The organism is Brevundimonas sp., assembly GCF_041911375.1.
Classification (GTDB): domain Bacteria; phylum Pseudomonadota; class Alphaproteobacteria; order Caulobacterales; family Caulobacteraceae; genus Brevundimonas.
The window spans coordinates 215591-271617 of sequence record NZ_JAYRPA010000025.1 but is presented as its reverse complement, the minus strand read 5'-3'; the positions used below and the strand labels follow the sequence as shown (position 1 = coordinate 271617).

General features: G+C 67.8%; 53 protein-coding genes and 5 tRNA genes (2 of these 58 running past the window's edge). 42 read left to right on the top strand and 16 right to left on the bottom strand.

Features of this window, described 5'->3' with window-relative positions; all coding sequences use genetic code 11:
- The 3 genes in view from ACE3PU_RS06410 to hutG are tightly spaced (at most 41 nt apart) and all read right to left on the bottom strand, a layout consistent with a single transcriptional unit that may run on beyond the window.
- On the bottom strand, nt 1-461 hold the 5' portion of the coding sequence (locus ACE3PU_RS06410; protein WP_374387829.1) for a bile acid:sodium symporter family protein. Its footprint begins 391 nt before the window's first position; only the first 461 of its 852 coding nucleotides appear in the window; its start codon is at nt 459-461; its stop codon lies off the left edge, out of view.
- 41 nt (nt 462-502) lie between these two features.
- Nucleotides 503-2164 (bottom strand): urocanate hydratase, encoded by a 1662-nt coding sequence (gene hutU, locus ACE3PU_RS06405; protein WP_374387827.1) that lies wholly within the window; start codon nt 2162-2164, stop codon nt 503-505.
- Nucleotides 2161-2982, bottom strand: coding sequence for an N-formylglutamate deformylase (hutG, locus tag ACE3PU_RS06400; protein ID WP_374387824.1), 822 nt, complete (start codon nt 2980-2982; stop codon nt 2161-2163). Before hutG ends, hutU begins: the two co-directional genes overlap by 4 nt.
- 72 nt (nt 2983-3054) lie before the next feature.
- On the opposite strand from hutG, the gene ACE3PU_RS06395 reads away from it, so the two are divergent.
- The 4 genes from ACE3PU_RS06395 to ACE3PU_RS06380 are packed head-to-tail and all read left to right on the top strand — an operon-like array spanning nt 3055 to nt 7946.
- Nucleotides 3055-4431 carry a formimidoylglutamate deiminase gene (locus ACE3PU_RS06395; RefSeq protein WP_374387822.1) on the top strand — a complete coding sequence of 459 codons (1377 nt, stop codon included), beginning with the start codon at nt 3055-3057 and terminating at the stop codon, nt 4429-4431.
- Nucleotides 4428-5147, top strand: a complete 720-nt coding sequence (gene hutC / locus ACE3PU_RS06390) for a histidine utilization repressor (protein WP_374387820.1) — start codon at nt 4428-4430, stop codon at nt 5145-5147. Before ACE3PU_RS06395 ends, hutC begins: the two co-directional genes overlap by 4 nt.
- On the top strand, nt 5144-6352 hold the full coding sequence (gene hutI / locus ACE3PU_RS06385; protein WP_374387818.1) for an imidazolonepropionase: 1209 nt from the start codon (nt 5144-5146) through the stop codon (nt 6350-6352). The genes hutC and hutI overlap by 4 nt, the downstream gene beginning before the upstream one ends.
- A 10-nt stretch (nt 6353-6362) precedes the next feature.
- Entirely contained in the window at nt 6363-7946 is a 1584-nt protein-coding gene (locus ACE3PU_RS06380) for a phytoene desaturase family protein (protein ID WP_374387816.1), read from the top strand.
- Here the strand turns inward: ACE3PU_RS06380 and ACE3PU_RS06375 are convergent.
- Entirely contained in the window at nt 7943-8320 is a 378-nt protein-coding gene (locus ACE3PU_RS06375) for a response regulator (protein ID WP_374387814.1), read from the bottom strand. The two genes, ACE3PU_RS06380 and ACE3PU_RS06375, sit on opposite strands and share 4 nt — an antisense overlap.
- A complete protein-coding gene (locus tag ACE3PU_RS06370) occupies nt 8317-9795 on the bottom strand; it encodes an HWE histidine kinase domain-containing protein (protein ID WP_374387812.1) in 1479 nt (492 codons plus the stop codon). Before ACE3PU_RS06370 ends, ACE3PU_RS06375 begins: the two co-directional genes overlap by 4 nt.
- 143 nt (nt 9796-9938) lie before the next feature.
- Between ACE3PU_RS06370 and ACE3PU_RS06365 the strand changes: the two genes are divergently transcribed.
- Entirely contained in the window at nt 9939-11465 is a 1527-nt protein-coding gene (locus tag ACE3PU_RS06365) for a carboxylesterase/lipase family protein (RefSeq protein WP_374387810.1), read from the top strand.
- 6 nt (nt 11466-11471) lie between these two features.
- Here ACE3PU_RS06365 and gor read toward each other — a convergent pair whose 3' ends face one another.
- Nucleotides 11472-12857 carry a glutathione-disulfide reductase gene (gor, locus tag ACE3PU_RS06360; protein WP_374387808.1) on the bottom strand — a complete coding sequence of 462 codons (1386 nt, stop codon included), beginning with the start codon at nt 12855-12857 and terminating at the stop codon, nt 11472-11474.
- Between the two features lie 245 nt (nt 12858-13102).
- Between gor and ACE3PU_RS06355 the strand changes: the two genes are divergently transcribed.
- Nucleotides 13103-14041: a hypothetical protein gene (locus ACE3PU_RS06355; RefSeq protein ID WP_374387806.1), complete on the top strand. Its 939-nt coding sequence runs from the start codon at nt 13103-13105 to the stop codon at nt 14039-14041.
- A gap of 14 nt (nt 14042-14055) precedes the next feature.
- On the opposite strand, the gene rpiA is transcribed toward ACE3PU_RS06355, so the two are convergent.
- Nucleotides 14056-14739, bottom strand: coding sequence for a ribose-5-phosphate isomerase RpiA (rpiA, locus tag ACE3PU_RS06350; RefSeq protein WP_374387804.1), 684 nt, complete (start codon nt 14737-14739; stop codon nt 14056-14058).
- The gene (gene glmU / locus ACE3PU_RS06345) at nt 14736-16079 is read right to left on the bottom strand and encodes a bifunctional UDP-N-acetylglucosamine diphosphorylase/glucosamine-1-phosphate N-acetyltransferase GlmU (protein WP_374387802.1); all 1344 of its coding nucleotides are present in this window, start codon (nt 16077-16079) and stop codon (nt 14736-14738) included. Before glmU ends, rpiA begins: the two co-directional genes overlap by 4 nt.
- A 57-nt stretch (nt 16080-16136) precedes the next feature.
- On the opposite strand from glmU, the gene ACE3PU_RS06340 reads away from it, so the two are divergent.
- The 3 genes from ACE3PU_RS06340 to ACE3PU_RS06330 all read left to right on the top strand — a co-directional run bounded on the left by ACE3PU_RS06340 (nt 16137) and on the right by ACE3PU_RS06330 (nt 18394).
- Nucleotides 16137-16853, top strand: coding sequence for an HAD-IA family hydrolase (locus ACE3PU_RS06340; RefSeq protein WP_374387800.1), 717 nt, complete (start codon nt 16137-16139; stop codon nt 16851-16853).
- Nucleotides 16854-16971: 118 nt separating this feature from the next.
- On the top strand, nt 16972-18261 hold the full coding sequence (locus tag ACE3PU_RS06335) for a dicarboxylate/amino acid:cation symporter (protein WP_374387798.1): 1290 nt from the start codon (nt 16972-16974) through the stop codon (nt 18259-18261).
- A 58-nt stretch (nt 18262-18319) separates the two neighbouring features.
- Nucleotides 18320-18394 (top strand) — tRNA-Val (locus ACE3PU_RS06330).
- Between the two features lie 86 nt (nt 18395-18480).
- Here the strand turns inward: ACE3PU_RS06330 and ACE3PU_RS06325 are convergent.
- The 3 genes from ACE3PU_RS06325 to ACE3PU_RS06315 are packed head-to-tail and all read right to left on the bottom strand — an operon-like array spanning nt 18481 to nt 21089.
- Complete coding sequence (locus tag ACE3PU_RS06325; protein WP_374387796.1) at nt 18481-19644, bottom strand: glutathionylspermidine synthase family protein; 1164 nt, start codon at nt 19642-19644, stop codon at nt 18481-18483.
- Nucleotides 19645-19647: 3 nt separating this feature from the next.
- On the bottom strand, nt 19648-20394 hold the full coding sequence (locus ACE3PU_RS06320) for a PspA/IM30 family protein (protein ID WP_374387794.1): 747 nt from the start codon (nt 20392-20394) through the stop codon (nt 19648-19650).
- Nucleotides 20395-20408: 14 nt separating this feature from the next.
- Complete coding sequence (locus tag ACE3PU_RS06315) at nt 20409-21089, bottom strand: YjfI family protein (protein WP_374387792.1); 681 nt, start codon at nt 21087-21089, stop codon at nt 20409-20411.
- Between the two features lie 136 nt (nt 21090-21225).
- Between ACE3PU_RS06315 and ACE3PU_RS06310 the strand changes: the two genes are divergently transcribed.
- The 4 genes from ACE3PU_RS06310 to ACE3PU_RS06295 all read left to right on the top strand — a co-directional run bounded on the left by ACE3PU_RS06310 (nt 21226) and on the right by ACE3PU_RS06295 (nt 23584).
- Nucleotides 21226-21873 (top strand): YjfK family protein, encoded by a 648-nt coding sequence (locus ACE3PU_RS06310; RefSeq protein ID WP_374387790.1) that lies wholly within the window; start codon nt 21226-21228, stop codon nt 21871-21873.
- A 24-nt stretch (nt 21874-21897) separates the two neighbouring features.
- Nucleotides 21898-22311, top strand: a complete 414-nt coding sequence (locus ACE3PU_RS06305; protein ID WP_374387788.1) for a DUF350 domain-containing protein — start codon at nt 21898-21900, stop codon at nt 22309-22311.
- A 5-nt stretch (nt 22312-22316) separates the two neighbouring features.
- Entirely contained in the window at nt 22317-22931 is a 615-nt protein-coding gene (locus ACE3PU_RS06300) for a DUF1190 domain-containing protein (protein ID WP_374387786.1), read from the top strand.
- Nucleotides 22932-23068: 137 nt separating this feature from the next.
- On the top strand, nt 23069-23584 hold the full coding sequence (locus tag ACE3PU_RS06295; protein ID WP_374387783.1) for a Dps family protein: 516 nt from the start codon (nt 23069-23071) through the stop codon (nt 23582-23584).
- A gap of 44 nt (nt 23585-23628) precedes the next feature.
- Here ACE3PU_RS06295 and ACE3PU_RS06290 read toward each other — a convergent pair.
- Nucleotides 23629-23711 (bottom strand) — tRNA-Leu (locus ACE3PU_RS06290).
- Between the two features lie 417 nt (nt 23712-24128).
- Between ACE3PU_RS06290 and lon the strand changes: the two genes are divergently transcribed.
- The 3 genes from lon to ACE3PU_RS06275 all read left to right on the top strand — a co-directional run bounded on the left by lon (nt 24129) and on the right by ACE3PU_RS06275 (nt 27028).
- Nucleotides 24129-26528, top strand: coding sequence for an endopeptidase La (lon, locus tag ACE3PU_RS06285; RefSeq protein ID WP_374387781.1), 2400 nt, complete (start codon nt 24129-24131; stop codon nt 26526-26528).
- A gap of 115 nt (nt 26529-26643) precedes the next feature.
- Complete coding sequence (locus tag ACE3PU_RS06280; RefSeq protein ID WP_374387779.1) at nt 26644-26919, top strand: HU family DNA-binding protein; 276 nt, start codon at nt 26644-26646, stop codon at nt 26917-26919.
- A gap of 32 nt (nt 26920-26951) precedes the next feature.
- Nucleotides 26952-27028: transfer RNA gene (locus tag ACE3PU_RS06275), tRNA-Val, on the top strand.
- Between the two features lie 60 nt (nt 27029-27088).
- Here ACE3PU_RS06275 and ACE3PU_RS06270 read toward each other — a convergent pair.
- Complete coding sequence (locus ACE3PU_RS06270; RefSeq protein ID WP_374387777.1) at nt 27089-30388, bottom strand: autotransporter outer membrane beta-barrel domain-containing protein; 3300 nt, start codon at nt 30386-30388, stop codon at nt 27089-27091.
- A gap of 323 nt (nt 30389-30711) precedes the next feature.
- On the opposite strand from ACE3PU_RS06270, the gene ACE3PU_RS06265 reads away from it, so the two are divergent.
- On the top strand, nt 30712-31962 hold the full coding sequence (locus tag ACE3PU_RS06265; protein WP_374387775.1) for a glycosyltransferase: 1251 nt from the start codon (nt 30712-30714) through the stop codon (nt 31960-31962).
- A gap of 60 nt (nt 31963-32022) precedes the next feature.
- Here ACE3PU_RS06265 and ACE3PU_RS06260 read toward each other — a convergent pair.
- The 3 genes from ACE3PU_RS06260 to ACE3PU_RS06250 all read right to left on the bottom strand — a co-directional run bounded on the left by ACE3PU_RS06260 (nt 32023) and on the right by ACE3PU_RS06250 (nt 33973).
- Nucleotides 32023-32099, bottom strand: a tRNA-Asp gene (locus ACE3PU_RS06260).
- Nucleotides 32100-32176: 77 nt separating this feature from the next.
- Nucleotides 32177-32253 (bottom strand) — tRNA-Asp (locus tag ACE3PU_RS06255).
- Nucleotides 32254-32350: 97 nt separating this feature from the next.
- Entirely contained in the window at nt 32351-33973 is a 1623-nt protein-coding gene (locus ACE3PU_RS06250; protein WP_374387773.1) for an AbgT family transporter, read from the bottom strand.
- Between the two features lie 217 nt (nt 33974-34190).
- Between ACE3PU_RS06250 and ACE3PU_RS06245 the strand changes: the two genes are divergently transcribed.
- From ACE3PU_RS06245 to ACE3PU_RS06125, 25 genes are all read left to right on the top strand, one after another.
- Nucleotides 34191-34568, top strand: coding sequence for an NADH-quinone oxidoreductase subunit A (locus tag ACE3PU_RS06245; RefSeq protein WP_374387771.1), 378 nt, complete (start codon nt 34191-34193; stop codon nt 34566-34568).
- Entirely contained in the window at nt 34538-35140 is a 603-nt protein-coding gene (locus ACE3PU_RS06240) for an NADH-quinone oxidoreductase subunit B family protein (protein ID WP_374387769.1), read from the top strand. Before ACE3PU_RS06245 ends, ACE3PU_RS06240 begins: the two co-directional genes overlap by 31 nt.
- Nucleotides 35137-35766, top strand: coding sequence for an NADH-quinone oxidoreductase subunit C (locus ACE3PU_RS06235; RefSeq protein ID WP_374387767.1), 630 nt, complete (start codon nt 35137-35139; stop codon nt 35764-35766). Before ACE3PU_RS06240 ends, ACE3PU_RS06235 begins: the two co-directional genes overlap by 4 nt.
- Nucleotides 35767-35822: 56 nt before the next feature.
- Nucleotides 35823-37043 (top strand): NADH-quinone oxidoreductase subunit D, encoded by a 1221-nt coding sequence (locus tag ACE3PU_RS06230; RefSeq protein ID WP_374387890.1) that lies wholly within the window; start codon nt 35823-35825, stop codon nt 37041-37043.
- Complete coding sequence (gene nuoE, locus ACE3PU_RS06225) at nt 37040-37717, top strand: NADH-quinone oxidoreductase subunit NuoE (protein ID WP_374387765.1); 678 nt, start codon at nt 37040-37042, stop codon at nt 37715-37717. The genes ACE3PU_RS06230 and nuoE overlap by 4 nt, the downstream gene beginning before the upstream one ends.
- On the top strand, nt 37717-37980 hold the full coding sequence (locus ACE3PU_RS06220) for a hypothetical protein (RefSeq protein WP_374387763.1): 264 nt from the start codon (nt 37717-37719) through the stop codon (nt 37978-37980). The genes nuoE and ACE3PU_RS06220 overlap by 1 nt, the downstream gene beginning before the upstream one ends.
- Before the next feature lie 5 nt (nt 37981-37985).
- Nucleotides 37986-39299, top strand: a complete 1314-nt coding sequence (gene nuoF / locus ACE3PU_RS06215) for an NADH-quinone oxidoreductase subunit NuoF (protein ID WP_374387761.1) — start codon at nt 37986-37988, stop codon at nt 39297-39299.
- Between the two features lie 2 nt (nt 39300-39301).
- The gene (locus ACE3PU_RS06210; RefSeq protein ID WP_374387759.1) at nt 39302-39793 is read left to right on the top strand and encodes a hypothetical protein; all 492 of its coding nucleotides are present in this window, start codon (nt 39302-39304) and stop codon (nt 39791-39793) included.
- Entirely contained in the window at nt 39793-41838 is a 2046-nt protein-coding gene (gene nuoG, locus ACE3PU_RS06205) for an NADH-quinone oxidoreductase subunit NuoG (protein WP_374387757.1), read from the top strand. Before ACE3PU_RS06210 ends, nuoG begins: the two co-directional genes overlap by 1 nt.
- A 3-nt stretch (nt 41839-41841) precedes the next feature.
- A complete protein-coding gene (gene nuoH, locus ACE3PU_RS06200; RefSeq protein WP_374387754.1) occupies nt 41842-42918 on the top strand; it encodes an NADH-quinone oxidoreductase subunit NuoH in 1077 nt (358 codons plus the stop codon).
- Nucleotides 42918-43124, top strand: coding sequence for a hypothetical protein (locus tag ACE3PU_RS06195; RefSeq protein ID WP_374387752.1), 207 nt, complete (start codon nt 42918-42920; stop codon nt 43122-43124). Before nuoH ends, ACE3PU_RS06195 begins: the two co-directional genes overlap by 1 nt.
- Complete coding sequence (gene nuoI, locus ACE3PU_RS06190; RefSeq protein WP_374387750.1) at nt 43124-43615, top strand: NADH-quinone oxidoreductase subunit NuoI; 492 nt, start codon at nt 43124-43126, stop codon at nt 43613-43615. The genes ACE3PU_RS06195 and nuoI overlap by 1 nt, the downstream gene beginning before the upstream one ends.
- A 74-nt stretch (nt 43616-43689) precedes the next feature.
- Nucleotides 43690-44313, top strand: coding sequence for an NADH-quinone oxidoreductase subunit J (locus tag ACE3PU_RS06185; protein WP_374387748.1), 624 nt, complete (start codon nt 43690-43692; stop codon nt 44311-44313).
- Nucleotides 44313-44621 (top strand): NADH-quinone oxidoreductase subunit NuoK, encoded by a 309-nt coding sequence (gene nuoK / locus ACE3PU_RS06180; RefSeq protein WP_374387746.1) that lies wholly within the window; start codon nt 44313-44315, stop codon nt 44619-44621. The genes ACE3PU_RS06185 and nuoK overlap by 1 nt, the downstream gene beginning before the upstream one ends.
- A gap of 7 nt (nt 44622-44628) precedes the next feature.
- Nucleotides 44629-46752, top strand: a complete 2124-nt coding sequence (gene nuoL / locus ACE3PU_RS06175) for an NADH-quinone oxidoreductase subunit L (protein ID WP_374387743.1) — start codon at nt 44629-44631, stop codon at nt 46750-46752.
- Nucleotides 46753-46756: 4 nt separating this feature from the next.
- Nucleotides 46757-48241: an NADH-quinone oxidoreductase subunit M gene (locus tag ACE3PU_RS06170; protein WP_374387741.1), complete on the top strand. Its 1485-nt coding sequence runs from the start codon at nt 46757-46759 to the stop codon at nt 48239-48241.
- A 9-nt stretch (nt 48242-48250) separates the two neighbouring features.
- Nucleotides 48251-49693, top strand: a complete 1443-nt coding sequence (nuoN, locus tag ACE3PU_RS06165; protein ID WP_374387739.1) for an NADH-quinone oxidoreductase subunit NuoN — start codon at nt 48251-48253, stop codon at nt 49691-49693.
- Between the two features lie 4 nt (nt 49694-49697).
- Nucleotides 49698-50447, top strand: coding sequence for a biotin--[acetyl-CoA-carboxylase] ligase (locus ACE3PU_RS06160; protein ID WP_374387737.1), 750 nt, complete (start codon nt 49698-49700; stop codon nt 50445-50447).
- Nucleotides 50444-51226, top strand: a complete 783-nt coding sequence (locus tag ACE3PU_RS06155) for a type III pantothenate kinase (RefSeq protein ID WP_374387888.1) — start codon at nt 50444-50446, stop codon at nt 51224-51226. Before ACE3PU_RS06160 ends, ACE3PU_RS06155 begins: the two co-directional genes overlap by 4 nt.
- Nucleotides 51223-52896 carry a ribonuclease J gene (locus ACE3PU_RS06150; protein WP_374387735.1) on the top strand — a complete coding sequence of 558 codons (1674 nt, stop codon included), beginning with the start codon at nt 51223-51225 and terminating at the stop codon, nt 52894-52896. The genes ACE3PU_RS06155 and ACE3PU_RS06150 overlap by 4 nt, the downstream gene beginning before the upstream one ends.
- 53 nt (nt 52897-52949) lie before the next feature.
- Entirely contained in the window at nt 52950-53864 is a 915-nt protein-coding gene (locus tag ACE3PU_RS06145) for a hypothetical protein (protein ID WP_374387733.1), read from the top strand.
- A gap of 55 nt (nt 53865-53919) precedes the next feature.
- Nucleotides 53920-54258 (top strand): DUF3088 family protein, encoded by a 339-nt coding sequence (locus tag ACE3PU_RS06140; protein WP_374387731.1) that lies wholly within the window; start codon nt 53920-53922, stop codon nt 54256-54258.
- 9 nt (nt 54259-54267) lie between these two features.
- The gene (locus ACE3PU_RS06135) at nt 54268-54534 is read left to right on the top strand and encodes a DUF1467 family protein (RefSeq protein ID WP_374387729.1); all 267 of its coding nucleotides are present in this window, start codon (nt 54268-54270) and stop codon (nt 54532-54534) included.
- Nucleotides 54535-54611: 77 nt separating this feature from the next.
- Nucleotides 54612-55928: a proline--tRNA ligase gene (gene proS / locus ACE3PU_RS06130; RefSeq protein ID WP_374387727.1), complete on the top strand. Its 1317-nt coding sequence runs from the start codon at nt 54612-54614 to the stop codon at nt 55926-55928.
- Nucleotides 55925-56027 carry the 5' portion of a lipoprotein-releasing ABC transporter permease subunit gene (locus ACE3PU_RS06125; RefSeq protein ID WP_374387725.1) on the top strand. Its footprint extends 1184 nt past the window's final position, so only the first 103 of its 1287 coding nucleotides appear in the window; the start codon lies at nt 55925-55927; the stop codon falls past the right edge of the window. The genes proS and ACE3PU_RS06125 overlap by 4 nt, the downstream gene beginning before the upstream one ends.

Genomic DNA, 56027 nt, shown 5'->3' with positions numbered 1-56027 from the left:
CGGACGGTCATGCCCAGCGCCACTGGCGCCAGGACGATCAGGAACACCTCGAGCGTTTTCCTGAACTGCAGCCCCACGGACAGGTCGCCCGGCTGGAACCAGGCGATGGCCAGATTGGTGATGACCGGCAGGGTGACGACGGCGATGACGGAGTTGATCGCCGTCAGGGATATGTTCAGCGCCACATCGCCCCGGAAAAGGTGGCTGTAGAGGTTGGCCGTCGTGCCGCCGGGCGAAGCAGCCAGCAGCAGCATGCCGACGGCCAAGATGGGCGGCAAACGGAACAGAAGCACCAGCGCGAAACAGATCGTCGGCAGCAGGAGCAACTGGCAGCCCAGGGCGACGCCGGCCGCCCTGGGCCGTCTGGCGACGCGCGCGAAGTCGGCGGGGGTCAGGTCCAGCCCGAGGCCAAACATGATGATCCCCAGGGCCAGAGGCAGGGCGACGGCGGCGAATTCCATGCAGCGTCCTCAGAGTTGCGAAGGCGAACCGGCCCGTTCGGTCAGGTGAGGCTCGGCAGGGTCAGGCCGTGCTCGCGCGCGGCCTGGCGGGCGATGTCGTAGCCGGCGTCGGCATGGCGCATGACCCCAGTCGCCGGGTCGTTCCAAAGAACGCGCTCCAGGCGCGCCGCCGCCTCGGGCGTGCCGTCGGCGACGATGACGACGCCTGAATGCTGGGAATAGCCCATGCCGACCCCGCCGCCGTGGTGCAGCGACACCCAGCTGGCGCCGGACGCCGTGTTCAGCAGGGCGTTCAGCAGGGGCCAGTCGGACACGGCGTCGGACCCGTCCATCATCGCCTCTGTCTCGCGGTTCGGACTGGCCACCGAGCCGCTGTCCAGGTGATCGCGGCCGATGACGATCGGACCGGAGAGTTCGCCGGACGCCACCATGTCGTTGAACATCAGACCGGCGCGGTGGCGATCACCCAAACCGATCCAGCAAATTCGCGCCGGAAGTCCTTGAAAAGCTATGCGTTCGCCCGCCATGTCCAGCCAGCGGTGAAGGCCGGCGTTGTCGGGAAACAGCCGCTTCATAGCCGCGTCCGTCTTGCGGATGTCGTCTGGATCGCCGGTCAGGGCGGCCCAGCGGAACGGCCCGATGCCGCGGCAGAACAGCGGGCGGATGTAGGCCGGGACGAAGCCGGGGAAGTCGAAGGCGTTATGGACGCCCTGGTCGAAGGCGACCTGACGGATGTTGTTGCCATAGTCGACGACGGGGACGCCGGCCTTCTGGAAATCAAGCATCGCCTGGACGTGGACGGCGCAGGACCGCCGGGCGGCGGCCTCGACGGCTGCGGGATCGGACTGGCGCCTGTCTTCCCATTCCGCGACGGTCCAGCCGGCCGGAAGATAGCCGTTCACCAGATCGTGGGCGCTGGTCTGATCCGTCACCAGATCGGGCCGCACGCCGCGCTTCACAAGTTCAGGCAGGATATCAGCCGCATTTCCCAACAGGCCGACAGATATCGGTTTTCCGACCCGGTTCGCGTCTTCGATCAAACCCAGCGCCTGATCCAGCGTCTCGGCCATGACATCGAGGTAGCGGGTCTTCAGCCGCATCTCGATGCGGCTGCGCTGGCATTCCACCGCCAGGCAGGACGCCCCGGCCATGGTGGCCGCCAGCGTCTGGGCTCCGCCCATGCCGCCCAGGCCCGCCGTCAGGATCCATTTGCTCGACCAGTCGCCGCCATGATGCTGGCGACCGGCCTCCATGAAGGTCTCGTAGGTGCCTTGGACGATGCCCTGCGTGCCGATGTAGATCCACGACCCGGCCGTCATCTGGCCGTACATCATCAGCCCCTTGCGATCGAGCTCGTTGAAATGCTCCCAGGTCGCCCACTTGGGCACCAGGTTGGAGTTGGCGATCAGCACGCGCGGCGCGTCGGCATGGGTGCGGAAAACGCCCACGGGCTTGCCGGACTGGACCAGCAGGGTCTCTTCCGCCCCCAGATCCTTCAGGGTCTCCACGATCCGGTCAAAGGCGGTCCAGTCGCGCGCCGCCTTGCCGATGCCGCCATAGACGACCAGATCCTGCGGCCGCTCGGCCACCTCGGGGTCCAGGTTGTTCATCAGCATCCGCATGGCCGCCTCGGCGGCCCAGGTGCGGGCGGTCTTCTCCGGGCCGCGCGGGCTGCGGACGATACGGGCGTTCGGGGCGTTCATCGTTGGCTTTCCGCAAAGGCGATGCAGGCGGTCAGAATCCGGCGCAGGTTTCGGCGCATTGGTTCGGCGTGCTGGGGCTTATAGGCGCTGGGCCAGTTGTCGGGCGTGACCGGGCCGGCGGGATCGGCCATGTAGCCCCGGTCCGCCAGCTCCATCTGAATGGCGTGGACGCCGGCCTCCGGGCGACCATAGTGACGGGTGGTCCAGCCCCCCTTGAACCGGCCGTTGGTCACCTGGCTCAAACCGCTGTCGGCGCAGGCCGTCTCGAGCGCGCGCGTGAGTTCGGTGGCGCAGGTCGCGCCCCCGTTGTCGCCGATATTGAACTGCGGCAGCTCGCCCTCGAACAGACGCGGCACGACCGAGCGGATCGAGTGGGCGTCATACAGGACGACCGGCCCGCCTTTGCGCAGTCGCTCGATCTGGTGCAGCAGGGCGGCGTGATAGGGGTCGAACCACAGCGTCCGCCTTTCCTCGATCTCGGCGGAGTCGGGTTGCTCTCCGTCGCGATACAGCGGCTCGCCGTCGAAGGTCTCGGTCGGGCAAAGGCTGGTCGTCGTCATGCCGGGGTAGAGCGAGACGCCGGAGGGATCGCGATTGACGTCGATCACGCTGCGCGACACGCCGGTGCGCACCAGGGTGGCGCCCATCTCCGCAGCGAAATCATACAGCCGGTCCACCCACCAGTCCGCATCCTTGCGCGCCAGCCACGGCGAGGTCATCCGCGCTTCGATGGCCTGGGGAATGTCGGTTCCAGTGTGCGGAAGGCCGATCACAAGCGGAGCCGAGCCCTCGTGGATGGTCAGCCAGTCCTGCGTCATCGGCCTCCCTCGCCAAATCGATCCACCGTGGTATGTCTAGACATATTGATCTTAACCGTCAGGGACTGTCCAGTGACGACGAAGCCGCAGCCTGTGGATCGCACTCTGTGGTTCGAGACGGCCCTTCTGCCCGACGGCTGGGCGCGCGACGTCCGGATCGGCGTGGCGCAGGGTCGGATCGCGCGGATCGAGACGGGCGTCGCCCGCGCCGCCGGGGACGAGGGCGGCGGGGTCGCCCTGCCGGGCGTCGCCAATGTCCATAGCCACGCCTTCCAGCGCGCCATGGCCGGGCTGACCGAGGCGCGCGGCCCGGCGGACGACGACTTCTGGACCTGGCGCGCGCTGATGTACCGATTCCTCGATCGCGGCGGGCCGGAGGAGATCGAGGCCATCGCCGCCCTGGCCTTCATCGAGATGCTGGAGGGCGGCTTCACCCGCGTCGCCGAGTTCCACTACCTGCACAATGACCCCGCCGGCGTCGCCTATGCCGACCGTGCCGAAATCGCCTCCCGCATCGTGGCGGCGGCGGCCGAGACGGGGATCGGCCTGACGCTGCTGCCGGTGTTCTATGCTCATTCCGGATTCGGCGGGCAGGCGCCGGCGCACGGGCAGCGGCGTTTCATCAGCGACCTGGACGGGTTCGCCGAACTGGTCGCCAGAGGCAAGGCGTTGACGGGCGGCCTGACGGACGCCGTCGTCGGCGTCGCCCCCCACAGTCTGCGGGCGGTCACCCCGGAACAGCTGGCGGCCGTGCCGGCGCTGGCCGGCGGCGGCCCCATCCACATCCATGTGGCCGAGCAGACGCGTGAGGTCGAGCACTGCCTGGCCTGGTCGGGCGCAAGGCCGGTCGAATGGCTGCTGGCCAATGCGCCCGTCGATCCGCGCTGGAGCCTGATCCACGCCACGCACGTGACAGAGGCCGAGCGCCGCGAGGTCGCCCGCCGTGAAGCCGTGGTCGGACTGTGCCCGATCACAGAGGCTAATCTGGGCGACGGAATCTTCCCGGCGGCGCACCTCGTGGCCGACGGCGGCCGGTTCGGCGTGGGAACGGACTCCAACGTGCAGATCGGCCTGGCCGAGGAACTGCGGATGCTGGAATACAGCCAGCGTTTGTCGCGGCGAGGACGCGCCCTGATGGCGGATGCGCAGCGATCGACGGGGCGCGCCCTGTTCGACAGCGCGCTCAGGGGCGGCGGCCAGGCGAGCGGCGTCGAGGGCGGCTTGTCGGTGGGACGATCCGCCGACATCGTCAGTCTGGACGCCGGCCGCGCGGCCTTCGCGGATCGCGTCGGCGACGCCATTCTGGACAGCTGGATCTTCGCCGCCCCGACGGGTTCGGTCGCATCCGTCTGGCGCGCCGGGCGGCAGGTGGTGAAGGACGGCCGTCACCTCGCCCGCGACGCCGTCGAGGCCCGCTATCGCCAGGCGCTGGCGGCGGTGCTTGGATGAGGGACGCCGTCGAGCCGCTTCATCGCCGCATCTACGCCGATCTGGAGGGGCGCATATTGTCGGGCGACTGGGCGCCCGGGGACCGCATTCCCTTCGAGCACGAACTGACGGCGCGGTATGGCTGTTCCCGCATGACGGTGAACAAGGCCATCTCTGAGCTGGCCGAACGGGGGCTGGTCACCCGACGCCGTCGCGCGGGGACCTTCGTCGCCCAACCCCGGGCGCACGCCGCCGTCCTGGCCATTCCCGACCTGAGGGCCGAGGTGCTGGAGCGGGGCCAGAGCTACGGCTACGCCCTTCTTGAACGCACCGAGCGTCCGGCGACGACGGCGGACGAGACCGACTTGGCGGCCGGCGGCCTGCTGCTCGGATTGACCTGCCTGCACAGCGCCGACGGCCTGCCTCTGGCGCTGGAGCGTCGACTGATCGCGCTGGCGGCCGCGCCGGAAGCGATAAACGTCGATTTTCATACGGTTCCGCCAGGAAGCTGGCTTCTGGACTTCGCGCCCTGGACCCAGGCCGAGAACCGCATCTCGGCCGTCGAGGCCGACGCCCGCGAGGCGCGCCTGCTGGGACTGAAGACGGGCGCAGCCTGCCTGTGCGTCGAGCGGCGGACATGGAGGGACGGGCAGGGCGTGACGCGGGTCTCGCAGACCTTCCCCGGCGACCGCTATGATCTGGTCGCCCGCTTCTCCTCGCGCGAGGATCGCCGATGACCGCCGACCGTCTGCTGACCGACTGCCACGTCGCCACCATGAGCGAGGGCGGCGCGGCCTATGGCGCGATCGAGGACGCGGCCATTCTCATCCGCGACGGTCGGATCGCCTGGGTCGGGCCGCGCGACCAGCGGCCTGCAGGCGATGGCGTGGAGACCGAAAGATTGGGCGGGCGCTGGGTGACGCCCGGTCTGATCGACTGCCACACCCATCTGGTCTTCGGCGGCGATCGCGCCGGTGAATTCGAGCAACGACTGGGCGGGGCGACCTATGAAGACATCGCCCGTGCAGGCGGCGGCATCGTCTCGTCCGTGCGCGCGACACGGGCGGCTTCGGAGGCGGACCTGTTCGCCTCGGCCATGACCCGGCTTGAGGGACTGACCGGCACCGGCGTCACGACGGTCGAGATCAAGTCCGGCTATGGCCTGGATCTCGAGACGGAGCTGAAGATGTTGCGCGTGGCCCGGCGGATCGGCCGGGAAGGGCGCGTGCGGGTCCGCACCAGCTATCTGGGCCTTCACGCGGTCCCGCCAGAGCATCGGGACGATCGCGCCGCCTATGTGGACAAGGCTGTGGATGAAATCCTGCCCGCGGCCCATGCCGAGGGGCTGGTCGACGCCGTGGACGCCTACTGCGAGCCCATCGCCTTTTCGGAGCAGGAGGTCGCGCGCCTGTTCGACAAGGCGGCGAGCCTGGGGCTGCCGGTGAAGCTGCACGCCGATCAGCTGTCGGACAGCGGCGGCGCCGCGCTGGCGGCGCGATACGGCGCGCTTTCGGCCGATCACATCGAACATGCGACGGAGGCGGGCGTGGCGGCCATGGCCGAGGCCGGCGTGGTCGCGGTCCTGCTGCCGGGCGCCTTCCTGATGCTGCGAGAGACCCAGGCGCCGCCGGTCGAGCTGTTGCGCAGGCACGGGGTCGCGATGGCCGTGGCGACCGACTGCAATCCCGGCACCTCGCCGCTGGCGTCGATGACTACGGCGCTGAACCTCGCCTGCGTGCAGTTCCGCCTGACGCCGGAAGAGGCGCTGGCGGGCGCCACCCGAAACGCCGCCAAGGCGCTGGGTCTGGCGCAGCACGGAGTGATCGCGCCCGGCGCTGTCGCCGACCTGGCGGTGTGGGATGTCGCCCGGCCTGCCGAACTGTCGTACTGGCTGGGCAGGCCGCTGTTGCATCGGCGCTATCTCGCCGGCGCGCCGGCCTGACGGAGGGGCCATGGCGAAGACCAAGACCGATGTCGTCATCCTGGGCGGCGGACACAACGGACTGGTGTGCGCCTTTTATCTGGCGCGGGCGGGCCTGAAGGTCGTGGTGCTGGAGCGGCGGGCGGTCGTCGGCGGCGCCGCAGTCACCGAGGAGTTCCATCCCGGGTTTCGCAACTCCACCGCCAGCTACACCGTCAGCCTGCTCAATCCCAGGATCATCGCCGACATGGCGTTGGCGCGGCACGGGCTGCGCGTCGTCGAGCGCCGCATGGCGAACTTTCTGCCCCTGCCGGACGGGCGCGCCCTGGCGGCGGGGGAGGGGCGCACCAAGGCCGAGGTGGCGCGCTTTTCAGCCCGCGACGCCGAGCGACTGGACGCCTACGAAAGACGGCTGGAGACCGTCGCCTCGATCCTGCGCGGCCTAATCCTTACCGCGCCGCCGAACATGTCCGACGGCGGCTGGATCGCCGCCCTGCCCGAGATGCTGAAGGCGGGCGCAGTCGGGTGTCGCGTCGCTGCGCTTGACGTGACCGGGCGGCGCGATCTGCTGGACCTGTTCACCAAGTCGGCCGGCGATTGGCTGGACGGCTGGTTCGAGAGCGATCCCATCAAGGCGCTGTTCGGCTTCGACAGCGTCGTCGGCAACTACGCCAGCCCCTACACGCCGGGCTCGGCCTATGTGTTGCTTCATCACGTCTTTGGCGAGGTGAACGGCCGCCGCGGCGCTTGGGGCCACGCCATCGGCGGCATGGGGGCCATCACGCAGGCCATGGCCGGGGCGTGCGCCGAGGCAGGCGTCGAGCTGCGGCTGGAGGCGCCGGTCGTCGAAGTGCTGACCGAGAAGGGCCGGGCGGTCGGGGCCGCGACGGAAGCGGGCGATGTGGTCAGGGCGCGCGCGGTCGTTTCAAACCTGCATCCGCGCCTGCTGTTCGATCGGCTGGTCGACAGGGCGGCGGCGCCCGCCGACTTCCTCGAGCGGATCGGTCGCTATGCGTCGGGGTCTGGGACGTTCCGGATGAACGTGGCGCTGTCGGAACTGCCGCGCTTCACCGCCCATCCGGAGCCCGGGGATCACCTGACGGCGGGGATCATCGTCGCGCCGAGCCTGGCCTATATGGATCGCGCCCATGCGGAGGCGCGGCTGAACGGCTGGTCATCCCAGCCGATCGTCGAGATGCTGATACCCTCCACGCTGGACGACAGCCTGGCGCCGCCCGGCGGGCACGTCGCCAGCCTGTTCTGCCAGCATGTCGCGCCGGACCTCGCCGACCAGCACCGCGACACCGTCGGCGACCTGATGATCGACACCATCGACGCGCATGCTCCGGGCTTCAAGGCCTCGGTCGTGGGACGCCTGGCGCTGGGACCCCGGGACCTGGAGCGCCGGTTCGGCCTGGTCGGCGGCGACATCTTCCACGGGCGGCTGACCCTCGACCAGCTGTTCAGCGCGCGTCCGGTGCTGGGCCACGCCGATCACCGCATGCCGGTGCCGGGCCTTTATCTGTGTGGGTCAGGCGCCCATCCGGGCGGCGGCGTGACCGGGGCGCCGGGCCACAACGCCGCGCGGGCCGTCCTGAAAGACCTGAAGCGTTAGACCTCGGCCACGCCCATCGCCTTCATCAAGGCGTCGCGCACGGCGGCCTCGGTGAAGGGCTTCTGGATGGTCGGATTGCCGCGCCACTCGTCGGGCAGACCGCCTTCGCCGTAGCCGGTGGAGAAGACGAAGGGCACGCCCCGCGCCTTCAGCGCCTGGGCGACGGGAAAGACCTGGCGGCCCGCGACGTTGACGTCGAGCAGGGCGGCGTCCAGTTCGGCCTCGTCCCGGGCCAGGGCGGCGCCCTCGTCGATATTGGCCGCCGGGCCCACGGGCGTGCAGCCCATGTCTTCCAGGATCGTCTCAAGCAGCATCGCCACCAGGGATTCGTCCTCGACGATGAGAACGCGCCTTCCATTCAGGGGCTGGGTCATCGCATTTGGTCCCTGTCCAGCGGAACATTCAGTTCCGCGATCAATCCATCGGCGGCGTAGACCAGATCGATCTCCCCCGCCAGATCATGCCGAATGTTTCGTTCGATCAATCGACTGCCGAAACCTTTTCGATCGGGCTCCGAAACGGCCGGGCCGCCAATCTCCCGCCAGGTCAGCCGGAGTCGGGGCGAGCGCTGGTCCGCCAGCGTCCAGTCCACCATCACGCGACCCTCGGGAGCCGCCAGGGCGCCGTACTTGGCCGCATTGGTGGCCAGCTCGTGAAAGATCATGCCCAGCGAAAGCGCCATCGCCGGCTCCAGCGCCACCGGCGGACCATTCAGGCTCATGCGCAATGGGCCGAACGCCTCGGTTTCGTGCTCCAGGATGGCGCGCAGGTCGGCGCCTTCCCAATGGCTGCGCGTCAACAGGTTGTGCGTGTGCGACAGGGCCATGATCCGCGACTGGAAGGCCTCGGCGAACGTTGCGGGGTCGGCGTGCGAGCGGGCCGTCTGGATCGCGATGGACTGGACGGTCGCCAGCGTATTCTTCACCCGATGGTTCAACTCGTCGATCATCAGCTTCTGACGCTCGGCCGAGAGGACGTTCTCGGTGACGTCGTGGCCCTGAACGAATATGCCGACCACCGCTCCGTCCTCGTTGCGGATCGGCTGGTAGATGAAGTTGAGATAGAGGTCTTCCAGCGGCCCCTCGGGGCGGCGCTGCAACTGCACCCGGCTTTCCTGGCCCTCATAGGCTTCGCCCGTGGCGAACACCTCGTCGAGGAACTCGTAGAAGCCTTGTCCCGCCAACTCGGGCAGGGCGTCGCGGATCGCCATGCCCGACACGTCGCGCCGGCCGATCAGTTGCTGGTAGGCCGCGTTGTACATCTGGAAGACGTGGCGGGGGCCCGACAGGATCGCCACAAATCCCGGCGCCTGCATGAACATCTCGACCAGACGGTTCCGCTCGCGTTCGAGGCGAAGATTGTCTTCCTGCACCACCTTGGCGCGGCGCAGCACAGCGCCGCCCACGATGGCGTCCAGCGCGCTGACCGGCTCGGCCGTATCCGCGGGGGTGCGCTTCAGATCCGTCACATCCATCGTGTGCTGGAGCAGGTAGATCACCTCGCCGTCGGCGTTGAGGATCGGCGTGTGCGTGGCGCTCCACAACCGGTCTTCGAACGTCTGGACGCCGTCTGCGCCGGTGCGCGCGATGGAGAAGCTCACCATCGCGAGATGATCGGTCTGCCGGGTGTCGCGGGCCTTTTCCAGCGAGGCCTTGACCCGCCGGACGTTCTCGGGCGCGTCCCCGCTGGGCCCAGAGTCGAAAGCCGCGAACAGCGACCGGCCGATAATCTCGTTATGTCGGGACGAGGTGACGTCCAGATAAGCGCGATTGGCGCCGACGATCGTCAGATCGGGCGTCATCACGACGTAAGGGTTGGGTGAAGCTTCAAAAGCCGCCGCGAGGTCCACGGCGGGCGGTGAATGTATTTTAGAATCGATCAATGCACGTCCCCAAGCGCCTCAGCTAACGCACGTGATGCAAAAAGGTTCGCGACCGACGAAAGCGGCGGCATCATTGTTGGCGTGTCGGAAGAATTTGCTAAGCACGGGGCATGACTTTCGTAGGCGCATTCGCCACCCTGGCCCTGATGGCGGGCCAGGTGGACACGCAGCAGCATGCCGAGGCGCGCCTGAGCCAGGGCGTGCTGGCGGGCCGCGTGGAGGACACGGTCGCCTCGTACCGGAACATTCCCTATGCGGCGCCGCCGGTCGGGCCGTTGCGCTGGCGGCCGCCGCAGCCGCCGACCGCGTGGACGGGCCGGCGCGACGCCACCGCCTATGGCGCGATCTGCATCCAGCCGCCGGCCAATGGCGATCCCGGCGTCGGTCCCCCGCCGATGAGCGAGGATTGCCTGAACCTGAACGTCTGGACGACGCAGCAGACCGGCGCGCGCGCGCCGGTCATGGTGTGGATCCACGGCGGGGCGCTGATCAACGGCTCCGGCACGGCGGCGCTCTACGAAGGCGACGACCTTGCGAGGCGCGGCGTCGTGGTGGTGACGCTGAACTACCGGCTGGGCCGGCTGGGCTTCTTTGATCACCCGGCGCTGGCGGCGGAGCGGCCCGCGGAAGAAGCGGCGGGGAACTACGGCGTGATGGACGTCATCGCGGCGCTGGAGTGGGTCAAGGCGAACATCGCGGCCTTCGGCGGCGATCCGGCCAACGTCACCGTGTTCGGCGAGTCGGCGGGCGGCGTTCTGGTGAACCGGCTGATGATCTCGCCCAAGGCGCGGGGCCTCTTCCACAAGGCGGTGGTCCAGTCGGGGCTGGGGCGGGAACTGCAGATTCCCCTCGATCGCAAGGGACCGGGCGGAAGCCCCTCGGCGCGGGAGCGAGGCCAGGCGTGGGGCGCCGCGGCGGGTCTGACCACCGCGGAGGCCCTGCGCGCCGCGCCGCCGGAAACCTTCCTGGGACCGGCGCCCTCTTTCGCCAACGGCGACCTGAACCTGATCGACGGCGTGGTCGTGCCGGATCGGGTCGAGGCGGTGTTCCGGGCCGGCGGCCAGGCGCCCGTGCCCTATGTCATCGGCACCAACAGCGCCGAGTTCTGGTGGATCAAACCGACGGACCGATCGGGCTATGGCCTGATCGACGACGACATGACCTGGCTGGAGCGGGCCGAGGCGGTTCAGGCCTACGGCGGGATCCAGGGTTTCGACGCCCAGGTGGTGACGGACCTGGTCTTCACGGAGCCGGCGCGGAACCTGGCCCGGCTGCACGCGGCGGCGGGTCATCCTACCTACCTCTACCGCTTCGACGTGACGTCCACGGCGGGCCCGGAGCCTCACAACGGGGCCAGCCATGCGGTCGAGCGGCCCTATGTCTTCGGCAACCTGGGCATCCTGCCGTATCCGGTCGAGGAGCGGGACCGGCGGGCGTCCGAGGCCATGATGGGCTATTGGACCGCCTTCGCCCGTTCGGGAGATCCCGACGGACCGGGCCGCCCCGCCTGGCCCCGGGTGACGGGGAACGATCAACGGATCATGACCTTCGGCAACGAGGGACCGTTCGTCGCGCCGGCGCCGTTCTCGGCGCGCCTGGACATCCTGCAGCGGTTCCGGGAACGGGGGCGGCCCTGAACCGCCTCAGCCCGCGGCCATGTTCGCGGCGGACTGCTTCTCCTTCAGGGTGACCAGCTCCTCGGCCATGGTCGGGTGGACGGCGCAGGTGGCGTCCCACTGGCCCTTGGTCAGACCGGCCTTCACGGCGATGGCGGCCAGCTGAATCATCTCCGGGCTTTCGGGGCCGACGATGTGAACGCCGACGACGCGCTGGGTGTCGGCGTCGACCACCAGCTTCATCAAGACGCGTTCGTCAGATCCGGTGAAGGCGTACTTCATCGGCCGGAAGCGGGTCACATAGACGTCCACGCCCTTGGCGCAGCTGCGGCGCGCCTCGGCCTCGGTCAGGCCGACCACGCCGACGGGCGGCTGGCTGAAGACGGCGGTGGCGACGGCCTCGTAGTCGAAGTGCTGGGGATTGTCGCGATAGACGGTCTGGTGGAAGGCGACCGCCTCGCGGATGGCGACCGGCGTCAGGTTCATCCGGTCGGTCACGTCGCCGATGGCCCAGATGTTGTCGGCCGTGGTCTTGGAATAGGGATCGACCTTGATCGCGCCCTCGTCGTTCAGCTCGACCCCCGCGGCCTCCAGGCCCAGGTCCTTGACGTGCGGGATGCGGCCGGTGGCGAACATGACCACGTCCGTCTCCAGCTTCATGCCGTTTTCCAGATGGTTGACCAGGCCGGTCGCGGTCTTTTCGATTTTCTCGTGCTGGCAGCCTAGGATGACCTTGACGCCGCGCTTCTCGATCTCGCCGGCCAGGTGCGCGCGCACATCGTCGTCGAAGCCGCGCAGGATGTTGGGGCCGCGATAGATCAGGGTGGTTTCGACGCCCAGTCCGGCGAAGATGCCCGCGAACTCCACCGCGATATAGCCCCCGCCCGCGATCAGGATTCGCTTGGGCAGTTCGGGCAGATGGAAGGCCTCTTCCGAGGTGATGGCGTGCTCGACGCCCGGCAGGTCTTGCGGGACCCAGGGGCGTCCGCCGGTGGCGATCAGGATCTTCTCGGCCGTGATGGTGCGGTTCTTGCCGACGATCTCGACGGTGTGGGCGTCCTTGAGCACCGCCCGGCCGTGGACCAGCTCGACCCCGGCCTTGCCCAGATTGGCGGCGTAGATGCCGGACAGGCGGGCGATCTCGACATCCTTGGCCTCGAGAAACGCAGGCCAGTCGAACTTCGCGTTGTCGAACGACCAGCCGTAGCCTTCGGCGATCTCGAGCGCGTGGCTGACCTCGGAGGCCATGACCATGAACTTCTTGGGGACGCAGCCCCGGATCACGCAGGTGCCGCCGACGCGATACTCCTCGGCGACGGCGACCTTCTTGCCGTCCAGCGCGGTCAGCCGGGCGGCCCGCACACCGCCGGAGCCGGCGCCGATGACGAAGAGGTCGTAGTCGTAATCGGCCATCGGATGCTCCGGGGGTCAGACCGGGAAAAGAGAGTCTGAACCGTCTGAATAGTGTGAAATCCCGGCGCGCGCGCCGAAAAACACGGTGTGAATCGTCTGAATGGTGTGAACGCCGGGCGGCGAACCGCGAGGCCGACCGGACTTAGGCGCCGCCGAGCGTGGCGGCAAGGCGGGCGGCTTGCGGTCGTTTGACGGTAGTCGGGATCCGACCTAGGTTGTGTGGATCGCATTCACGGGAGGTGGCGATGTTGGCCGTTCTGCTGGCGACGCTGATCGGGCTGCAGCCCCTCCCGCCGCATGACGACGTTCCGCAACCCGATCCGGCGGCGGATTCGGCTGTGAGGCTTCAGGACGTCGAGGTCGTGGGTCGGCCGCTGGATGAGATGATCCGCAACTTCGTGGACGAGGTGGCGGCGCCCAACAGCGGGCGAGGCATCGCTCGTTGGAGCGAGTCAGTATGCGTTGGCGTTGCAAACCTTCAGGGCGAGCCGGCGCAGTACATCGTGGATCGCGTTTCCACGGTCGCAGAGGATATCGGATTGAAGCCGGGCGCTCCGGGATGCAGCCCCAATGTGCTGATCATCGCGTCGGCGGACGCCCAGGCCGCAGCGCAGCACCTGGTGGAGCGGCGTTCCAGGGCGTTCCGCATGGGCGGGCCGGGAATGGATCGCGGAGGCGCGGCCTTGCGAGCCTTTCAGGCGTCGGACAAACCCGTGCGTTGGTGGCAGGTGTCGATGCCGGTGGATTCCGAAACCGGCGCGCGTGCGGTACGCATTCCCGGAGAATGTCAGGCCCCCTGCGATAGCCCGTACGATTACGCGCCGGTAGTGAACGTTTTCGCCGCCTCCCGGCTCAGCACTCAAATCGTCGACGACATCTTCCGCACCATCGTCATCATAGACGTGGACCAGATCGCCAATGTGTCGATCCAGCAACTGGCGGATTATACGGCGATGGTCACCTTCGCTCAGATCGATCCTGAAGCGGATACGAGCGGCTACGCCTCCATTCTGAACGTGTTTGAGCAGCCGGAAGCCGCGATGTCGCTGACGGACTGGGACAAGGCCTATCTCGACGGCCTGTACTCCGCGGAACGGACGCGGAAGAATATGAGGGCCGGCCGCTCGGAGATCGTAAGCTCAATTCGGCGCGCACATGGGGCGCTTCGGGGTGAAGAAGATTGATCGGCTGAACCTGGTCAGGGATTGATCGTCTCGAACCCGTCGTCCGTGCCGATGATGGCCAGGTCGGCGAGGTCGAGGAACAGGCCGTGTTCGACCACGCCGGTGATCAGCTTCAGGTCGTCGGCGAGGCGGGCGGGGTCCTGGATGGCCTTGCAGGCGGCGTCGTAGATCAGGTTGCCGCCGTCGGTGCGGACCAGGCCGCGATCGGCCTGGCGGACGCGCGCGGGCGTGTTGATGTCGTGGTCGATCAGAACATCGGCGATGCGGTTGCCGGTGGTCTTGTGGCCGAAGGCGACCACCTCGATGGGCAGGGGGAAGGTTCCCAGCACCGGCACGACCTTGGCGTGGTCGGCGATGACGATGCAGCGGGCCGAAGCCTCCCACACCAGCTTCTCGCGCAACAGGGCCGCGCCGCCGCCCTTTATCAGGGCCAGGCCCGGACCGACCTCGTCGGCGCCGTCGACGGTCAGATCGATGCGCGGCGTGTCCTCCAGCGTCGAAAGGGTCAGGCCCAGCTCCCGCGCCAGGTCTGCGGTCTTTTCCGAGGTGGGGACGCAGCGCAGGCCCGAGAGGTTGCGCGCCGCCAACGCCTTGACGAACCAGGCGGCGGTGGAGCCGGTGCCCAGGCCCACGACCATGCCCGCCTCGACGTGCTGGGCGGCGGCCTCGCCGGCGTTCTTCTTCTGCAGGTCGCTCATTTCGATTTCGCGTCCTTCCTGGCCTTGGCCTGTTCCCGGAAGGCGACAGCCGCGCCGGGCTTGTTGGTCTGGCGGGCGCGGCCGAAGGCCAGGGCGTCGGCGGGCACGTCCTCGGTGACGACGGAGCCGGAGGCGATCAGGGAGCCGGCGCCGATAACGACGGGCGCGACCAGGCTGGAGTTGGAGCCGACAAAGGCGCCCGCGCCGACCTGGGTGCGGGCCTTGTTGAAGCCGTCGTAGTTGCAGAAGATGGTCCCGGCGCCGATGTTGGCGCCCGCGCCGACCGCGCCGTCGCCCAGATAGGCCAGGTGGTTGGCCTTGGCGCCCTTCTCCATCGTGACGTTCTTCACTTCGACGAAGTTGCCGACCTTGACGCCCTGGGCCAGGTCCGCGCCGGGACGCAGGCGAGCGTAGGGGCCGACCTCGGCGCCCGAGGCGACGCGGGCGCCTTCGACGTGGCTGAAGCTGCGGATGCGGGCGCCGCCTTCGATGACGGCGCCGGGGCCGAACACGACGAAGGGCTCGATGACGGTTCCGCCCCCGACCTGGGTGTCCCAGGCGAAGTGGACGGTGTCGGGCGCGCTCATGGTCACGCCGGCGGCCAGGAAGGTCTCGCGCTGGACCTTCTGGAACAGGGCCTCGGCCTGGGCCAGTTCGGCCTGGGCGTTGACGCCCATGACCGCATCCTCGTCGGCGAAGACCGCGCGGGTCGGATGACCCGCCTTGCGCGCCAATTCGACCACGTCGGTCAGATAGTATTCGCCCTTGGCGTTGTCGTTCGTAACCTGCGCCAGCAGCTGGAACAGCACGGCGGCCGGCGCGGCCATGACGCCCGAGTTGCAGGCGGTCAGGGCCAGGACCTCGGGCGAGGCCTCCTTGGCCTCGGTGATGGCGACGAGCGTGTCGCCTTCGATCACCAGGCGGCCGTAGGCGCCGGGATCGCGCGCCTCGAAGCCGATGACGGTGACGCCTTCGCCGCCGAAGACCGGGGCGATGTCGGCGGCCTTCAGCAGGGGCACGTCGCCGTAGGTGACGACCACGTCGCCGTCGAAGCCGGCCAGGGCCTGTTCGGCGGCGCGGACGGCGTGACCGGTGCCCAGCGGCGGGTCCTGGACCGCGACGGCCTGGGCGCCGAGACGCTTCTCCACATGGGCGCGGACCTGGGGCGAGTGGTCGCCGACGACGACGACGATGCGCTCGCAGCCCAGGCCTTCCGCCGCGTCGATCGCGTGATCCAGCATGGCGCGCTGGCCGACCGGGTGCAGGACCTTGGGAAGAGGCGACTTCATCCGCGTGCCCTGTCCGGCGGCGAGGATGATGGCGGCGCGTGCTCTGGTCATGAATCGTCCCGGCGGCTAGTCGTCCCGGCCTTAACCCATCATGCGCGCCAAAGGGAGATGCGGATGACCGATCGCGATCTGGAGGGATGGACCATCCTGTTCGACCTGGACGGGACGCTGGTCGATTCCGCGCCGGACCTGATCGGCGCGCTGAACCGGCTGCTGGTCGAGGAGGGGTTGCCGCCGGTGGAGATGGAGGCGGCCTCGGCGCTGATCGGATCGGGGGCGCGGGCGCTGCTGGTCCACGGTTTCGAGGCGGCCGGGGCGGACGTGGAGCGGGCGCGCTCGGAGGCGCTGTTCGAGCGGTTCCTGGTCGACTACGCCGGCCGCATCGCCGAGGGCAGCCGGCCGTTTGACGGGGTGGTCGAGACGCTGGAGCGGCTGGCGGCGCGCGGCGCCCGGCTGGCGGTGGCGACCAACAAGCGCTCGGACCTGTCGGAGCTGCTGCTGGAGAAGCTGGACCTGATGCGCCACTTCGCCGCCGTCGTGGGCCCCGACCGGGTCAGCGCCCGCAAGCCCGCGGGCGCGCACCTGATCGAGGCGGTGACGCAGATCGGCGGCGACCCGGCGCGCGCGGTCATGGTCGGCGACGCGGCGCCCGACGCGGGGGCGGCGCGCGACGCGGGCATGCCGTGCATCCTGGCGACGTTCGGCTACACCCCTGTGCCGGTCGAGGAACTGGGCGGCGACGTGCTGATCGACGCCTTCGAGGATGTGGAGGAGGCGGTCGACGGCCTGCTGGCGGACCACTACGTTCGGCGCGCCCTGGGTTAGCGCCTGTCGCTGCGCTAACGGCTGGCGATAGGAGAAGTCGCAACCGATCGACGACGGCTTCGGTTACGGAACCGCGCTTCGGTGGCCGGCTGAGCGGTCCTGCGTCGAGGATGAGTTCGTGATCGCCCGCTTCTTCAAGATTCCCCTGTGGCAGCGGACCGCCGCCGGCTTCGTGCTGGGGGTGGTCGCCGGCCTGATTCTGCGCGAGCGCGCCGAAACCTGGCTGCAGCCGATCGGCGACGTCTATCTGAACCTGATCCGCATGGTGGTGGCGCCGCTGGTGCTGTTCACCATCGCCAGCTCGATCGCCAAGCTGGGCGAGGGCGTCGGCGCGGTGCGCCTGGGCGTCAGGACCATCGTCTGGTTCGCGATCACCTCGCTGCTGGCGGTACTGGTGGGGATCGCCTTCGGCCATCTGATCAATCCGGGCGTGGGCCTGTCGAACCTGCCGCTGGGCGAGGTGAAGGCGCGCGAGATCCCGACCCCGCTGGACGTACTGATCGGGGGGGTGCCGACCAACCCGTTCGCCGCGCTGAGCGAGGGCAGGGTGCTGCAGATCATCTTCTTCTCGGCGCTGGTGGGTATGGCGCTGGTGGCGCTGGGCGATGCGGCGCAGGGCGTGCGGCGGCTGGTGGATGAGGGGGCGGCCGTCGTCTTCCGAATCACCCGCTGGGTGATCCAGCTGACGCCGTTCGGGGTGTTCGGCCTGATCGGGGCGGTGGTCGGAGGTTATGGCTGGGAGGCGCTGCTGCCCCTGGGCAAGTTCATCTTCGCCATCTACGCGGCCTGCCTGTTCCATATCCTGGTGGTCTATTCGGGCCTTCTGAAGCTGCATGGGCTGAAGATTCGCAGCTTCTTCCGCGGCGCCTTTGCGGCGCAGCAGACGGCGTTCGCGACATCATCCTCTCTGGGAACGTTGCCGATCACCCTGCGCCAGACGGTCGAGCGGCTGGGCGTGCCCCAGGCCTATGCGGCCTTCGCCGTGCCGCTGGGGGCCAATGTGAAGATGGACGGCTGCGGCGCCATCTATCCCGCGATCGCCTCGATCTTCATCGCCCAGTATTTCAAGATCGACCTGACGCTGACGCAATATGTGCTGATCGGCCTGACGGCCGTGCTGGGGTCGCTGGGCACGGCCGGCGTGCCCGGGACCAGCATCGTCATGCTGACCCTGACGCTGTCGACGGCAGGTCTTCCGCTGGAAGGCATCGGCTATATCGTCGCCATCGACCGGATCATCGACATGATGCGCACGGCGACGAACGTCACCGGCCAGATGCTGGTCCCGGTGCTGGTGGCCAGGGAGGAAGGCATACTGAACGAGGCGGTGTACGACGGCCGCGTGGCCTTTCTGCCCGGCGATCCGGAGACGGAAACGCCGGAGGCGGTGCGAGCGGCCGGAATCTGATGCTCCGGCGCTTGCGCGGCGCACGCGACCGGGCTATGTCGCCGCCTCCGCAAGGCATGGATGCGTAGCTCAGCGGGAGAGCACCTCGTTCACACCGAGGGGGTCACAGGTTCAATCCCTGTCGCATCCACCATCCTTTCCTCGATAAACCGATCTTTCGCCGGTCCAGAATCCCTAGCCGGACGGTGATTCATCGGCGGCGGGCCGCCCCGATCGCGCTCAGTCGCGGATGAAGTGCGGAAGAAAGCGGGACGTGTTGCGGGTGATGCGGCCGGTGTCTTCGCGCAGGCCGACGCCCGCCGGTTCGTCGCCGATCAGCCAGGAACCGACGATCACGTGCTGGCCGTCGAAGACGGGGGGCGGGCGGAGCGCCTGCAGGATATGCCGGCCTTCGCCGTAACCGCCGTCGTCGACCCCGCCGCTTACGCCCCGGTCGACCAGCTCGACATTGGCGCCTTCGCGCGAGAACAGCGGCTTGCGCGCGTAGGAATCGCCCAGGTTCGCCGCTCGGGGATCATCCTCGAAATAGCTTTCCAGCAGATTGGGGTGGCCGGCGTGCCGCGCCCACAACAGGGGCAGGATCCCCTTGTTGGACAGAAGGCTCTTCCAGGCCGGCTCCAGGACGGTGACGTCCGCGGTGGGCAGGGGCGCGGCGTAGTCGTCGCGCAGCATCTGTTCCCACGGATAGAGCTTGAACAGGGCGCCGATGATCCAGTTCTCATGGTCGACGAAGCGGCCTTCCTCGTTCAGGCCGATCTGGTCGATGGCGACGAACTGAGGGTCCAATCCCGCCTGTCGCGCCAGATCCTCCAGGAAGCGGACGGTCTGGCGATCCTCGACGAAGTCGGCGTCGGAGCTGAAATGCATGAAGCCGCCGCCCGGGAAGATGGCCCGGAAGCGGTCGACCAGCTTTTCGTGCAGGCTGTTGAACTGGTCCGCGTCGGCGGGCAGGACGCCGGCGGCGATCTGGTCCTCCAACCACAGCCACTGGAAGACCGCCGTCTCATAGATGCTGGTCGGGGTGTCGGCGTTGTACTCGTAAAGCTTGGCCGGGCCCGTTCCGTCGTAGGCGAAGTCGAACCGGCCGTAGAGCGAGGGCTCGTTCCGTTTCCAGCTGTCGGCGACGTAATCCCGCATGGCCTCGGGGATGTCGAGCTGCTCCATCAGCCGTTCCGACTGGACGGCTTCCTCGACCAGATCCAGGCACAGGGAGTGCAGCTCGGCCGTCGGCGCTTCGATCCCGTCCTCGATCTCGGACAGCGAGAAGGCGTAGGCGGCCGTCTCGTCCCAATAGGGCTTGCCGTCGTCGTGTCGCCAGGTGAAGCCCAGGGCCTCGGCCTTGGCGTCCCAGTCGGGGCGAGGATCGAAGCGGAGACGCTCCATGGATCAGGCCGGGTCCTTGTCGGCCGTCGGGACGGACTGGCCGATGCGCGGGGTGACGATCGTCACCTCCTGCTGGGTCAGGCGGGCCAGCACGTCGTCGGCCGAGGAGTGGCCAGGCAGGATCCCCGCTTCACGCAGCTTGGCGTCCAGATCGGCGCCGGTCCGCTTGTCCTCCAGCTCCTGATTGGCGCGCAGCTTCTCTTCCTGCACGGCCTGGCGCTGCTTGATGCGTTGCAGGCTGTCGGCCGCCGAGCCGATGCGCGAGTGGGCGCCGGCCGAGTTGAGGGCGACCGAGGTCTGGGCGCGCTGGACGGATTCGTTGACCTTGACGATGTCGATCTCGCGCCGGAGCGTCTCGATCTTCTGGTCCGTCGTGGCGATGGCGGTGCGAAGCCGGGCCTCGGCGGCCTTCATGTCCTCGATCATCGGGCCGCGCGTGGCGATTTCGCCTTCCAGCTCGGCGATGCGCGAGGCGACCTCACGCGCGAGGTCCGTCTTGCCCTGACCCAGGGCGGTGCGGGCCGAGCTTTCGTACTTGCCGATCTGGTCCCTGAAGGACGCCAGCTCGTTCTCGGCCATGCGGCGGCGCGCCACCAGGCCGGCCAGGTCATCGCGCGCCTTGCCCTGGGCGTTGTCGGCGTCGCGGATTTCCTGGTCGAGGATCTTCAGCGCATTGGCGTCGACGACGCCCTGGGCGGCGTCATGGGCAGTGCCGCGGAACAGGGCGGAGAGTTTTCTGAGCATGGACATGGTCGGTCTCCGAATCAGGCGGCGTCGGCGCCGAAGGTTTCGCGCAGTTCGGTGGCGTCGATCGCATTCTCGGCCAGGGTGCGCAGTTCGATGAGGATGGTCTGCAGGGTCGTCTTGCAGGACAGTTCGCCCATCAGCTCATACACGTCTTCGCCGCCCACATTGGTGATGGCGAAGTTGGACAGGGGCACCACGCGCTGGGCCTTCAGCAGGAACTCGTTGAAGGCGTGGCGGTCGGTCTGTTCCGCCACCGGCCACAGCAGGACCGAGCAGACGATCTGGGCGCCGCCGACGCTGAGATAGACGGGCAGGTCGCCGTATTCGTGCATCGTGGCCAGCAGCACGGGCTCGGCCCCTTCCAGCACGCGCAGGGTCATCTCGCCCTCGCGCAGCAAGGGGGACTGGTCCAGCGCCGCCTTGATGGCCGGCACGGTCCAGGGCGTTTCGATCACGGCGTCCATGTGGTGGTCGTCTCCAGGGGTGATGGATTCAGAAGTGGGGCGGCGTGATCGCCCGGCAAGATGCGGGCCGCGCGTGGAATCGGTGACGATGGCGCGGACGGCGGCCTTCACATCGTCTCGAGCGGCTGCAGGCACCCAAAGCTCCAGCTTGACCAGACCGGCTTCGCGGCGCGCCTGCCGCCACGCACGGATGCGGTCGTTGGCGGCGGAGGAGGGCGAGCTGATCGAGTCCATGTTACATGAAACGCGTAACATGAACGCTTGACTTCACGCAATATCGGCGAGACCCTTCGCCGTATGAACCGCATCATTCGGGCGCGCCGCCGTTGTTCGCTCGCGGTCGGCGCGCGAGGGGCTTAGATAGTCGCCCATGTTCAAGAAACTTTTCGGATCATCGGAGAAGACGCCGCCGGCGTCGCGGCTGGCGACGGTGCGCAACATCACCGTCGGCCGGACCGTCTCGCTGGATCCGCTGGCGTGGCGACGGCTAGGAGACGACACGCATTTCGCCCTGGATCGCGACGTGCTGGACGTCACGGCGCAGGGTCTGATCAGCCTGGACGGCGGGCAGTACGTGCACCGCTTCTATACCGACGACCACGTCATGCTGCAGGCCATGAGCGATGATGAGGCCGGGGCCGAGAGCTACGACTTCAGCCTGTTCATTCCCTGGACCTCGGCCTATCCGCCGGGCGAGCGCGAGCGGCGGATCTGGCGCGACCGGCTGTCGGCCCCGGTCTTTCACGGCGCGGCGGAAGAGCTGCCGGACTATCCGCGGTTCTGGTTCGCCGAGAGCGACGCGATCCAGCCGCCCGTCACGCTATGGGAGACCATCTGGGACGACCGGGCCGCGACCACGCCCTATGCCAAGATCTTCCAGACCTGCATGCTGTACGCACGCGACCTGGCGGGCGGGCGCGAACTGATGATCGCCCTGGAGCAGCAGCCCGAGGGCGGCGAGACGACGCACGAGATCATGATCGGCATTCCGCTGGAAATGGCCGAGTTCCGCGCCTGAGCGCGCACATCAAGGGGCGACACGATGTTCGACTGGTACGTATTTCAGCAGGGCGCGATCGCCTTTCTGATCGCCTTCGCCGCGGCGGGGCTGTTCACCCTGGCGTTCAAGCTGATCTACCAGTGGGTCACGCCGTACCATGAGCGCACCCTGATCCGTGAGGGCAACCCGGCCGCGGCCATCGCCCTGGGCGGAGCATTGATCGGCTATGTGCTGCCGCTGGCCTCGGCGCTTTCGCACACCGTCAGCCTGGCCGAGTTCGCCGCCTGGGCCCTGCTGGCCGGGGTGATCCAGATCGTGGTCTTCGTGACCATCAGCCGGCTGGCCTTCCGCAATCTGGTGGTCCGCATCGAGGCGGGCGAAATCGCGGCGGCCATCTACCTGGCCTCCATTTCCATCTGCGTCGGGCTGCTGAACGCCGCCTGCATGACGTCGTGACCGCCATGACCGATCCCAGGGACCTGCCCCAGACCCGGACCATGCGACGCCTGATGCGCTCGCGCGTCCTGCATGTCAGCAGCCTGATGGCCACCGCCAGCTTCACCCTGTCGGCCTGTGGCGCGCCGCAACGCGTGCCGGAGCCCGAGCCGCAGCCGACGCTGGCCTACACCTCGCTGGAGGAATGCCGGGCCGCCGACGACATTGCCGACGCCGAATGCGACGCCGCCCTGGCGAAGGCCCAGCAGGACGCCGCCGCCACGGCGCCGCGTTATGCGACGCGCGAGGAATGCGAAGGCCAGTGGGGGCCGTCCCAGTGCCAGCCGAACAATCAGGGGGGCGGCTCGTTCTTCAGTCCGCTGCTGGCCGGCTTCGTCATCGGGCAGTTGCTGGACGGCGGCTATCGGGGCGGCGGCCCGCTGTATCGCGACCGCGAGGATCGCTATTCCAACGGTTACGGCGGCGGCTACACCTATCGCGACTATCGCACGGGCCGCACGCTGACGAACGGTCGAGAACACACAGACGTGGCCCGCCAGGCGCCCAGCCGGGTACAGAGCCGCACGACGGTCGTCTCACGCGGCGGCTTCGGCGGGGGCGGGCGCGGGTACGGGGGATAGGGAAAGGGCGCGCAGCCGCGTGTCAGCCTGGCGGCGCTGGGGCCGCCCCCGACCATCGGAATTGACGCAGATCAGGGCTTTCGTTCGCCCCCGCTGCTTCCTAGCTAGACCATTCAGATCAAGCCGAGGAGAATTCCATGTCTGACGCTCGCGAAAAGCGCCTTGCGCCCCTGAAAACACCGACCAGCCTGCCTGAGGAGGCGACGCGGGACATCGCCGCCGCCCTGACCGGGCTGCTGGCCGACGTCTTCGCCCTGTATCTGAAGACGAAAAATTTTCACTGGCACGTGTCGGGTCCGCATTTCCGCGACTTCCACCTGCTGCTGGACGAGCAGGCGGCGGAACTGTTCGCCATGACCGATCCGATCGCCGAGCGGGCGCGCAAGATCGGCGGCGTGACCCTGCGCTCCATCGGCCAGATCGTCGGCCAGCAGCGCATCGCCGACAACGACGCGGACTATGTGGATCCGTTCGACATGCTGGCGGAGCTGCGGGACGACAACAACGACCTGGTGGGCTGGATGCGCGAAGTCCACGATCTGTGCGACGAGCACAACGACGTGGCCACCGCCAGCCTGCTGGAGAACTGGATCGACGAGGGCGAGAAGCGGGTCTGGTTCCTGTTCGAGACCGGCCGTCGCGGCAACGCCTGACCCGGGACGCCGCGCCGCCGGTTCAGGCCGGCGGCGTGCGAGGGTGGTGCGGCTAGAGGGACTCGAACCCCCACGGTCTCCCGGCAGGACCTAAACCTGCTGCGTCTACCAATTTCGCCATAGCCGCGAAGCCGCCGGTCTATCGTCGCCGCCGCATGGCGGCAAGCCTGTGACGCGACGGGGACGGATAATCCCGAACGCGCGGGACAGGGCAGGGGGAATCCGCGAACATTCGTCGCGCCGGGATTCGCTTCAGCGCGGCCCGGCGGCCACAGTCGACGGCGGCGCCGTGATGCGGTCTTTCGCCACGGCGCGACTGAAATCCGCACATCTTTGGGCAGGCGCGGCCGAATGATGCGGCTGGGCCGCGATCGACGCAGATGTGGGCCGTTCGGCGGTCACGCTTGAACCCCGCGCCTTCCGAACCACATACTCATCCGAACGCCGTCGGAATCGACGGGCCGCGACGCCTCGTCGGAGCATAGCGCCGAGACGGACGACGCGGCGGGCCGGAGATCATCAAAGGCCCTGGAGTTATTACATCATGTCCGAGACGAAAATCCTGCCCGTCCTGCCGCTTCGGGACATCGTGGTCTTTCCGCACATGGTCGTGCCGCTGTTCGTGGGCCGAGAGAAGTCGGTCAAGGCGCTGGACGAGATCATGAAGGGCGAAAAGCAGATTCTGCTGGCGACCCAGAAGAACTCGGTCGACGACGACCCGTCGCCCGACGCCATCTATCCGACCGGCGTGCTGGCCACTGTGCTGCAACTGCTGAAGCTTCCCGACGGCACCGTGAAGGTGCTGGTCGAGGGCAAGAGCCGCGCGCGCCTGACCCGCTTCACCGAGCGCACCGACTATTTCGAGGCCGAGGCCGAGGAGATCGCCGACGAGCCGGGCGACACCGCGCAGTCGGAGGCGATGCTGCGCGCGGTCGTCGAGCAGTTCGAGAGCTATGTGAAGCTGAACAAGAAGGTCCCGCCCGAGGCCCTCAGCTCCATTCCCCAGATCGCCGACGCCTCCAAGCTGGCCGACTCGGTCGCCGCCCACCTGTCCGTCAAGATCAGCGACAAGCAGGGGCTGCTGGAGACCTTCGACGTGCCCAAGCGGCTGGAGAAGGTCTATGGCCTGATGGAGGGCGAGATCAGCGTCCTGCAGGTCGAGAAGAAGATCCGCTCGCGCGTGAAGCGCCAGATGGAGAAGACCCAGCGCGAATATTATCTGAACGAGCAGATGAAGGCGATCCAGCGCGAGCTGGGTGAGACCGACGACGCGCGCGACGAGATCATGGAGCTGGAGAAGCGCATCCGTAAGACGCGCCTGTCCAAGGAAGCGCGGACCAAGGCCGAGGCCGAGGTCAAGAAGCTGCGTAACATGAGCCCGATGTCGGCCGAATCCACGGTCGTTCGCAACTATCTGGACTGGCTGCTGTCCGTGCCGTGGGGCAAGGCCAAGCAGAAGCCGATCGACCTGCAGAAGGCCGAAGACATCCTCGAGGAGGATCACTTCGGCCTGGAGAAGGTCAAGGAGCGGATCATCGAATATCTGGCCGTCCAGGCGCGCACCGGCAGCCTGAAGGGCCCGATCCTGTGCCTGGTCGGACCGCCCGGCGTCGGCAAGACCTCGCTGGCCAAGTCCATCGCCAAGGCCACAGGCCGCGAATACGTCCGAATGTCGCTGGGCGGCGTGCGCGACGAGTCCGAGATCCGCGGTCACCGCCGGACCTACATCGGCTCCATGCCCGGCAAGATCATCCAGTCGATGAAGAAGGCCAAGACCACCAACGCCTTCGTCCTGCTGGACGAGATCGACAAGCTGGGCGCCGACTGGCGCGGCGACCCGTCCTCGGCCCTGCTCGAGGTGCTGGACCCGGCGCAGAATTCGACCTTCGGCGACCACTATCTGGAGGTGGACTACGACCTGTCCCAGGTCATGTTCGTGACGACGGCGAACAGCCTGAACATGCCGCAGCCGCTGATGGACCGGATGGAGATCATCCGGGTGTCGGGCTACACCGAGGACGAAAAGGTCGAGATCGCCAAGCGCCACGTCCTGCCCAAGCAGCTGCAGGATCACGGCCTGAAGGACGGCGAGCTGATCGTGCCGGACGACACCATCCGCGACCTGATCCGCTACTACACCCGTGAAGCCGGCGTGCGGTCGCTGGAGCGCGCCCTGGGCGGTCTGGCCCGCAAGGCGGTGCGCGAGATGGCCAAGACCAGGGCCGCCTCGATCACGGTCGACGCGGACAAGCTGGCCGAATACGCGGGCGTGAAGAAGTACCGCTACGGCGAGACGGACGAGGAGGATCAGGTCGGCATCGTCACCGGCCTGGCCTGGACCGAGTTCGGCGGCGACATCCTGACCATCGAAGCCATCAAGATGCCGGGCCGCGGCCGCATGACCGTGACCGGCAACCTGAAGGAGGTCATGAAGGAGTCGATCTCGGCCGCCGCGTCCTACGTGCGCGCCCGCTCGCTGGCCTTCGGCGTCAAGCCGCCGGTCTTCGAGAAGACCGACATCCACGTCCACGTGCCGGACGGCGCCACGCCCAAGGACGGTCCGTCCGCCGGCGTCGCCATGACGGTGGCCATGGTCTCGGTCCTGACGGGCGTGCCGATCCGCAAGGATATCGCCATGACCGGCGAGATCACCCTGCGCGGCCGCGTCACCGCCATCGGCGGCCTGAAGGAGAAGCTGCTCGCGGCGCTCCGCTCGGGCGTGAAGACGGTGCTGATTCCGCAGGAGAACGAGAAGGACCTGGCCGACGTGCCGGAGAACGTGAAGGCCGCCCTGGAGATCGTGCCGATCTCGACCGCGGACGAGGCGCTGAAGTGGGCCCTGACAGGGTCGCTGACGCCGGTGGAGTGGGACGAGGCGGCCGAACCGCTGCCGGCGCCTGCGCCCGCCACGACGGACCCCGCCACGGTGTCCGTCAGCCACTAGGCTTCACGTCACCTTGAACTTGGAACGCCGCCGGTGACCATTCCGGCGGCGTTTTGCGTTTTGACCTCGGCGGTGATCCGCCGTTTAGTGATTCTCTTCGGACTCGGGGGGCTGAATGACGAAGGCGGAATTGATCGGGCGCATGGCCGGAGCGGCAAACATCAGCCGCGACCAGGCCAAGGCGGCGCTGGAGGCGTTCACCGACGGTGTCGCGGAGGCGCTGACCCAGGGGCGGGACGTCAAGTTGATCGGCTTCGGCAGCTTCGTCGCCGTCGACCGCAAGGCGGGGGTTGCGCGCAATCCCCAGACCGGCGCGGCCGTGGCCCGCCCCGCATCGCGCACCGCGCGCTTCCGGCCGGGGGAGGGGCTGAAAAGCGCCTTGAACGGGTGAGGTCCTGAGGGCATAAGCCCGGCTCCGCATTCGGGCGGCTAGCTCAGCTGGTCAGAGCACCTCGTTTACACCGAGGGGGTCGGGGGTTCGAACCCCTCGCCGCCCACCAGAAACGAAAACGGCCGCCGGATCGCTCCGGCGGCCGTGGTCTTTTGTCGGCCGGTCCCGATCAGAAGCGGAAGCTGGCCCGCAGCAGCAGGGAGTAGCGGACGTAGTCTTCCAGCATCTCGGCGTCGCCGGTGATCGACAGCATGCCCAGGTCGTTGCCGACGTTCAGGCGGAAGCCGAGGATCGGTCCGCCGCCCTCGATGGCGTCCGGCGTGAGGATGAAGTCCGGGCCGCCGCTGGCGAAGCGGGCGATGGTCTCGCCGGCGTCGACCGAGATGTTCTGGCGATAGCCAAATCGGATTTCGGGACGAATCCAGCCATCCCGGCCGAACCCGTAGCCGATGTTCATCGCCGCCACGGCGGAGAAGATGTGGCTGTCGCGTTCGTCGATATCCAGATCGAAGCCGTCGCCGCCGCCGACCTCGGTGCGGGCGCCTTCCGACAGGCGGAAGTACTCGGCGTAGACTTCCGGGCGGACGTTCAAACGACCGAAGTTGCGCTCGTAGGAGGCGCCGCCGGCCGCCGCTGCGGTCCATCCGTGCCAATCCGAGGTGTTGTTCAGATAGACGCCCTCGGCCACCAGCGAACGGTCGGCGCTGAAGCTGGCGTAGCCTGCGGCCGCACGGGCCCAGGTGGTCCAGTACTGGCCCTGGGCGCGCCAGTAGAGGCCAAGCTCCAGAAGGTTGGCGGACAGGACCTCTTCGGCCTCGGCCTCGGGGTCTTCGATGTCGGAAGAGGTGAAGGCCGCCGTGACGCCGAAGGCGCCCATTCCGGTGCCGCGCTCCACGCCGCCGGCGACGCCGAAGCCTTCGGAGCGGAAGCCGTAGGACTCCGTCTTGTCCTTGTCGGCGTAGAAGTTGATCTCCTGCACCCAGGCGCTGGTCTCGCCCGGCGCGGCCGAGGCGTTTCGCCCGGTCAGCGCACGCGTGACCGCATCCACGCCGGCCGACAGCGACATCAGCGGACCGCCGGAATGGTCGGGCAGCATCTGCTCATAGGCGTCGATGAATTCGTCGCGGTCAGTGCGCGTCAGGAACAGGTTCTGCAGCGTCTCGTTGTCGCCCAGCGCGGCGTATACCGCGTCGAACGCCGACGCCTCGACCGGGATCAGGCCCGCCTCTTCGGCGGTCCGCCGGCGTGCGTCGAGGTACAGTTCGCCGGCGGCCTCGTCGACGCCCGCTTCGACCACATAGATGTAGGGCGAGTTTTCTTCGAGCAGCGACTGGTTCAGCTCGCCCGCGTTCAGGTCTCCGGCGGTCAGCAGCGTGAACCGCTCCGGATTTTGCAGCAGCGAGGCGAAGCGAACGCCGAGCGATGCGCCGGAGGCGATGTTCGCGACGCCGGTCACGTCGAAGCCACCGGTCGTTCCGGCCTGCGGATCGACGTTGAACAGCAGGGTGCCCTCGGCGCCGACGTCGAGGCTGGAGATCGTCGTCGTCGTCGTCTGGGTGGCGAAGAGGACGCCGTCGCTGACGTCGATGTCCAGTTGGCCGTCAGCATCCGTGATGGCGCCGATCACCCCGGCCCCGCCTGAGATGACCAGCGCGTCGGCGCCCGCGCCGAAGGACATGTTGCCGGTGATGGTTCCGTTCTCGACGGCCACCCTGTCGTTTCCAGATCCCAGCAGGATGTCGCCGCGGATCGAAGGCTCGTTGACGTCCGGCACGCCGTCCTCGTCGGCGTCGGGCAGGGTGCTGTCTTCGTCGGCCTCCACGCCGAACTGGCGGATGGTGACGCCTGTCGTATTGGCGGACAGATCGAGGGCCACCGCCGAACCGTCCACCGCGGTCTCATCATCGGCGTTCGGTGTGATGGAGGTGACGATCGAGCCGCTGTTGGTGAGCGACGTGAGAGTGCCCGAAAGATCGCGGATCGCGACGGCGTCGCCGTGGTTGCCCGAGAACCCGGCTGTGATCGTTCCGGCGTTGTTCAACGTCGGCACGCTGGCGCCCTGCGCGATCAGGACCGCGGTCGCCGTATGCTGGCCGTCGCCCGACGCGCCCGCCTGGATGGAGCTTTCGTTCTGCAGAACCGGCGTCGAAACATTGGCGCCGAAGAGAACGGCGGTTGCGTCGGCGCCGGCTGCGGCAGCGGCGATGGAGCCGATGTTTCTCACCCCGCCCTCGACGGTCACCGCCTGGCCGTTGTCGACGCCGAACCGCAGCGCTTGGGCGGCGATGCCGGAGTAGGTCCCCAATCCGGTGATCGTTCCGCCGTTTATGAAGCCATAGGCCTGGTCGCCCGCTCCGACCACGCCGAGCGCGACCGTGCGGTCGATGGATCCCACGACCATCGCAGGCGCGCCTCCGAGCGAGCTGATGTTGGCGTTGGTCTCGCTGGAGTCCGGAATGCCGTCGCCGTCCCGATCCGTGTCGTTACGGTTGATGACGCCGTCGCCGTCGTCATCCTCATCACCGTTCTTGACGCTGTCGCCGTCATCATCGCCTTCAGCGCCTTGCGCGCTTTGATAGGCGGGCGCATTCGCCAGGATCACTCCGCCCGCGACGTCGGCCTGAATCGCAAAGGCCGGGCCGCCCTGCAGCAGATCGTCCGCGTCAAGATCCTCGAGGTAGAGGCCGCCCGAGCTCGGCTCGCCCGACTCGGGGCGGGACGGGGGCGGGGTCGTGTAGCGATAGCCGGTGGCGTTGACCTGAGAGTGGATGACCAGGGCGCCGCCGACGTCGCCTTCGATCGAGACGCCGCTGCTGTTCTGGCCAACAGCCGAAACCGACCCGGCCAAGTTGACGTCGCCGGAGACGTCGCCCTGCACACGGACGCCATAGGACTCGTTGCCGAGGACGCTGACGGCCCCCAGGTTCGTCAACGAGCCGTCAAGATCCGATTCCAGCCGAATGCCGTAGCTCTGGTTCCCCTCGACGCGGACAGCGCCGCTGCCTTCCACCAGGATGTCGCCGGTGTAGGGGGAGGCGCCGACGACGCGAACACCGTGCCGATCGGTTCCCGCGGCGAGCGGACCGTCCAGGTCGCCGTCGCTATCTGCGTCTTTGTAATCGTCGGAATCGATCGCATCAGTGATGCTGATCGCCCCTCCCACAATCACGGATCCTTCGTTTCCGCCTTCCACGCGGACGCCCGTGGCGCCGTCGGCCGCGTTCTCCATCGTGATGGCGCCGCCGCTGTCGATGTCGAGGTCGTGATCCGAGTTCACGGTCACGGCCGCGCCGCTCGTCACCTTGACGGTGCCGCCGCTGCCGATGCGGATGTCCGAGGGCGCGCCGTTGTTCGCGGTCGCCGTGCTGATCGGCGTCGTGCGTTCGTTGGAGATGACGACCTGAGCCTGAGCTCCGGCGGCGGCGAGCAGGGGGGCGATCGCCACGGCGGTCGCGAGCAGAATACGCATTCGAAAGAAACCCCTGGTGGTCACGCGATCACGAAACGGAGGCCCTCTTAGCAGGGTCCTCTCCAGCGTTCCCCAAGTTTATCGAATTTGAGGCGAATGCAAGGCCGGAGCGGTCGCCTGCGCCTTGCGGGCCGGGGCGGAAGGTCCAGGATCGCGCCGCCACGATTGGCTTTGCGCGGCGTTCGGACGGATTCTGCATTTATCCACGCTTGAGCTTTGCCGCGCCGGGGTCTAGGGGCGGAATTGGTCTCGTGGGCATGGCGCACGCATCCAAAGAGCGCCGCGCCGCGTTCGACGGCCCAGACCAAGGCGAGAACGACCCCATGACCATGACTGACCTCGAAGTCCAAGAAAGCGAACTGCGGCTGATCCCGGGCCTGGATGTCGAGGTGGCCGAGACGCTCCGGGCGCTGAAGGCTTCGGCGCATGACGCGCGGCCGAGGTTGATCGACACGACCATGCTCTATGCGCCCCGCTCGGGCGGGGTGAAGCGCTATCTGCTGTCGAAGAAGGCCTGGATCGCCGAGAACCGGCCCGGCGTCAGCCACTCGCTGGTCGTGCCGGGCGCGCGCCACAAGGCCGGGAGCGACGACATCATCAAGCTGCGCGCGACCAAGCTGCCGTTCGGCGACGGCTATCGCTGGCCCAGCTCGGTCCGCCGCTGGAGCGCCTGGGTCGCGGCGATGAAGCCGTCGATCATCGAGGCGGGCGATCCCTATACGCCGGGGCAGGGCGCCCTTGAGGCCGGCCAGCGGGTCGGCTGCCCGGTCGTCGGCTTCTGCCACTCGGATCCTGCCGCACTGGCGGCGCTGCATTTCGGCGAATGGGCCAAGAAGCCCGTCGAGAAGCGCTGGGCCAAGCTCTTCTCCCAGTTCGACCGCGTGGTCTCGCCCAGCCGCTACATCGCCCAGCGTCTGGAAGAGGCCGGGATCGAGAACATCTTCATCCGCCCCCTGGGCGTCGAGATCGACACCTTCCGGCCCGACCGCCGCGATCGCCAGTGGCTGCTGGACAAGCTGGGTCTGGACGCGGACGCGCGCCTGCTGTGTTTCGCCGGACGACCGGCGAAGGAGAAGAACGTCGACGTTCTGATCGACGCCGTGCAGAAGCTCGGCGCGCCCTATCATCTGGTGCTGGTCGGCGCCGGCTCCGGCATGCCGGCCGAGGATCGCGTGATCGCCCTGCCGTACGAGAAGGATCCGCGCGCGGTGGCCAAGATCATCGCCAGCTGCGACGCCTTCGTGCACGCCAACGACAAGGAGCCGTTCGGCCTGATCGTGCTGGAGGCGATGGCCTGCGGACGGCCCGTGGTCGGCGTCAACGCGGGCGGGGTCGCCGAAACGGTCGATGAGTCGGTCGGGCAGCTGGCCGCGCGGGCGGATGCGGACGACTACGCCCAGGCCGTGGAGGCCCTGTTCGCGCGCGACATCGAGGCGATCGGCCGCGCCGCGCGGGCGAAGGCCGAAAGCCAGTTCGCCTGGAACCGGGTCTTCGAGGACCTGTGCATGCTGTATGGCGACCTGACCGGCGATGCGGCCTTCGTCCAGCCGTCGGGCGCATGGGCGGTCCACTGAGGGCCGGCGCTTCTTGTTCTGAATGAGGAAGGCGGGGCGCCACTCTCTGTCGATCAGGAGTGGCGCGAGTGACGGGGCTCGAACCCGCGACCTCCGGCGTGACAGGCCGGCACTCTAACCAACTGAGCTACACCCGCGTTCAGGCCGGAACTTTTAAGCTGTTCCGAAAGCTTTCTGGGAAGGCGGTGCGCCACTCTTCCATTTCTGGAGAGAGTGGCGCGAGTGACGGGGCTCGAACCCGCGACCTCCGGCGTGACAGGCCGGCACTCTAACCAACTGAGCTACACCCGCGTTTCCTGGCCGAAGCGGCTGTGCGCCTCGGCGAGGGGCGTCGTTTAGGCGGGCTGACCGGGCGCGTCAAGCGACCTTTTCAGGAGAAATGAACCCATCAGCGAGCGGGCTGGACGGCGGCCGGCTGGGGCGGGCTGTGCGGGCCCGCGACGCCGCCTGTCACGGGCTCCTGTGCGGCGACGGCGGGCGGCGGGGCTTTGTAGTGCACGCCCACGCCCGGCCCCAGCGGCAGGTTCAGCGCGACCCAGGCCGCCACCATGGCCAGGCCCGCCACCAGGAAGGCCCCGGCGTAGGGCAACATGGTCGCCATCAGCGAGCCCAGACCGAATCGCGGATCCCAGCGCTGGGCGAAGGTCAGGATCAGCGGGAAATAGCTCATCAGCGGCGTGGCGATGTTGGTCACCGAATCGCCCATTCGATAGGCGGCGGTCGTCATCTCCGGGGAGATGCCCAGCAGCATGAACATCGGCACCACGATCGGGGCCAGCGCCGACCACTTGGCCGAGGCCGAGCCGATGAACAGGTCGAAGATGCAGCTGACCAGCACGACCACGATCAGCAGCAGCGGGGCGGGCAGGGCGATCTCCTGCAGCGCTTCCGCCGCATTGACCGCCAGGATCGGTCCCAGGCCCGACCAGTTGATCATGGCCACGAAGTGCGCGGCGAAGAAGGCAAGGACGATGTAGGGCGCCAGCTGGGCGATGCCTTCGCCCATCATGCGGACCATGTCGCGATGCGACTTCACCGTGCCCACGCCCGCCCCGTAGGCCCCGCCGGCGACGAAGAAGGTCGTGGCGAAGAAGGCGATCAGCGAGCGGTAGAGCGGGTTGAACTCCTGCCCCGGCTCGGCCTCCGGATCGATGAACGGCGAGCCGGGGATCATGGTCAGCAGGGCCCAAAGCGCCAGCATGCCCAGGATGGCCAGCCCCGCCCACGCCAGCCCCTTCTTCTGCTCGGGGGTCAGCGGCTGCTTTTCCTGGGCCGCGGCCGTGGCGTTGGCGCCGACCGGCGGCGTCCACACGCCCAGACGCGGCTCGATCACTCGGTCGGTCATGAACCAGACGATCGGGGTGAAGACCAGCACCACCCCGATGATGAAGAACCAGTTGCCCGCGATGTTGACGGAATAGCTGGGGTCGATCAGCCGCGCCGCCGGCTCGGTGATGCCCAGAATCAGCGCGTCCTGCGATCCCGGAAACAGGTTGCCGGCGTACCCGCCCGAAACGGCCGCGAAGCCGGCCGCCAGACCGGCCAGCGGATGGCGCCCCGCCGCGGCGAAGATCACCGCCGCCAGCGGGATCACCACGACATAAGAGGCGTCCGACGCGTGGTGGGACATCATTCCGACGACGACCACGATCGGCGTCAGCAGGGCCTTGGGCGCGTTCAGCAGCGCCCCGCGAATGGCCGTGGTGAACAGCCCCGTCCGCTCCGCCACCGAGGCGCCGTAGATGATGGTGACGACGATCGCCAACGGGGGAAAGTCCGCCAGGGTTCGCGGCATGCCGATGATCAGCCGCTCCAGGTTCTCGGCCGACAGCAGGCTCTGGGCCGTCAGAAGGTCGCCGGTCACCGGGTTGATCGCGGACCAGCCCAGTCCGGCCCCCACCAGGCTCAGCAGCACCAGGCCGCCGATCAGCCAAAGGAACAGGAAGACCGGGTCGGGCAGGCGATTGCCGATCCGCTCGACGGCGTTGAGGGCGCGACCGGCCAGGCTCATTCGGATGACTTTCTGTTTCTGACGGGAGCCTTCAATAGGGCGTGGGGCGGCGCCCGCGCGCAAGAACCGACGCTGCGACAAATGGCGCGGCGCGGCGCGACGGAAGTTGCGATCAATTCTCAACAGAAAAGCAGTGGGTTCCGGGGTTTGAACCGCGCGGAGGTTGGGTCTAAGAAGCGCCGAATCCCGCCTCTCCCCGGCGGGCGAGGTTCTTCGAATGAACGCATTTCTGCTCGAATACCTGCCGGTGGTCGTCTTCGCCGGCATCGCCGCGCTAATTGGCGTGCTCTTCATCGTGCTGCCGCTGGTTCTGGCGCCGAAGAATCCGGACAGCGAGAAGCTGTCGGCGTACGAGTGCGGCTTCAACGCATTCGACGACGCACGGATGAAGTTCGACGTCCGGTTCTACCTGGTGTCGATCCTGTTCATCATCTTCGACCTGGAAGTGGCCTTCCTCTTCCCCTGGGCGGTGTCGATGTTCGACCTGCCGCAAGCGGGCATGGTGTTCGCCTTCTGGTCGATGATGGTCTTCCTGGGCGTGCTCACCATCGGCTTCATCTACGAATGGAAGAAGGGAGCCCTGGAATGGGAGTAGTCGTCGCACCGTCCTCGCCCCTGGTCCCCGCCGGCTCGGCCGGCCGGTCGATGGTCGAGGGATACGATCCCAAGATCCACGACAAGTTCTTCGAGGCGGTCAATACCGAGCTCGGCGAGCGCGGCTTCCTGACGGCGTCGCTGGACGACGTCATCACCTGGGCCCGCACCGGCTCGCTGATGTGGATGACCTTCGGTCTGGCCTGCTGCGCGGTGGAGATGATCCAGATGTCGATGCCGCGCTTCGACGTCGAGCGCTTCGGCATGGCCCCGCGCGGCAGCCCGCGCCACTCGGACCTGATGATCGTCGCCGGCACCCTGACCAACAAGATGGCTCCGGCCATCCGCAAGGTCTATGACCAGATGCCCGACCCGCGCTACGTCGTGTCGATGGGCAGCTGCGCCAACGGCGGCGGCTATTACCACTACAGCTATAGCGTCGTTCGCGGCTGCGACCGGATCGTGCCGGTGGACGTCTATGTGCCCGGGTGCCCGCCGACGGCGGAGGCGCTGCTTTACGGCCTGCTGCAGCTGCAGAAGAAGATCCGCCGCACGGGGACGATCGAGCGATGAGTTCTCTCGCCGTTCAGGCTCAATATGAAGCCGTGCTGACGCCGCTGGGCACCGAGCTGGTGGCGGCGCTGGGCGTCGAGGCGCAGGTCGCGTTCGGCGAGCTGACGCTGGTGGCCCCGCGCGAGCGCATCGTCGAGGTGCTGGCCGCGCTGCGCGACCAATTCCAGTTCCAGCAGCTGCTGGACGTCTGCGGCGCCGACTATCCGGATCGCGAGGAGCGGTTCGAGGTGGTCTATCACCTGCTGTCGCTGACCAAGAACGCGCGGGTGCGCGTCAAGGTGACGACCGACGAGGTCCAGCCCGTTCCGACGGTGATCGAAGTCTATCCGTCCGCCGGCTGGTTCGAGCGTGAGGCCTACGACATGTACGGCGTGGTGTTCGAGGGGCATCCGGACATGCGCCGCCTGCTGACCGACTATGGCTTCGAGGGGCATCCGCTGCGTAAGGACTTCCCCATGACGGGCTATGTCGAGGTCCGTTACGACGAGGAGCAGAAGCGCGTCGTGTACGAACCCGTCAAGCTGACGCAGGAGTTCCGTACGTTCGACTTCCTGTCGCCGTGGGAAGGCGCCGAGTATCCGGCGCCGGTGCTGCCTGGCGATGAAAAGGCTGGAGTGAAGGGCTGATGGCAGACGTCGCCGCAAACCCGCCGGTCTCGCCGGCCATCGACCCCTGGGGCGAGATGGACCACGACGCCGATCCCCGGACGGCCCACGCCCGGGACATGGACGACCGCAAGTTCACCATCAACTTCGGCCCGCAACACCCGGCCGCGCACGGCGTGCTGCGCCTGGTGCTGGAGCTGGACGGCGAGATCGTCGAGCGCGTCGATCCGCACATCGGCCTGCTGCACCGCGGCACCGAGAAGCTGATGGAGGCGCGGACCTATCTGCAGAACGTGCCGTACCTGGATCGCCTCGACTACGTCGCGCCGATGAACCAGGAACACGCCTTCTGCCTGGCCATCGAGAAGCTGCTGGGCATTGAGGTTCCGTACCGCGCCCAGTTGATCCGGGTGCTGTATTCCGAGATCGGACGCATCGGGAACCACCTGCTGAACGCGACCATGCAGGCCATGGACGTCGGCGCCCTGACCCCGCCGCTGTGGGGTCACGAGGAGCGCGAGAAGCTGATGGTGTTCTACGAGCGCGCCTGCGGGGCGCGCCTGCACGCCAACTACTTCCGTCCCGGCGGCGTCCACCAGGACCTGCCGATGGACCTGATCGACGACATCGGCCGCTGGTGCCAGGAGTTCCCGGCGGCGCTGAAAGACATCGAGAGCCTGGTCACCGAGAACCGCATCTTCAAGCAGCGCAACGTCGACATCGGCGTGGTGTCGAAGGAACAGGCCCTGGCCTGGGGCTTCACCGGCGTGATGCTGCGCGGCTCGGATATCGCCTGGGACCTGCGCAAGTCGCAGCCGTACGAGTGCTACGCCGAACTGGAGTTCGACGTGCCCGTGGGCAAGAACGGCGACTGCTGGGACCGCTACCTCTGCCGCATCGAGGAGATGAAGCAGTCGGTCCGCATCATGGAGCAGTGCATTCACAAGCTGCGCAACTGCCCCGGCGAACCGGTGATGATCGAGAACAACAAGATCGTCCCGCCGCGTCGTGGCGAGATGAAGCGCTCGATGGAATCGCTGATCCACCACTTCAAGCTCTACACCGAGGGCTTCTCGACCCCGGAGGGCGAGGTCTATGCGGCGGTCGAGGCGCCCAAGGGCGAGTTCGGGATCTATCTGGTGTCGGACGGCACCAACAAGCCGTACCGGGTCAAGATCTCGGCCCCCGGCTTCCGTCACCTGCAGGGCATGGACTGGATGAACCGCGGCCACCAGCTGGCCGACGTGAGCGCCATCCTGGGCTCGCTCGACATCGTTTTCGGAGAAGTGGACCGATGAGCGTTCGTCGTCTCGCCAAGGAACAGCCGGCCTCGTTCGCCTTTTCGGAGGACACCAGGGCCAAGGCCGAATGGTGGATCAAGAAATATCCCGAGAGCCGTCGCCAGTCGGCGGTGATCCCGGTTCTGTGGCTGGTGCAGAAGCAGGAGGGCTGGGTCTCCGAGCCCGCGCTGCGCGCGATCGCCGAACTGCTGGCCATGCCCTATATCCGGGTGCTGGAGGTCGCGACCTTCTACACCATGTTCATGCTGGAGCCGGTCGGCACGACCGCGCTGATCCAGGTGTGCGGCACCACGCCGTGCATGCTGCGCGGCTCGGGCGAGCTGATGCGCGTCTGCAAGGAGAAGATCGGGCCCAAGGACCATCTGTCGGCGGACGGCCGCTTCACCTGGCAGGAGGTCGAGTGCCTGGGCGCCTGTTCCAACGCGCCGATGGCCCAGATCAACGACTACTATTTCGAAGACCTGACGGCCGAGACGATGGCGCAGATCATCGACGACTTCGCCGCCGGCAAGACGCCCAAGCCGGGCTCGTACGAAGGCCGTACGACGTCGGAACCGGCGGGCGGGGCCAAGACGCTGCTCGATCCGGCGCTGTACGACGGCTCGGCCGCCAAGCCGATCACGAAGCTGCCGAACAGCGACCCGGCTCCAGCCGAGAAGGCGCCGGCCTGATGGCGCGACCGGACCTCAACACCGAAGAGGGCAGGGCCGCCTACCGCAAGGAGCTGCGGAGCGTCGGACGCCCGCTGCGGACCGGCGGTCTGGCGATGGTCGTCGGCGCCGCCGTCCTGATCGTGATCTCGCGTCAGGGGACGGTCGGATCGTGGGCGGTCAATCTCTCCTACTTCATGCTGGCGGCCGGCTGGGTGATGGTCATCGCGGCCATCTGGATGCGCACCCGCCACCACAAGCGCCGTCTGGCGGAAGGACTCTGAGGGCCATGGTCGGCATTCTCGAAGACAAGGACCGGATCTTCACCAACCTGTACGGCTTCCAGGACTGGACGCTGGAGGGGGCGAAGAAGCGCGGGGCGTGGAACGCCACCAAGGACATGCTGGACCTTGGCCGCGACTGGATCATCAACAACGTCAAGGCGTCGGGCCTGCGGGGCCGCGGCGGCGCGGGCTTTTCGACCGGCCTGAAGTGGTCGTTCATGCCCAAGGAAGTGAAGGATCGTCCTCACTACCTGGTCGTCAACGCCGACGAATCCGAACCCGGCACCTGCAAGGACCGGGAGATCATGCGCCACGATCCGCAGCTGCTGATCGAAGGCTGCCTGATCGCCAGCTTCGCGATGCAGGCGCACGCCTGCTACATCTATCTGCGCGGCGAATACGTGTTCGAGCGCGAGCGGATGGAGGCGGCGGTCAAGCAGGCCTATGACGCCCGCCTGATCGGCAAGGACAACGTCCACGGCTGGGACTTCGACGTCTATATCCACCACGGCGCCGGGGCCTACATCTGCGGCGAGGAAACCGCCCTGCTGGAGAGCCTTGAAGGCAAGAAGGGCCAACCCCGCCTGAAGCCGCCGTTCCCGGCCGGCGCGGGCCTGTACGGCTGCCCCACCACGGTGAACAACGTCGAGTCGATCGCCGTCGTGGGCACCATCCTGCGTCGCGGCGCGGACTGGTTCGCCGGCTTCGGCCGCCCGAACAACACCGGCACCAAGCTGATGGCCATCTCGGGCCACGTGAACGCGCCCTGCGTGGTCGAGGAGGCCATGTCGATCCCGCTGAAGCAGCTGCTGGAAGAGCATTGCGGCGGCGTGCGCGGCGGCTGGGACAATCTGAAGGCCGTGATCCCGGGCGGATCGTCGGTGCCGCTGATCACGCGCGAGATGTCCGAGACGGCGCTGATGGACTTCGACAGCCTGCGCGAGATGCGTTCGGGCCTGGGCACCGCCGCCGTCATCGTGATGGACCAGTCCACCGACCTGGTGAAGGCGATCGCCCGCATCAGCTACTTCTACAAGCACGAGAGCTGCGGCCAGTGCACGCCGTGCCGCGAGGGCACCGGCTGGATGTGGCGCGTGCTGGAGCGCATGGCCGTGGGCGAGGCCGATCCGTCGGAAATCGACCTGCTGCTGGATGTCGCCGGCCAGGTCGAGGGCCACACCATCTGCGCCCTGGGCGACGCGGCCGCCTGGCCGGTTCAGGGCCTGATCCGTCACTTCCGTTCCGAGATCGAAGAACGCATCGCCAACTATCGTTCGCGCCGCGCCAACTTCGCCGGCCACGCCATCGCGGCGGAGTGATGATGCGCCTTTCGTCCGCCATCGTGATCGGAGCTTTCGCTCTCGCCGCCTGCGGCGAGCGCGAGGCCGCGCCGACGCCGGCGGAGACGGTCGCAGCCGAGGCGCCGGTGTCGGACGCCGTGCAGGCGGCGCCCCGCGTGCTGAACGCCGCCGATCTGCGCCGCGTCTGCCGCGCCGGTCTGGCGGCGGTCCACGGCCAGGAGCCGGCGGCGGTGACGATCGACGGCGTCGAGGGCGAGGTGGTCCACGCCTCGTGGCGCGCGCCGGTCGACGGCGGGCGCATGCGCGCCGACTGTCGCGTCGAGAACGATCTGGTGGTCTGGATGCCGCTGGATCTTCCCGACGCCAATCTTGTCCGCTGGATGAACCAGTCCGGCGACCCGGTGATCCGCTACGCCCTGGACGGCGATGTGGTCACCATCACACAGACTCTCCCGGATGGGACGACGGAACAGGCCGAACTGGCCGTTCCCGCTGAAGAAGAGGCCCGCTGATGCCAGTCGCCAAGGTCAACGGCGTCGAAACCGAGTTCGAGCCCGGCATGACCGTGCTGCAGGTCGCCGAGCGCGCCGGGCACGAGATTCCGCGTTTCTGCTACCACGAGCGGCTGTCGATCGCCGGCAACTGCCGCATGTGCCTGGTCGAGGTGAAGCCCGGACCGCCGAAGCCGCAGGCCAGCTGCGCCCTGCCGGCCGCCGAGGGCCAGGAGATCTTCACCGACACGCCGATGGTGAAGAAGGCCCGCGAAGGGGTGATGGAGTTCCTGCTCATCAACCACCCGCTGGACTGCCCGATCTGCGACCAGGGCGGCGAGTGCGACCTGCAGGACCAGGCCGTCGGCTATGGCCGCGACGGCTCGCGCTACGCCGAGAACAAGCGCGCGGTCGAAGAAAAGAACATGGGTCCGACGGTGAAGACCTTCATGACGCGGTGCATCCAGTGCACCCGTTGCGTTCGCTTCATCACCGAGGTCGCCGGCGTGCCGGACATCGGCATGATCTCGCGCGGCGAGGACGCCGAGATCACCACCTATCTGGAAAAGAACATCGACAGCGAGCTGTCGGGCAACGTCAACGACCTGTGCCCGGTCGGCGCCCTGACGCACCGGCCGTGGCAGTACCACTACCGCCCGTGGGAGCTGAAGAAGACCGAGACCATCGACGTCATGGACGCTCTGGGCTCCAACATCCGCGCCGACTATCGCGGGTCCGAGGTCATGCGCGTGCTGCCGCGCGTGCACGAGGGCATCAACGAGGAGTGGCTGTCGGACAAGAGCCGCTATGTCGTCGACGGCCTGACCATGCGCCGGCTGGACCGGCCCTGGCTGCGCGAGAACGGCAAGCTGCGTCCCGCGACCTGGGACGAGGCGCTGGGCGCAGTCGCCGCCAGGCTGAAGGCGGCCTCGGCCGACCGCATCGGCGTGATCGCGGGCGATCTGCAGGACGCCGAGTCGATGAAGGCGACGCTGGACCTGTTCCGCGCCCTGGGCTCGACCAACACCGACTGCCGCCAGGACGGCGCGGCGCTGGGCTATGGTCCGCGCGAGAGCTGGCTGTTCAACTCCGGCCTGCAAGGCATTGAAAACGCTGACGCTATCCTGCTGATCGGCGTCAATCCGCGCATCGAGGCGCCGCTGCTGAACGCCCGCCTGCGCAAGAGCTGGATCAAGGGCGGGGTCGAGATCGGCCTGATCGGCGAACAGGCCGACCTGACGTTCGACTACGCCTGGCTGGGCGCCGGGTCGAAGACCCTGGCCAAGCTGCCGAAGTCGGCGATGGACTTCCTGACCAAGGCCGAACGTCCGGCGATCATCGTCGGCGCCGGCGCGCTGGGCGGGGAGGGCGGCCCGGCCGTCCTGAACGCCATCGGCGCCCTGGCCAAGAAGGTCGGCGTCATCGCGGAAGGCTGGAACGGCTTCAACGTGCTGCACAGCGCCGCCGCACGCGTGGGCGGCCTGGACATGGGCTTCGTGCCCGGCGAGGGCGGCCTGGCGGTCGCCGACATGCTGAAGCCGGGCGCGCTGGACGTGCTGTTCCTGCTGGGCGCCGACGAGGTGGACCCGACCGGATCGGACGCCTTCCGCGTCTATCTTGGCAGCCACGGCGACCGCGGCGCGCACGGCGCCGACGTCATCCTGCCGGGCGCGGCCTACACCGAGAAGTCGGGCCTGTACGTCAACACCGAGGGCCGGGTGCAGATGGCCGAACGCGTCGTCTTCCCCAAGGGCGAGGCCAAGGAAGACTGGGCCATCATCCGCGCCCTGTCCGGCTATGTTGGCCAGACCCTGCCGTACGACACCCTGGCGCAACTGCGTTCCAAGCTGATGGCCGATCATCCGACCTTCGGCCGCATCGACTATCTGGCGGCGCCTGCGGCGTTCGATCCGTCGACGCTGGGCGCCAAGGGCGATCTGGGCGACGTGGCCTTCGCCTCGGTCGTGCGCGACCCCTATCTTTCCAACCCGATCGCGCGCGCCAGCGCGACGATGGCCGAGCTGTCCGCCCAGCGGATCGCCCCGGTCGCGATGGCGGCGGAGTAAGTCATGGACCCCGTTTCGTTCTGGACCACCCCCGTCGGCTGGACCCTGCTCACTGTCGGCCAGGTCCTGCTGATCACCGTCGTCGTTCTGATCGGCGTCGCCTTCCTGCTGCTGGCCGACCGCAAGGTCTGGGCCGGGGTGCAGATGCGTAAGGGCCCCAACGTCGTCGGTCCGTTCGGCCTGCTGCAGTCCTTCGCGGACATGCTGAAGTTCGTGCTGAAGGAGGTCGTGATCCCGGCCGGCGCCGACAAGGCGGTCTTCATCATCGCGCCGATCATCACCGTCATCCTGGCCTTCATGGCCTGGGCCGTGATCCCGTTCGCGCCCGGCTGGGTCGTGTCGGACCTGAACGTCGGCATCCTGTACATCTTCGCGGTGTCGTCGCTGGGCGTGTACGGCATCATCATGGGCGGCTGGGCCTCGAACTCGAAGTATCCCTTCCTGGGGTCGCTTCGGTCGGCGGCGCAGATGGTGTCCTATGAGGTGTCGCTGGGCCTGATCATCATCAACGTCATCCTGCTGGCCGGCTCGATGAACCTGTCGACCATCGTCGACAGCCAGAGCGGCTATTTCTGGAACTGGTACGCCTTCGGCGGCGGCGCGGGGACCTGGCCGCTGATCCTCGTCATGTTCCCGATGATGATCGTCTTCTTCGTGTCGGCCCTGGCCGAAACGAACCGTCCCCCGTTCGACCTGCCCGAAGCGGAGTCCGAGCTGGTGGCCGGCTATCAGGTCGAATACAGCTCCACGACCTATCTGCTGTTCATGATGGGCGAGTACGTCAACATCGTCTTCATGTCGGCGATGGTCAGCATCCTGTTCTTCGGGGGCTGGAACCCCGGCTTCCTGTCGCAGGCGTTCCTGGACGGCCTGCCGGCGTGGATCGCCTATACGATCTATCTGCTGACCTTCATCACCAAGACGGTGATCTGGTTCCTGGCCTTCGCGCTGGTGAAGGCCTTCGTGCCCCGCTATCGCTACGACCAGCTGATGCGGCTGGGCTGGAAGATCTTCCTGCCGGCCTCGCTGGTCGCCGTGGTCATCACCTCCGCCTGGCGCGTGTTCGCGGTGGGCGGCTGATGCGCGGGATCGTCGTTGGACTGGGTCTGATGGTGGTGCTGGGCGCCTGCGCGCCCGACAACCGTCTGCCCGAGTCCAGCTATCAGTGGGAACGCCGCCAGGCGCGCATCGAGCGCGAATGGCGCGAAGGCCAAACCCAAAGCCCGGCCGTGACGCCCACACCGACTTCAACCAACGGCGCCCCGGCGCCCAAGGATCGCTTCTGATGTTCAACCGGATCGCCCAGGCCGCCAAGGGCGCGATGATGCTGGACGCCGTCGGCGCCATCGGCCTGACCCTGAAGTACATGGCTCGCCCCAAGGCGACCGTGAACTATCCGTTCGAGCGGAACCCGCAGTCGCCGCGTTTCCGGGGCGAGCACGCCCTGCGCCGCTATCCGAACGGCGAGGAACGCTGCATCGCCTGCAAGCTGTGCGAGGCCATCTGCCCGGCCCAGGCCATCACCATCGAGGCCGAGCCGCGCGCCGACGGCAGCCGCCGCACGACCCGCTATGACATCGACATGGTGAAGTGCATCTACTGCGGCCTGTGCCAGGAAGCCTGCCCGGTGGACGCCATCGTCGAAGGCCCGAACTCGGAGTTCTCGGTGGAGACCCGCGAGGAGCTGCTGTTCGACAAGGCCCGGCTGCTCGACAACGGTGACCGCTGGGAACGCGTGATCGCCAAGAATCTGGAACTCGACGCGCCTTACCGCTAAGGCGACCATCGCTAAACGGGTCGCCGATTCCGCAGACGGGATCGGGGCCGAGACGAAAGGGGCTTCGTCCCGACATGCTGCAAGGCATAGCCTTCTATCTGCTGGCGGCGACCGCCGTTGTGTCCGGCCTGCTGGTCGTGACCGCGCGCAACCCGGTTCACAGCGTGCTGTGGCTGATCCTGGCCTTCTTCTCCTCGGCCGGGCTGTTCGTGCTGCTGGGCGCGGAGTTCCTGGCCATGCTTCTGGTGGTCGTCTACGTGGGCGCCGTCGCGGTGCTGTTCCTGTTCGTCGTGATGATGCTGGACGTGGACTTCATCCGCCTACGGCAGGGCTTCACCCGCTACCTGCCGCTGGCCGCCATCGTCGCCGGGGTGCTGCTGGCGGAGATGGTCATGGTGTCGATCGCCGTGGTCCAGAACGGCGCAGCCGCCGAGGCCGTGCTGGGCGCCCCGCGGCCCGACCTGACCAATGTCGAGGCGATCGGCCGGGTGCTCTACACGGACTACGTCTATTTCTTCCAGGCTGCGGGCATCGTGCTGCTGATCGCCATGATCGGCGCCATCACCCTGACCCTGCGCCACAAGTCGCATATCAAGCGTCAGAACATCGCCGACCAGATCAACCGTCCGGCCGCCAAGGCCATGGAGGTCAAGACGGTCCAGAGCGGGCAGGGCGTGTCGCCCGAGGAGCTTCTCTAATGGAAGTCGGACTGCAGCATTATCTGGCGGTCGCCGCCATCCTGTTCACCATCGGCGTGTTCGGCATCTTCGTGAACCGCAAGAACGTCATCATCATCCTGATGTCGATCGAGCTGATCCTGCTGGCCGTGAACATCAACTTCGTGGCCTTCTCGTCCTACCTCAACGAGGTGTCCGGGCAGATCATGGCCATGTTCGTCCTGACCGTCGCCGCAGCCGAGGCCGCCGTCGGCCTGGCCATCCTGGTGACCTTCTTCCGCAACCGCGGCGATATCGCCGTCGACGACGCCTCCGTGATGAAGGGCTGATCCGACAGTGACTCTTCAGACTCTCGTCATCCTGGGCGTCTTCGCCCCGCTGCTGGGCGCGGCGATCGCCGGCTTCTTCGGGCGCCGGATCGGCAACATCCCGTCGCAGGCGGTCACGACCGGCCTGCTGTTCTTCTCGTGCGCGGTCGCCTGGACGGTGTTCGGGCAATGGACCTGGGGCCATCTGGAGCCCTTCACCATCCGTCTGGCGCCGTTCATCAACGTCGGCGACTTCCAGTCGGCCTGGTCGATCCGCATCGACGCCCTGTCGGCGACCATGCTGATCGTGGTCACCAGCGTCTCGTCGCTGGTCCACCTGTATTCCTGGGGCTACATGGCCGAGGACGACAGCCGGCCGCGCTTCTTCGCCTATCTGAGCCTGTTCACCTTCATGATGCTGGCGCTGGTGACGGCCGCCGACTTCATGCAGATCTTCTTCGGCTGGGAAGGCGTGGGCCTGGCGTCCTATCTGCTGATCGGATTCTGGTTCAAGAAGCCGACGGCCAGCGCCGCCGCCATCAAGGCCTTCGTCGTCAACCGCGTCGGCGACTTCGGCTTCGTGCTGGGCATCATCACCGTCTTCTGGATGTATGGCACGATCGAGTTCGCCGAACTGTTCCCGCTGGTCGCCGAGCGCGCCGGCACGACGTGGGAGTTCCTGGGCGTGCAGTGGTCGGCGCTGGATCTGGCCGGCTTCCTGCTGTTCATCGGCGCCATGGGCAAGTCCGCCCAGTTCTTCCTGCACACCTGGCTGCCGGACGCGATGGAAGGCCCGACGCCTGTGTCGGCCCTGATCCACGCCGCGACCATGGTGACCGCCGGCGTCTACATGGTCTGCCTGCTGAGCCCGATCTATGAGCACGCGCCGGGCGCCGCCCAGATCATCGCCATCATCGGCGCGATCACGGCCCTGTTCGCCGCGACGGTCGGCCTGACGCAGAACGACATCAAGCGCGTCATCGCCTATTCGACCTGTTCGCAACTGGGCTACATGTTCTTCGCGGCGGGCGTCGGCGCCTATCAGTCCGCCATGTTCCACCTGTTCACCCACGCCTTCTTCAAGGCGCTGCTGTTCCTGGGCGCGGGCTCGGTGATCCACGGCATGCACCACGAGCAGGACATGCGGAAGATGGGCGGCCTGTGGAAGCTGCTGCCGGTCACCTATGCGGTGATGACCATCGGCACCATCGCCATCACCGGCCTGGGCATCCCCGGCGTCGGCGGCTTCGCCGGCTTCTACTCCAAGGACTCCATCCTGGAGAGCGCCTTCGCCTCGGCCAGCTCGGGTCATTCGGCGGTGGGCATGTTCGCCTTCTTCATCGGCCTGTTCGCGGCCGGCCTGACCGCCTACTATTCGTGGCGTCTGGTGTTCATGACCTTCCACAATAAGCCGGTGTGGAAGGAAGAGGGCGCCCATCACGCCGACGATCACGCGACCGACGCGCAGCTGGAGACCCACTCCGAGCCGCTGCCGGACGCGGACGATCATGGTCACGCCGTGGCGCACGCCGCGCATGGCCACGACGATCACGCCCACGACGATCACCACCATCACGGTCCGCTGAAGCCACACGAGAGCCCGTGGGTCATGCTGGTTCCGCTGCTGGCCCTGTCGGTCGGCGCCGTGGCCGCGGGCATGGTCTTCTACGAAAACTTCGTGGGCCACCACGAGGCCGAGTTCTGGCGCGGCGCCATCTTCGTCGGCGAGCACAACCACGTCCTGCACGAGAGCCACGACGTGCCGACCTGGGTGAAGTGGTCGCCGCTGATCCTGACGCTGATCGGCACGGCCTTCGCCTACTGGATCTACGTCGCCCGCGAGGGCATGGGCCGCCGCATGGCCGAGCGCGACGGCATCGTCTACCGCTTCCTGTACAACAAGTGGTGGTTCGACGAGCTGTACGACTTCGTCTTCGTGCGCGGCTTCCGCGCCGTCGGGAACTTCTTCTGGAAGATCGGCGACGTGAAGATCATCGACGGCCTCGGCCCCAACGGCGCGGCCTGGGCCTCGCTGAAATCGGCCGCGCGACTGGCCAAGGTCCAGTCCGGCTATGTCTACCACTATGCCTTCGTGATGCTGCTTGGGGTGGCCGGTCTGCTCACCTTCGCCATCCTCGCGTGGGGAGCCTGAGCCCGTGCCCTACATCCTGAGTCTCGTTACCTTCCTGCCGCTGGCCGGCGCCCTGGCGATCTTCGTCGCCCGGCTGACGTCCAAGTCGCAGGACGCCTCCGCTCCGGCCGCGCGCTGGATCGCCCTGGCCACGACCCTGGCCACCCTGGCGGTGTCGGTCGTGTTGGTCGCCGGCTTCGATCCGTCGAACACCGGCTATCAGTTCGTCGAGTTCGTCGCCTGGTTCGCCGGCGCCAGCTATCATCTGGGCGTGGACGGGGTGTCGATCCTGTTCGTCCTGCTGACGGCCTTCCTGATGCCGATCTGCATCCTGGCCAGCTGGAAGTCGATCGAGACGCGCGTCGTCGAATACATGATCGCCTTCCTGATGCTGGAGACGCTGGTCATCGGCGTGTTCACGTCGCTGGACCTGTTCCTGTTCTACATCTTCTTCGAAGGCACCCTGGTGCCGATGTTCCTGATCATCGGCATCTGGGGCGGCGCCAACCGGATCTACGCGGCGTACAAGTTCTTCCTCTACACCCTGCTGGGGTCGGTGCTGATGCTGCTGGCCATGCTGTGGATGGCCAACGAGGCCGGCACGACCAGCATTCCGGAGCTGAAGCGGTTCGCCTTCGACCCGGCGGTGCAGCCGATCCTGTGGCTGGCCTTTTTCGCCTCCTTCGCGGTGAAGATGCCGATGTGGCCGGTCCACACCTGGCTGCCCGACGCCCACGTTCAGGCGCCCACGGCGGGATCGGTCATCCTGGCCGGCATCCTGCTGAAGCTGGGCGGCTACGGCTTCATCCTGTTCAACGTGCCGATGTTCCCGATGGCGTCGGAGATGTTCCGTCCGCTGGTCTTCACCCTGTCGGTGATCGCCATCGTCTACACCTCGCTGGTCGCCTGGCGTCAGACCGACATCAAGAAGCTGATCGCCTATTCGTCGGTCGCCCACATGGGCTTCGTGACCCTGGGCATCTTCTCGGGCAACGACCAGGGCATGCAGGGCGCGGTGTTCCAGATGATCAGCCACGGCCTGATCTCGGGCGCGCTGTTCCTGTGCGTCGGCGTCGTGTACGACCGGATGCACACCCGCGAGATCGCCTTCTACGGCGGTCTGACCAGCCGGATGCCGTGGTTCGCCGCCATCTTCCTGATGTTCACCATGGCCAACGTCGGCCTGCCGGGCACGTCGGGCTTCATCGGCGAAGTGCTGACCATGACCGGCGCCTATCAGGCCTCGACCTGGGCGGCGCTGGTCGCGGCCTCGGGCGTGATCTTCTCGGCGGTCTATGCGCTGACGCTGTATCGCGCCGTGATGTTCGGCGAGATCACCAACCCGCAGCTGAAGACCATCACCGACATCGACAAGCGCGAGCTGCTGCTGTTCGTGCCGCTGATCGTCGGCACCATCTGGCTGGGCGTCCAGCCGAGCGCTGTCCTTGATTACACCGGGCCCGCCGTCGAGGCCCTGACCAATGCCTATCGCGTCGCGATCGGCGGGTGAGACTGAAGCATGATTGACCTCTCCTCGGCCCTTCACCTCGCCGCCTCGGAAGCGACCCTCGCGGTCGGCGCCCTGGTGCTGCTCATGGTCGGCGCCTTCGCCGGCGACAAGAGCACGCGCCTGGTGTCGCTGCTGTCCGTCCTGCTGCTGATCGCCGGCTCGGTGATCGCCATGACCGGCCCCTGGGGCCAGGCGTTCAACGGCGCCTATGTCGCCGACCCGCTGGCCATCTACGGCAAGAGCGTCATCTATCTGTCGGCGGCGGTGGCCATCATCCTGGGCGACGGCTGGATGCGGCGCACCCGCATCGCCAAAACCGAATATCCGATCCTGATCGTGCTGGCCGCGGTCGGCATGGGCATGATGGCGTCGTCGGGCGACCTGATCTCCATGTACGTCGGCATCGAGCTGCATTCGCTGGCGCTGTACGTCCTGGCGGCCTTCCACCGCGACGACGCCAAGGCGTCCGAGGCGGGCCTGAAGTATTTCGTCCTGGGCGCCCTGTCGTCGGGCCTGCTGCTGTACGGCGCCAGCCTGATCTACGGCTTCGCCGGTTCGATGCGGTTCGACGAGATCGCCGCCTTCGCCGCCGACAATCCCGGCCCCGGCCTGATCTTCGGCCTGGTCTTCCTGATCTGCGGCCTGGCGTTCAAGGTCTCGGCCGCGCCGTTCCACATGTGGACGCCGGACGTCTATGAGGGCGCGCCGACGCCGGTCGTGGCCCTGTTCGCCACCGCGCCGAAGATGGCCGCCATGGTCCTGATCGCCCGCGCGCTGGAAGGCGGCTTTGGCGAGGCCCACGCCCAGTGGTCGCAGGTGCTGGTCGCCATCTCGCTGATCTCCTTCGCCGTCGGCGCCTTCGGCGGCCTGGCGCAGAAGGACATCCAGCGCCTGCTGGCCTATTCGTCGATCGCCAACATCGGCTACGCCCTGTTGGGCCTGGCCGCCGGCACCTCGGCGGGGCTGCAGGCCATGCTGATCTTCATGACCCTGTACGTCATCGACCAGCTGGGCTTCTTCGCCATCCTGCTGTCGCTGTCCCGGTCGGGCCGTCCGATCCGCCGCATCCAGGACCTGGCCGGGCTGAAGAAGGATCGTCCGCTGACGGCCGTGGCGCTGACCGTGCTGTCGCTGTCGGTGCTGGGCATGCCGCCGCTGTCTGGCTTTTGGGCCAAGTACTATGTGTTCGGCGCCGCCGCGAACGCGGGGCTGTGGATCGTGGCCGCCATCGGTCTGGTCGCTTCGGTCGTGGCCGCCTTCTACTATCTGCGCATCATCAAGCTGATGTGGTTCGACGCGCCGGCCGACGAGGTTCCCACGGACAAGGCGCCGGTCGAGGCCAAGTGGATCGGCTGGGCGTCCGCCGCCTTCGCCTTCCCGCTGGTGATCGTCGGCCTGACCTGGCTGGAGCCGCTGACCCGGGCCGCCGCCGTCGGCTTCGGGAACGGTTAGGGCGTTGACGCCCGCCCCCCTGGTCATCCTCGACGAGATCGACTCGACGAATGCCGAGGCGCGCCGCCTGGCCGAGGCCGGAGAGACGGGCCCCCGCTGGATCGTGGCGCGTCGCCAGACGGCGGGCCGCGGCCGGCGCGGGCGCAGCTGGGTCAGCGAGCCGGGCAACCTGGCCGCGACCCTGCTGATCACCACGCCCCGGGGCGCGGCCGAGGCGGCCCAGGCCACCTTCGTCGCCGCCCTGGCCGTGGCGGACCTGCTGGATGTCTTCGTCTCGCCGGCGCTGGTCTCGATCAAATGGCCCAACGACGTCCTGCTGGATGGGACCAAGGTCTCCGGCATCCTGATCGAGAGCGGTCCGCACGCCTCGGGCGGCCTGTGGCTGGCCGTCGGCATCGGCGTCAATCTGGCCCATGCGCCGCAGGACACCGAGCGCGGCGCGACGGCCCTGGTCGATCGGCTGCGCGGCGACATGAGCTTCGCCCCGCCGGTGGAGGCGGCCGCGGAGATCCTGGCCGAGACCTTCGCCACATGGTGGGGCCGCTGGCAGACCCTGGGCTTCGAGCCGGTGCTGGAAGCCTGGACCAGCCGCCTGACCGGGCTGAACGGCCCCTGCGTCGCGCGACTGGATCATGAGACGCTGGAAGGTCTGGCCGAGGGGGTCGAGCCGGACGGCGCGCTGCGCCTGCGGCTGGAAGACGGGTCGTTGCGCACCATCTCGGCCGGCGACGTCTTCTTCGGAAAGCCGGCCTGATGCTGCTGGCCATCGAGCAGGGCAACACCAACACGCTGTTCGCGGTCCATGACGGTGGGGAATGGATCGCGCAATGGCGCGCGGCCACCGAGGCCAGCCGCACCGCCGACGAATACGCCGTCTGGCTGAACCAGCTTCTGGTCATGAAGGGGCTGAGGTTCGAGGCCCTGACCGGCTGCATCATCTCCAGCGTGGTGCCGCAGTCGATCTTCAACCTGCGCAACCTGGCGCGCCGTTACCTGCGCATCGAGCCGCTAGTGATCGGCGAGAATGTCGACCTGGGCATCCCGGTCCGCATCGCCAAGCCCAGCGAGGCCGGCGCCGACCGGCTGGTCAATGCGGTGGGCGCCTCGCTGGCCTATCCCGGCGACCTGCTGCTGATCGACAGCGGCACGGCGACGACCTTCGACATCGTTGCGGCGGACGGCGGCTTCGAGGGCGGACTGATCGCGCCGGGCATCAACCTGTCCCTGCAGGCGCTGCACGAGGCGGCCGCCAAGCTGCCCCGCATCGCCATACAGAAACCCGAGCACGTCATCGGCAAGGGCACGGTCGAGGCCATGCAGTCGGGCGTCTTCTGGGGCTATATCTCGCTGATCGAAGGACTGGTCGCGCGCATCAAGGCGGAGTGGGGCAAGCCCATGACCGTCGTCGGCACCGGCGGCGTCGCCAGCCTGTTCGAAGGCGCGACCGACAGCATCGACCACTTCGATTCCGATCTCACCATTCGCGGCCTACTCGAAATCTGGCGCCGCAACACCCATCTGACGGCTGAATGACAAAGCAAACCCAAGACGAACTCGTTTTCCTGCCGCTGGGCGGCTCGGACGAGGTCGGTATGAATCTGAACGCCTATGGCTACGGGCCAGAGGCCAATCGCGAATGGCTGATCGTCGACGTCGGCGTCACCTTCGGCGACCTGTCCACGCCCGGCGTCGACGTGATCGTGCCTGATCCCGCCTTCCTGGAAGGCGAGAACATCCGCGGCATCGTCCTGACCCACGCGCACGAGGACCACATCGGCGCCCTGGGCTGGCTGTGGCCGCGGCTGAAGGCACCGGTCTACGCCACGCCCTTCACCGCCTATCTGATCCGCGACAAGCTGCGCGAGCGCGGCCTTCTGGACGAGGTGGAGCTGATCGAGGTGCCGCTGGGCGGTTCGGTCCAGCTGGGCCCGTTCGGCGTGACCTTCGTCACCATGACCCACTCGATCGCCGAGCCGAACGGCCTGGCTATCGACACGCCGCTGGGCCTGGTGTTCCACACCGGCGACTGGAAGATCGACGACCAGCCGGTGATCGGCTCCATGACCGACGCGCCCGCCATCCGCGCCCTGGGCGACAAGGGCGTGCTGGCCATGGTCTGCGATTCGACCAACGTCTTCGTGCCGGGCGTGGCCGGGTCCGAGGGCGACGTCGCCGTGGCGATGCAGAAGCTGATCTCCAGCCTGAAGGGCAGGGTGGCCGTCGGCTGCTTCGCCTCCAACGTCGCGCGCATGGACAGCGTCATCCGCGCCGCCGAGGCCTGTGGTCGTCGCGTGGCCCTGGCCGGCCGCTCGATGCACCGGATCACGGCGGCGGCCAAGCACGTCGGCATGCTGCAGGACGTGAAGCCCTTCCTGTCGGACGAAGAGGCCCGCGTCTGGCCCGCCGATCAGATCCTGTACCTGTGCACCGGCAGCCAGGGCGAGGCGCGCGCGGCCCTGTCGCGCGTGGCCGACGGCACCCATCCGACGGTCAAGCTGGGGCTGGGCGACCACTGCATCTTCTCGTCGCGTCAGATCCCCGGCAACGAACTGGCCATCGGCCGGCTGCAGGACCGCCTCGCGGACCGGGGCGTGCGCCTCTACACCGAGAAGGACCATCCGGGCATTCACGTCTCGGGCCACCCGTGCCGCGACGAGCTGAAGCAGATGTACGAATGGGCGCGACCGCAGATCGCGGTGCCGACCCACGGGGTGCGCCGCTTCCTGCTGGAGCACGCCAACCTGGCCAAGGACATGGGCATCAAGGAAACCGTGACGCCGCGCAACGGCGACATGGTCCGTCTGGCGCCCGGACCCGCTGCGATCATCGACGAGGTCCCGAGCGGCCGGCTGTACGTGGACGGCGGCATGCTGGTGACCGAACAGGGCGAGGCCCTGAAGGAGCGTCGCCACGCCTCGACCAACGGCGTGCTGATCGTCAGCTTCTGCCTGGACAAGCGCGGCCGCATCGTCAGCGACATCGACATCCGCAGCGTCGGCCTGCCCGGCGACGTCGACACCCCGCTGGGCGATGCGCTGGACGACCTGGCCGAACGCGTCGAGCAGGTGGTCCGGAGCCTGAAGGGCGAGGCGCTGGAGGACGAGATGGTCATTGAACAGGCCGTCGCCCGCGTGCTGAAGAAGGCCAGCCAGCAGATCTGGGACCGTCGCCCGATCGTCGAGACCATCGTCCTGCGCCTCTGACGCAACCTTGGCCGTTCGGGCGCATTCTTGGCGGCTGAACGGCAGGGGAAGGCATGACCGGCGAACAAAAGCCGCCTCGCGCGCGACGCCTTCTGGAACGCGTCCGCCACGCCCGTCATCCGCTGCGCGGCTGGCGACGGTGGGCGGTCGTCGTCGGACAGGGGCTGATCGGCTTCGTGGCCCTGTTCGCCGTGGTCAATCTGACGCTCAGCCTGTCCACCTTCCGGGGCGAGGATCCCCTGGCGCGCACCGTCCAGGAGCTGCGCGTCCTGTGGTTCAGTCCGCCGGACGGACGGCCCATGTCGGCCGCCGCCTTTCCCACCGTTTACGGCCGCGACCTGGGGCCGGCGCCGGACACCGCCGCCATCCACGCCTTTCTGGAGCGTGAGGCGGAGGACGGGGTCTTCCTGCTCGATCATGTGATGATCGACCGGATCCTGAAGCTGAACGGGCGGGTCGATGCGCGCAGCCTGCCGTCGGGGGTCTATGTCGGCGCCCACGCCCTGGGGCCGGACGGCCTGCCCCTGGTCCCGGTGACCAAGTTCCTGGCGCAGTATCTGCTGTTTCCCCGCCACGCCTATATTCTGGTCGTGCCGGAGGAGGGGCCGGCGATCGCCTTCTCGGCCAGCCAGAACGCCAAGTTCGGCATCGACGACCATCCCGACCGCCTGTCCGCCGAGATCGCCCCTTACACGCCCGACGCCTATGACTTCCCCAGCTCCGGCGAGGCGCTGCACGAAATGACGCGCATCACCGACGATCCGGACAGGGTCGCCGGCGCGGTCGAGGCCCTGCGGGCCGCGCAGGCGCGACTGGCGCAGGAGGGGCTGACCTACGGCCTGCTGGCCCCCAACTCCAACACGGCGGTCGGCTGCGTGCTGGAGCGCGCGGGCGCGGTCACCGAGGCGCAGCGGTCGTCCATCCTGCTGGCCCTGCGCGCCCCCGGCTTCGGCGCCGCCTGCGGCTAGACGAGGTGCATCGGCCCTCGCGGTCCGGCGGGCGATTGGTCTATAGGTCGCCCCGATGATCGAGCGACTCTTCCTGCTGAACCCTGACTGGCATGACGACCAGGGCGGGCCGTGGTTCTGCCCGGCCGGCGCCTATGTCGAGGGCGTGCTGGCCTTCTATCCGCGTCTGCGCGAGCAGCTGGAGATCGTCTATCTGGATCACCCGCGCCCGCGTCCGCCCGTCATCGCCGAGGTCGGCGAGGCGCATCAGAGCTGCCCCATCCTGGTCCTGGACGGCGAACTGGACTGGCCGCAGGCCCAGGTCAGCGAGACGACCGGTCGGCGTTTCCTGCAGGATCACGCCATCGCCCCCTATCTGGCGGCCCGCTACGGCGTCGGCCGGCCGCATCCCTAGAGGTTCGCCATGCCCATCGGCCCCGTGACCATGTTCGGCATCTACATCGTGGTGTGGTGGACGGTGCTGTTCGGCATCCTGCCGCTCGGCACGTCGAAGGAGGTCCACGAACCGCCCACGGACGGCGCCCAGTGGGGCGCGCCCAAGACCCCCAACCTGAAGCGCAAGTTCATCACCACGACCTGGGTCTCGGCCATCGTCTGGGCCTTCGTGATGCTGCTGGTCTTCACCGGCTGGCTGCCGTTGCCGAACTTCTCGCAGGCGCCAGCGCTCTAAACGGCGCGGCGGCCTAGCTTTCGCCCCGCTCGAACGGCTAAAGCCTTGCTTCGTCTCTACGCCTAGGATTCCCGATCATGCGCCTGTCGCGCTATTTCCTGCCCACGCTGAAGGAAGCCCCTTCCGACGCCCAGATCGTCTCGCACCAGCTGATGCTGCGCGCCGGCATGATCAAGCAGGAGGCCGCCGGCATCTACGCCTGGCTGCCGCTGGGCCTGCGCGTGCTGCGCAAGATCGAGCAGATCGTGCGCGAGGAGCAGGTGAGGGCGGGCGCGGTCGAGCTGCTGATGCCGACGCTGCAGCTGGCCGACCTGTGGCGCGAGAGCGGCCGCTATGACGCCTATGGCCCCGAGATGCTGCGCATCACCGACCGGCACGAGCGCGAGCTGCTGTACGGGCCCACCAACGAGGAGATGATCACCGACATCTTTCGGGCCTATGTGAAGTCCTACAAGTCGCTGCCGCTGAACCTGTTTCACATCCAGTGGAAGTTCCGCGACGAGCGCCGCCCCCGCTTCGGCGTGATGCGCGGCCGCGAGTTCCTGATGAAGGACGCCTATTCCTTCGACGTCGACGAGGCCTCGGCCCGCAAGGCCTACAACCGCATGTTCGTGGCCTATCTGAACACCTTCGCCCGCATGGGGCTGAAGGCCGTGCCGATGCGCGCCGACACCGGCCCGATCGGCGGCGACCTGAGCCACGAGTTCATCGTCCTGGCCGACACGGGCGAGAGCGCGGTGTTCTGCGACAAGAAGCTGGTCGAAATGCCGGCGCCGGGCGCCGACGTGGACTGGGACGATCTTCAGGCGATCGTCGATGAGCGCACCGCGCTTTACGCCGCCACCGAGGAGATGCACGACGAGGCGCGCTTCGAGGCCGAGACCGCCGAGGGCGACCGCCTGTCCGCGCGCGGCATCGAGGTCGGCCACATCTTCTATTTCGGCGAGAAGTATTCCGCGCCGATGAAGGGCCGCGTCGCCGGTCCCGACGGCCAGGACGCCAATGTCCACATGGGCAGCTACGGCGTCGGCGTCTCGCGCCTGCTGGGCGCCATCATCGAGGCCAGCCATGACGCGGGCGGCATCATCTGGCCCGACGCCGTGGCGCCCTTCGATGTGGTCGTGATCAATCTGCGCGCCAGCGACGAAGCGGTCTCGGCCGCCTGCGAGGACGCGGTCGCCCAGCTGGAGAAACTGGGCAAGGACGTCCTCTACGACGACACCGACGAACGGCCTGGCGGCAAGTTCGCCACCGCCGACCTGATCGGCGTGCCGTGGCAGCTGACCATCGGTCCCAAGGGCCTGGCCGACGGCGTGGTCGAGCTGAAGCGTCGCGCCACCGGCGAGAAGGTCTCCGTGCCGCTCGCCGAAGCCATCGAAAGGCTGACCGCTTGAACCTGCCGTCGCGCCCGTCCGGCCCCTTCTCCTCCTGGGAGATCGGCCTGGCCCTCCGCTACCTGCGCGCCAAGCGCAAGGAGGGCGGGGTCGCCACCA

Coding starts and splice junctions, on each gene's coding strand:
- rpiA (WP_374387804.1), bottom strand. CDS start 14,739: ATGAGCGACCTGCAGAAGAAGAACGCCGGCGAGGCCGCCGCCCAGCAC.
- ACE3PU_RS06310 (WP_374387790.1), top strand. CDS start 21,226: ATGTTCAAGAAACTTTTCGGATCATCGGAGAAGACGCCGCCGGCGTCG.
- ACE3PU_RS06380 (WP_374387816.1), top strand. CDS start 6,363: ATGGCGAAGACCAAGACCGATGTCGTCATCCTGGGCGGCGGACACAAC.
- ACE3PU_RS06135 (WP_374387729.1), top strand. CDS start 54,268: ATGCCCATCGGCCCCGTGACCATGTTCGGCATCTACATCGTGGTGTGG.
- glmU (WP_374387802.1), bottom strand. CDS start 16,079: ATGACCAGAGCACGCGCCGCCATCATCCTCGCCGCCGGACAGGGCACG.
- nuoK (WP_374387746.1), top strand. CDS start 44,313: ATGGAAGTCGGACTGCAGCATTATCTGGCGGTCGCCGCCATCCTGTTC.
- ACE3PU_RS06375 (WP_374387814.1), bottom strand. CDS start 8,320: ATGACCCAGCCCCTGAATGGAAGGCGCGTTCTCATCGTCGAGGACGAA.
- hutU (WP_374387827.1), bottom strand. CDS start 2,164: ATGAACGCCCCGAACGCCCGTATCGTCCGCAGCCCGCGCGGCCCGGAG.
- ACE3PU_RS06230 (WP_374387890.1), top strand. CDS start 35,823: ATGGACCACGACGCCGATCCCCGGACGGCCCACGCCCGGGACATGGAC.
- nuoG (WP_374387757.1), top strand. CDS start 39,793: ATGCCAGTCGCCAAGGTCAACGGCGTCGAAACCGAGTTCGAGCCCGGC.
- nuoF (WP_374387761.1), top strand. CDS start 37,986: ATGGTCGGCATTCTCGAAGACAAGGACCGGATCTTCACCAACCTGTAC.
- hutG (WP_374387824.1), bottom strand. CDS start 2,982: ATGACGCAGGACTGGCTGACCATCCACGAGGGCTCGGCTCCGCTTGTG.
- ACE3PU_RS06185 (WP_374387748.1), top strand. CDS start 43,690: ATGCTGCAAGGCATAGCCTTCTATCTGCTGGCGGCGACCGCCGTTGTG.
- ACE3PU_RS06355 (WP_374387806.1), top strand. CDS start 13,103: ATGTTGGCCGTTCTGCTGGCGACGCTGATCGGGCTGCAGCCCCTCCCG.
- ACE3PU_RS06325 (WP_374387796.1), bottom strand. CDS start 19,644: ATGGAGCGTCTCCGCTTCGATCCTCGCCCCGACTGGGACGCCAAGGCC.
- ACE3PU_RS06270 (WP_374387777.1), bottom strand. CDS start 30,388: ATGCGTATTCTGCTCGCGACCGCCGTGGCGATCGCCCCCCTGCTCGCC.
- ACE3PU_RS06315 (WP_374387792.1), bottom strand. CDS start 21,089: ATGGACTCGATCAGCTCGCCCTCCTCCGCCGCCAACGACCGCATCCGT.
- ACE3PU_RS06210 (WP_374387759.1), top strand. CDS start 39,302: ATGCGCCTTTCGTCCGCCATCGTGATCGGAGCTTTCGCTCTCGCCGCC.
- ACE3PU_RS06320 (WP_374387794.1), bottom strand. CDS start 20,394: ATGTCCATGCTCAGAAAACTCTCCGCCCTGTTCCGCGGCACTGCCCAT.
- ACE3PU_RS06300 (WP_374387786.1), top strand. CDS start 22,317: ATGACCGATCCCAGGGACCTGCCCCAGACCCGGACCATGCGACGCCTG.
- ACE3PU_RS06235 (WP_374387767.1), top strand. CDS start 35,137: ATGAGTTCTCTCGCCGTTCAGGCTCAATATGAAGCCGTGCTGACGCCG.
- nuoI (WP_374387750.1), top strand. CDS start 43,124: ATGTTCAACCGGATCGCCCAGGCCGCCAAGGGCGCGATGATGCTGGAC.
- nuoE (WP_374387765.1), top strand. CDS start 37,040: ATGAGCGTTCGTCGTCTCGCCAAGGAACAGCCGGCCTCGTTCGCCTTT.
- ACE3PU_RS06140 (WP_374387731.1), top strand. CDS start 53,920: ATGATCGAGCGACTCTTCCTGCTGAACCCTGACTGGCATGACGACCAG.
- proS (WP_374387727.1), top strand. CDS start 54,612: ATGCGCCTGTCGCGCTATTTCCTGCCCACGCTGAAGGAAGCCCCTTCC.
- ACE3PU_RS06220 (WP_374387763.1), top strand. CDS start 37,717: ATGGCGCGACCGGACCTCAACACCGAAGAGGGCAGGGCCGCCTACCGC.
- lon (WP_374387781.1), top strand. CDS start 24,129: ATGTCCGAGACGAAAATCCTGCCCGTCCTGCCGCTTCGGGACATCGTG.
- ACE3PU_RS06295 (WP_374387783.1), top strand. CDS start 23,069: ATGTCTGACGCTCGCGAAAAGCGCCTTGCGCCCCTGAAAACACCGACC.
- nuoN (WP_374387739.1), top strand. CDS start 48,251: ATGATTGACCTCTCCTCGGCCCTTCACCTCGCCGCCTCGGAAGCGACC.
- gor (WP_374387808.1), bottom strand. CDS start 12,857: ATGGCCGATTACGACTACGACCTCTTCGTCATCGGCGCCGGCTCCGGC.
- nuoH (WP_374387754.1), top strand. CDS start 41,842: ATGGACCCCGTTTCGTTCTGGACCACCCCCGTCGGCTGGACCCTGCTC.
- ACE3PU_RS06240 (WP_374387769.1), top strand. CDS start 34,538: ATGGAAGAAGGGAGCCCTGGAATGGGAGTAGTCGTCGCACCGTCCTCG.
- ACE3PU_RS06305 (WP_374387788.1), top strand. CDS start 21,898: ATGTTCGACTGGTACGTATTTCAGCAGGGCGCGATCGCCTTTCTGATC.
- ACE3PU_RS06245 (WP_374387771.1), top strand. CDS start 34,191: ATGAACGCATTTCTGCTCGAATACCTGCCGGTGGTCGTCTTCGCCGGC.
- ACE3PU_RS06145 (WP_374387733.1), top strand. CDS start 52,950: ATGACCGGCGAACAAAAGCCGCCTCGCGCGCGACGCCTTCTGGAACGC.
- ACE3PU_RS06250 (WP_374387773.1), bottom strand. CDS start 33,973: ATGAGCCTGGCCGGTCGCGCCCTCAACGCCGTCGAGCGGATCGGCAAT.
- ACE3PU_RS06195 (WP_374387752.1), top strand. CDS start 42,918: ATGCGCGGGATCGTCGTTGGACTGGGTCTGATGGTGGTGCTGGGCGCC.
- hutI (WP_374387818.1), top strand. CDS start 5,144: ATGACCGCCGACCGTCTGCTGACCGACTGCCACGTCGCCACCATGAGC.
- hutC (WP_374387820.1), top strand. CDS start 4,428: ATGAGGGACGCCGTCGAGCCGCTTCATCGCCGCATCTACGCCGATCTG.
- ACE3PU_RS06280 (WP_374387779.1), top strand. CDS start 26,644: ATGACGAAGGCGGAATTGATCGGGCGCATGGCCGGAGCGGCAAACATC.
- ACE3PU_RS06150 (WP_374387735.1), top strand. CDS start 51,223: ATGACAAAGCAAACCCAAGACGAACTCGTTTTCCTGCCGCTGGGCGGC.
- ACE3PU_RS06340 (WP_374387800.1), top strand. CDS start 16,137: ATGCGGATGACCGATCGCGATCTGGAGGGATGGACCATCCTGTTCGAC.
- ACE3PU_RS06365 (WP_374387810.1), top strand. CDS start 9,939: ATGACTTTCGTAGGCGCATTCGCCACCCTGGCCCTGATGGCGGGCCAG.
- ACE3PU_RS06265 (WP_374387775.1), top strand. CDS start 30,712: ATGACCATGACTGACCTCGAAGTCCAAGAAAGCGAACTGCGGCTGATC.